A 56,692-nucleotide genomic window follows, 5' to 3' on the forward strand; every position below is an offset into this window, starting at 1 on the left:
TACGAACACCTGGTGTTCGTACGGGCCCCGCCCCGTCGCACTACGCGATGTCAGCCGTTGCGCTTCCAGCGCGGCTTGTCGTCGCGGCGGCCGAAGGAGCCGCCGGTGGAACCGGCGCCGCGGTGGTCGTCACGACGGCCGTACGGGCGGTCGCCGCCCGAGCGGTGGCCGCCGGAGGGGCGGTCGTCACGACGGTCGCGGTTGAACGGGCGGTCGCTGCCGCGGTGGCCGCCGGAGGGACGGTCGTCACGACGGTCGAAGGAACGGCCGCCGCGGTCGTCACGGTTGAAGCCACCGGACGGACGGTCATCACGACGGAAACCACCCGACGGACGGTCATCACGACGGAAACCACCACGGTCACCACCGCGGTCGTCACGGTTGAAGCCACCGGACGGACGGTCATCACGACGGTCGAAGGAACGGCCGCCGCGGTCGTCACGGTTGAAGCCACCGGACGGACGGTCATCACGACGGAACCCACCCGACGGACGGTCATCACGACGGAACCCACCGGACGGACGGTCATCGCGACGGAAACCACCACGGTCACCACCACGGAAGCCGCCGCGGTCATCGCGGTGGTTCCCACCGCGGTCACCGCGGTCGCGGCGCTCGAAGTTGCCCCGCTCGTCGCGGAAGGTCGAACGCTCCTCGCGGCGCTCCTCGGCACGGGCGGCGCGCTCGGCCTCGACCGCAGCGGCGGCGACCTCGGCCTCGGCGGCCTCGGTCACCTCGGCCACCGCGGCGTCCGGGTCCTCGCCGCGCTCACGGGCGGCGCGGGCCACCAGGCGGTCGGCCTCCTCGCGGAGCTCGACGGCGCGGCGCTGGAGGCGCTCCAGCTGCTTGGTCAGGTCGACGACCTCGCGCTCGGCCTGCTTGGCGAGGTTGTTCGCGGAGTCCGCCTGGACCTCGGTCAGCGAACGGGCACCGGTGATCTCGGCGACCTCGGGGTCGAAGGCGCCGGCCCCGCCGACGATGTGGCGCGAGGCGTCGACGCCCGCGTCCTCCATCAGACGGAAGATCTGGCGGCGCTGGTGCGGCAGCGCCAGGGAGACCACGACGCCGGAACGACCGGCGCGGGCGGTACGGCCCGAGCGGTGCAGGTAGTCCTTGTGGTCGCCGGCCGGGTCCACGTTCAGGACCAGGTCGATGCCGTCGACGTGGATGCCGCGGGCGGCGACGTCGGTCGCGACGAGCGCGTTGACGTAGCCGTCCTTGAAGTCGGCCAGGGTGCGCGTACGGGCGCCCTGGGTCATGCCGCCGTGCAGGGCGTCGGCCTTCACACCGGCCTCGCGCAGCTGCTCGGCGATGCGGTCGGCGCCCAGCTGGGTGCGGACGAAGATGATGGTGCGGCCCTTGCGCGCGGCGATGGCGGCGGTGACCGGGGCCTTGTCCTTCGGCTTCACGACGAGGACGTGGTGGGTCATCGTGGTGACGGCGCCGGCGGACGGGTCGACCTCGTGGGTGACCGGGTTCACCAGGTAGCGCTTCACCAGGGTGTCGATCTCGTTCTCCAGGGTGGCGGAGAAGAGGAGACGCTGACCGCCCTCGGGAACCTGGTCGAGCAGCTCGGTGACCTCGGGCAGGAAGCCCAGGTCGGCCATCTGGTCGGCCTCGTCGAGGACGGCGATCCGGACGTCCTCCAGGGAGCAGGCGCCGCGGTTGATGATGTCGCGCAGACGGCCCGGGGTGGCGACGAGGATGTCGACGCCGCGCTCCAGGGCGTAGATCTGGTTGCCCATGGACGTACCGCCGCAGACGACCTTCATCTTCAGGCCGAGCACGTCGCCGTAGGGCTGGAGGGCGTCCGCGACCTGCATCGCGAGCTCACGGGTCGGGGTGAGGATGACGCCGCGGGGCTTCTTCTTCTCGGTGCGGCCGTCCGCGAGGGTGGCGAGCAGCGGAAGGCCGAAGGAGAGGGTCTTGCCGGAGCCGGTGCGGCCACGGCCGAGGATGTCCTTGCCGGCCAGGGCGTCCGGGATGGTCGCGGCCTGGATGGGGAAGGGGGTGGTGACGCCGTTCTGCGCGAGCTTGCGCACGACGCCCTCGGGCAGACCCAGGTCGCTGAAGGTCACGGTGGGCTCGGCGGCCTCGTCGGAGGAGCCCTCGGCGACGGTGTCGTCGGCCTCGGTCACGACGGTTTCGGTGGCCTCGACGGCCTCGACGATCTCGTCGTTCTCGGGCATGACGGCGTGGTCAGAACTGAAAATGGACATGCGAAATGCGAAACCTTCCGGAGTCTCGGCACGCGCCCGTCAACTCCGTGTTTTCGCAAATCGACCGCCTCAATGCGGTCAGCCACGGCTAGGGAGAGTACGCGCCACGCGGCGCTCTTCTGTGTCGGCGCCGGGCAATGGGATCAAACGATCTACCACCATACGCACCCTCCCCCACCCGTGGCAAATCGGACTCCGTCACGCCGGCCCGACCTGCGGGGATGCCTCCGGCTCCGCGGACGTGTCCGACTCGCCCGCCGCCCACATCGCACCCATCTGGGCATCGGCGCCGGCCGTCGGAGCCTCGGTGGGGTTCGAGGTCGGCTCCGGGGTCGGTTCCGGGGTGGGGGCGGTCGGTTCCGGTGTCGGGGTGGGCTTCGGAGTGGTGGGGGCGGTCGTCGGCGCGGGCCCGCCGCCGCCCGACCCTCCGGTGTCCGCACCGCCGGCACCGGTGCCACCGCCGGCGCTGGCCCCGCCGTCACCGTCGCCGTCCGACCCGCCGCCCGCGGTGTCACGGTCGCCGGGCGTCGGCTGCGCCGTGGACGGGCCTCCGGACTCCCCCGGGCCTTCCACCGGCAGCACCTCGCCCGGCGAGGGTTCCGGCGTGCCCGACGGCGAGCCGCTCGGCACCGGGGACTCACTGCCCTCTCCGGCCGCGGTCGGTCCGCTCCGCTCCGACCGGCCGCCCCAGGAGCCACCGCCGCCCTGAAGCCCGCCGCCGCCCTCGACCTCCGCCGCCACGCCCTTCGTCCCGCCGGGCACACCGGGCGCCGGCTTCGCCCCCTCGTCGCTCACACTCATACAGCCACTCAGACCGGCACAGGCCGCGACGGCCAGCGCGGCGGCAGCCCATTTCACCGGGGCGGGCAAATGGCGCACGGGGGCACCTCCAGGACACAGCGGGCAGGAACGGAACGCGTCCCACTGCCCAACTCCCCCGACCCCGCAAGGGACACGGCCCCACAGGGCCGCTCCGCCCGGGCGGCGGCCACCCCGCCCCGTCCCGCCGGCGTCCCGACTCAGCCGTAGCCGAGCGCATGCAGCCGTTCGTCGTCGATGCCGAAGTGGTGGGCGATCTCGTGAACCACCGTGATCTCGGTCTCCGCGACCACGTCCTCGCGCGACTCGCACATCCGCAGCGTCGGTCCCCGGTAGATCGTGATCCGGTCCGGCAGCACTCCGGCGTACCACTCGCCGCGCTCGGTCAGCGGCGTCCCCTCGTAGAGGCCGAGCAGCTCGGGGTCGTCCGGGGAGGGCTCGTCCTCCACGAACACGGCGACGTTGTCCATCAGTCGCGTCAGCTCCGGCGGAATCCGGTCCAGGGCCTCGGCGACGAGCTCCTCGAACTCCTCGCGCGTCATCTCCAACACGCGCCCATTCTCCCCCGCCCGGAGGCCGCTCCCACGGGAGGGGAGAAACCGTTTTGGCGATACCGGCCGCCATCCCATATGCTTCTCACGTCCCCGAGGCGCTGCGAAGCGCCCAGGCGGGCCTTTAGCCCTCATCGTCTAGTGGCCCAGGACGCCGCCCTTTCAAGGCGGTAGCACGGGTTCGAATCCCGTTGGGGGCACGCATTAACGTGTGCGAGACTAGTGCTCGCACATTGCAAGGTCCTGTGGAGCAGTTGGTTAGCTCGCCACCCTGTCAAGGTGGAGGTCGCGGGTTCAAGTCCCGTCAGGATCGCTGAGGCCAGAAATGGTCTCGTCTCCTCGCTCTTCGAGCAGGGGGACAGCCTCGGCTGGGTAGCTCAGTTGGTACGAGCGATCGCCTGAAAAGCGATAGGTCGCCGGTTCGACCCCGGCCCCAGCCACAGAGGGAAGGCCCCGTTCGAAAGAACGGGGCCTTCTTCGTTCGCACATCGGGAAACCGCAGCGCCGGGAAACCGCGGCTTCGGGAAACCGCGGTGCGGGGAAGAGGCGTTCGTGCCCCTTCCCCGCAGCCCTCAGGCCTCGCCGCTCCGCCGGCCCTTCCGGCCACGCACCGCGAGCACCACCGCGACGGTGGCCACGACCGCGAGGAGCAGCGCCCAGTCGGGAACCGAGCGCCCCCACGCACCGACCCGTTCCTCCACGGCGAAGGACTCCTCCACCGACAGCAGGCCCGGCAGGGCCGTGGTCCCGTCGAACACCAGGAAGAGCGCGCCCAGGGCGACGAAGAACAGGCCCGAGAGCACCGAAGTGGAATGGGCCTCGAAACGCCCGACCCGGATAGGGCGCCCGCGGAGCCAGCGCCGCCGTCCCAGCTCGTACCGCTCCCAGAGCAGCGCCAGGACGAACAGCGGGACCGCCATGCCGAGCGCGTACGCGGCGAGCAACAGGCCGCCGTACGCCGGGCTGCCGCTCAGCGCCGCCACCGTCAGGACGCTGCCGAGGATCGGCCCCGCGCAGAAGCCGGCGAGGCCGTAGACCAAGCCGAGGGCGTAGACGGAGAGGGCGGACGTCGGCCGGATGCGACCGCTCGCCTCGGCGATCCGGCGGGAGGTGAAGCCCAGGCCGAGGACCTGGAGGACGCCGAGCCCGATGATCAGCCAACCGCCGACGGTGACGAGCAACTCCCGGTGGCCGTAGAAGAAGCGGCCCGCGAGGGAACCGGCCGCGCCGAGCGGGACGAGGGTGGTGGCCAGCCCGGCGTAGAGGATGCCCGTCCTGGCCACCAGCTTCGCCCGCGTGTCGATCGAGTAGGCGAAGAAGGCGGGCAGGAGCAGGGCGCTGCACGGACTGAGCAGGGCGAGCAGTCCGCCGAGGAAGGCGGCGAAGTAACCGATGCCGGAGGTCATCGGACGGCCCCGGAGGGGTCGGACCCCGCGGCCCCCGGGGCCTTCGCCGTCTTGGCCGCCGCTTCGATGGCCTCGGTGAAGGCCTCCAGGGGCTGGGCACCGGCGATCGGGCGGCCGTTGATCAGGAAGGACGGGGTGGAGGCGGCGCCGAGCTCGTACCCCTCCGCCTGGTCCTTGCCGACCGCCTCGCGGGCCGCCGTGCCGTCGGCGTCCTCGGCGAACCTGGCCGCGTCGGGAACGCCGGCCTCCTTCGCGAGGGCGGCGAGCCGGTCCTTGCCGTACCCCTTCTCCTTGGCGCCCTCCGCGTAGGCGGCGGCGTGGAACTGCCAGAACCGACCCTGCTGCCCGGCGGCCCAGGCGGCACGGGCGACGGCCTCCGACTCCTCGCCGAAGATCGGGAAGTTCCGCCACTCGATGCGCAGGGTGCCGTTCTCGACGTACTTCTCCACCAGGGCGGGTTCGGTCTCCCGGGCGAACTGCCCGCAGTAGCCGCACTTGAAGTCGGCGTACTCGATCAGGACGACGGGGGCGTCGGCGCGGCCGAGGGCGAGGCCGTCGGCAGGGTCGCGGCGGGCGTACGCCGCCAGTTCGGGGTAGGTGCCGGCGTCCGGGTCGGCGGAGACCTCGGCGACGGTGGAGGAGCCCTGGGCCCCGGGGGAAGAGGGCTTGGTGGCGGTGTAGGAGGCGACGCCGAGCAGCACGGCGGCGACCGCCACTCCGGTGACGACGGCGATCGGCTTGGCCTTGGACGTGGACGTGGACATGCGGAAGCGCTCCTGGGCACGGAAGGGAGGAAGGACGAGGACGACGGAAGGGGTCGTCCCGTCTACACCCTCAGGACCGAGAGCTCCACGGGGGACGGAGGGACGCGCGCGGGTGCTTCCCGCCCCGACGGCAGGGCCCGACCGACCGGTTCCGGCTGCCGCCCGCGGCACGACGCCCGGTCGCCCGCGAGCGCGGACAGCAGCTCGGCGAAGCCGTGCGCACGTGGCGGTACGACGGGGCTCACGGCCCCTTCGTCGAGCGGGTGGGCCGGGTCGCAGCCCGGCACGGCGGCTCCGAGGACGGGTACGTCCGGGGGCGTTGCGGGGGCGCCCGTGGAAGCCCCGCAGACCAGGAGGCCGAGCACCAGCCCCATCAGCACGACGAACGTCGCCGGCGCGCGGGTGGTGCGGAACATGCGAAACCTCTCCGGTCCGGGCGGCGTGTCCGAAATAGTACGCACCCACCGCTCGCGCCCCGACGAAGCCCCTCGGGCCCGGCCGGGCGAGCCGCTCGTAAATCGGTTCGCCGCTTCTCGCCCGCAGGTGCGATCCTGGATCCCGTATGTCTACTTCCTTCGCCGCCCTCCAGTCCGTCCTGGCCGGGGTCTCGCTGCGGGACTCCCACCGGCTCGGCCGTCGTCTCGAAGGCGCCCGCCGCATCCGCAAGCCCGAGGCCCGCGCGGCCGTCCTGGACGAGATCGCCGCAGAGGCGGCCAAGGCCAAGGAGCGCGTCGACGGGCGCGCCTCCCGCGTGCCCGCGGTCACGTATCCCGCGCAGCTGCCCGTCTCGCAGAAGAAGGACGAGATCCTGGAGGCGATACGCGACCACCAGGTCGTGATCGTCGCCGGTGAGACGGGCTCCGGCAAGACCACCCAGATCCCGAAGATCTGCCTGGAGCTGGGCCGGGGCGTGCGGGGCATGATCGGGCACACCCAGCCGCGCCGGATCGCGGCCCGGACGGTCGCCGAACGCGTCGCCGAAGAGCTGCGGACCCCGCTGGGCGAGGCCGTCGGCTGGAAGGTCCGGTTCACCGACCAGGTGAACCCCGAGGCGACCTTCGTGAAGCTGATGACGGACGGCATCCTGCTCGCCGAGATCCAGACCGACCGCGAGCTGCGCGCGTACGACACGATCATCATCGACGAGGCCCACGAGCGGTCCCTCAACATCGACTTCCTGCTGGGCTATCTGGCCCAGCTGCTGCCGAAGCGCCCCGACCTCAAGGTCGTCATCACCTCGGCGACGATCGACCCCGAGCGGTTCTCCCGCCATTTCGGCGACGCACCCATCGTCGAGGTCTCCGGCCGGACGTATCCGGTGGAGGTCCGCTACCGGCCGCTCCTGGAGGAGGACTCCGAGGAGGCGGACCGGGACCAGATCACCGCGATCTGCGACGCCGTCGACGAGCTCCAGCGCGAGGGGCCGGGCGACGTCCTCGTCTTCCTCTCCGGCGAGCGGGAGATCCGCGACACCGCGGACGCGCTGCTCAAGAAGAAGCTCTTCAACACCGAGGTCCTCCCGCTGTACGCGCGGCTGTCGCACGCCGAGCAGCACCGGGTCTTCCAGCCCCATGCCGGCCGGCGGATCGTCCTCGCGACGAACGTCGCCGAGACCTCCCTGACCGTCCCCGGCATCAAGTACGTGATCGATCCGGGCACCGCCCGCATCTCGCGCTACTCGCACCGGACCAAGGTGCAGCGCCTGCCGATCGAGCCGGTCAGCCAGGCCAGCGCCAACCAGCGCAAGGGGCGCTGCGGCCGTACGTCCGACGGCATCTGCATCCGGTTGTACTCGGAGGACGACTTCCTCACCCGGCCGGAGTTCACGGACGCCGAGATCCTGCGCACGAACCTGGCCTCCGTCATCCTGCAGATGACCGCGGCCGGCCTCGGCGACATCGAGAAGTTCCCCTTCATCGATCCGCCGGACCACCGGAACATCCGGGACGGCGTGCAGCTGCTGCAAGAGCTCGGCGCGCTGGACGCGGCGGAGAAGGACCCGCGGAAGAGGCTCACCCCGCAGGGCCGGAAGCTGTCCCAGCTGCCCGTGGACCCGCGGCTCGCCCGGATGGTCCTGGAGGCGGACAAGAACGGCTGCGTCCGCGAGGTCATGGTGATCGCGGCGGCGCTGTCGATCCAGGACCCGCGCGAGCGGCCCGCGGAGAAGCAGGCGCAGGCCGACCAGCAGCACGCCCGCTTCAAGGACGAGACCAGCGACTTCCTGGCCTTCCTCAACCTGTGGCGGTACGTCCGCGAGCAGCAGAAGGAGCGCGGCTCCAGTTCCTTCCGCCGGATGTGCAAGCAGGAGTACCTGAACTTCCTGCGCATCCGGGAGTGGCAGGACATCTACGCCCAGCTGCGGACGGTCGCCAAGCAGATGGGCATCCACCTGAACGAGGAGGACGCCCCCGAGCAGTCCGTCCACGTCTCGCTGCTGGCCGGTCTGCTCTCCCACATCGGGATGAAGGACGTGAAGGGCTCCGGCGCGGAAGGCGGGAAGGGGTCCGGGAGCGAGGGCGGGAAGTACGCGGCGAAGAACGACTACCTGGGCGCCCGCAACGCGAAGTTCGCGATCTTCCCCGGTTCGGCGCTCTTCAAGAAGCCGCCGCGCTTCGTGATGTCGGCCGAGCTGGTGGAAACCTCGCGGCTCTGGGCCCGGGTCAACGCCCGGATCGAGCCCGAGTGGATCGAACCGCTGGCGCAGCACCTGGTGAAGAAATCGTACAGCGAGCCGCACTGGGAGAAGGACCAGGCGGCCGTGATGGCCTTCGAGAAGGTGACGCTGTACGGCGTCCCGATCGTTGCCGACCGCAAGGTGAACTACGGGCGGATCGACCCGGAGGTCTCCCGGGACCTGTTCATCCGGAACGCGCTCGTCGAGGGCGACTGGCGCACCCACCACAAGTTCTTCGCCGACAACCGCAAGCTCCTCACCGAGGTGGAGGAGCTCGAACACCGTGCCCGGCGCCGGGACATCCTCGTCGACGACGAGACGCTCTTCGACTTCTACGACAAGCGCGTTCCCGAACACGTCGTTTCCGGGGCCCACTTCGACTCCTGGTGGAAGCACAAGCGCCGTGAGGAACCGGAGTTCCTCGACTTCGAGCGCGAGATGCTCATCAACGAGAAGGCGGGGGCGGTCACCAAGGACGACTATCCGGACTCGTGGCGCCAGGGGGCGCTGAAGTTCCGGGTGACGTACCAGTTCGAGCCCGGCGCGGATGCGGACGGCGTGACCGTCCACGTGCCGCTCCAGGTGCTCAACCAGGTGACGGACGAGGGCTTCGAGTGGCAGATCCCCGGTCTGCGCGCGGAGGTCGTCACGGAGTTGATCCGCTCGTTGCCGAAGCCGATCCGCCGCCACTACGTGCCGGCACCGAACTTCGCGACCCGCTTCCTGGACGCGGTCGTGCCCGTCCAGGAGCCCCTGGCGGGCGCGCTCGCCCGCGAACTCCAGCGGATGGTCGGGGTCCCGGTCACGGCCGAGGACTTCGACTGGGCGAAGGTGCCCGAGCACCTCAAGGTGACCTTCCGGATCGTCGACGAGCGGCGCCGGAAGCTGGCCGAGGACAAGGACCTGGAGGCGCTGCGCCTCCGCCTCCGCCCCAAGGCCCGTCAGGCGCTCTCCAAGGCCGCGGCCGCGGCCACGGGCGGTCCGGACGGCTCGGGGCCCTCCCTGGAGCGCACGGGCCTCAAGGACTGGACGATCGGGACGCTCACGAAGGTCTTCGAGACCCGGCGGGCCGGTCAGCCGGTCAAGGCGTACCCGGCGCTCGTCGACGAGGGCGACGCGGTGGCCGTGCGGCTCTTCGACACGGAGGCCGAGCAGGCGCAGGCGATGTGGCGGGGCACCCGGAAGCTGATCATGCTGAACATCCCGGTGAACCCGGCGAAGTTCGCCTCGGAGAAGCTGACCAACCAGCAGAAGCTGGCCCTGTCCTCGAACCCGCACGGTTCGATCCAGGCCCTCTTCGACGACTGCGCCACCGCTGCCGCGGACCGGCTGATCGCGGACCGCGGCGGCCCGGTCTGGGACGAGGAGTCCTTCCGGAAGCTGTACGACGGGGTCCGCGCGGAGCTCGTCGAGCTGACCGTCCGCACGGTGGGCCAGGTCCAGCAGGTCCTGGCGGCCTGGCAGGCCTGTGAGCGACGGCTGAAGTCCACGAACAGCCCGGCCCTCATCGGCAACCTGGCCGACGTGCGGGAACAGCTCGCCTGGCTGATGCCGGCCGGTTTCGTCACCCGCACGGGCCTGAAGCGGCTGCCGGACCTGATGCGCTACTTGGTGGCGGTGGACCGACGGCTCCAGCAGATGCCCACCGGGGTGCAGCGGGACACCACCCGGATGGAGAAGGTCCGGGAGATGCAGGACGAGTACGCCTGGTTGCTGGAGCAGCTCCCCCAGGGGCGTCCGGTGCCGTCGGAGGTCACCGACATCCGCTGGATGATCGAGGAGCTGCGGGTGAGCTACTTCGCCCATGCGTTGGGCACCGCGCACCCGGTCTCGGACAAGCGGATCGTGAAGGCGATCGACGCGGCCGTCCCGTAAGCGGGGGCTCGCCGTGGGTGAGTTCGACCTGACCCCCTGACCTGCTGTACAGTCTCTCTCGCAACGAGGTCCTGTGGAGCAGTTGGTTAGCTCGCCACCCTGTCAAGGTGGAGGTCGCGGGTTCAAGTCCCGTCAGGATCGCCTTCCCGAAGGCCCGCATCGCGAGATGCGGGCCTTCGTTGTGTTCCCGTGTCTTGACGGAGTGACGCAGCCGCCGGTACCCCGGACTTCAGGGAATCGGGGGCCCACACCGGAGGTGGTCGCGCATGGCCGCGGCATCCACAGCACGACACGACACGCGGGCGCTGCTGCGTGCCCATCTGGCGGCCGCATCGCGGTACGGACACCTCACCCGCCACTGCGCGGTCTGCCATCGCCTCCTGCGGCTCGCCACGGAGTTTCCGGAGCCCGAGGAGCCGGCGGAGGGCGTGGAGGACGAAGGTCCCCCCGGTCCGTGACCATCGGCGGACCGGGGACGTCACGGGAAGTGGCAAGCTGGTCCTTGGCAAGGGTCCGTCGATGTGACGGGTGTCACTGAAAACGTTTCAGGAACCGCTCCATTTACACCCTCCCTACACCACCCCGATTTAATATGTGCAATTGCACCCCCCTTGACGGCGTGGGAGCGGGCACAAAAAAGATCGCACTGGACCCGGCGGAGTCCAGCGCGATCATTGACGAAGCCCTGTTGGGGCAGGGACCCGTCGGCAGTTCCAGGGGTGGGCCACCGGATTGGGGGATCCAGACGGGCCCGGTCTTACGGGGTGTTGCAGGGTGTTGCGTGCGCGACCTCAGGCCTCGCTGCGCTGCTGCGGAATGCCCGCCAGCAGCGCGCGAACCTCGGCCTCGCGGTACCGGCGGTGCCCACCCAGGGTGCGGATGGACGTGAGCTTGCCCGCCTTTGCCCAACGGGTCACCGTCTTCGGGTCCACGCGGAACATCGTGGCAACCTCGGCAGGGGTCAGCAGCGGCTCGGCATCAGGGGTGCGAGCGGTCATGAGCGGCCTCCTCGGGAGAACCGAACCAATCTCGGTTCTTTCCTCTAAATTCTGCACCTTGACCCGCCATGCCCGAAATGGCAAAAGCGGGTCGAGTCGGTTATAGGACGAACGGCTTGTCCTCGGCACTACAACTACACCATCCGTCCAGCCGCGTCGGCCAAACCGATGGAATTGCCCTCGCAGGTGTTCATCAGCGGCGGAAGTCGACTGACCATGCCATAACGGACAGTCACGCCACTGTGACGATCAGTCACAGAGCGATCAGGAGTCCTCAGACCCCCCATAGAGTGCAATGCTGAGCGTTCCGCCCATAGTTGGGCGGAAGGAACCCTCCCCGGACTCCTTGTCCTATTTTGGCACGAGGGTGGGTGATGGGCGCAAGGGTGCGGTACGTGCTGTCCGTCACGCTTGAACCAAAGGCCCGGATCGGGACCAACGTCCCCGCCCCACCGGTACGAAGGACCCGGCCACCGGACCGTCCGAGATTCGGCCACCGGAGCATGAAGATCATTTACACCCGTCGGACACGTCTTGTCGATACCGACCTGACGAACACGTCCGACTGATGTCAATTCGCGAACCGAAGGTCCCTGACCACCCGCCAGCGCTCCGCGAGCCTCCCGTACACCTCGTTCGCCGCCTCGTCGTCCCCGTCCCGCAGGGCGGCGATCCCCTCCGCCAACTCGGCAGCCGACCGGTCCTCGGCCAGCCACCCGGCCGGCAACGCGTGCACCAGACCGCCGAAGTCCAACTCCACGAGCGCCCGCGGATGGAACTCCTCCAACCAGCGCCCCACCTCGACCAGACCCTCCGTCATGGGACCGTCGTCGATCGCTCCGCGCAGCGCCTTCAGCGCCCGTGCGAGCCTCCGCCGCGCCTGCGCCATCGTCGTCCGGTAGCGCAGCACCGGCGCCCGGCCGGCCCCGCCCTCCCCCGGCTCTCCCGCCCGGTACTCGCGGTCCTCGTCGGCGAAGAGCGTGAACCAGCGCAGCGGCACCTGCCAGACCCCCGTGCGGATCCACGGCCGCGCGTCCGGGTTGCGGCTCCGCCAGCGCTCGTAGTCGTCCGCGGCCTGCACGCGGACCACCGGCGGCAACATCGCGTCGAGCACCGACGCCGGATACCCGTCGGCCGCCAGCTCCTCCATGGCCAGCCAGCCGCGGAACCTGGTCCGCCACGGGCAGACCACCACCACCCCCTCCAGGTGCGCGACGAAGGCGTCCCCGCTCTCGTGGACCGGGACCGGCACCGGCGGCGTCGGCAGCAGGTCCGCGAGGGAGCGGCGCAGCTCCTCCTGTGCGCCCGGGGTGTGCGGCTGGCTGGCGTACCTGGCCCAGTGGCTCCGCTCCGGCTCGGGAAACGCGGCCAGCGGCTCGTACACCCGCAGATAGGAGGCGTAGGGGATGGGGACCGGAGAAGCGACCGACATGTCGCGAATCCTTCCACGGAGGTACTCCCCGAGGGGGTGATCCTGGGCACTGCGGCGTACCTACGCCCAGGTAGGACTTACCCTCTTGCCGAAATGGTCTCCCCCCACCCGCAGGGGTGGCCGAAACCGCCGCTTCTTACTTGGGAGTCACCACCGTGACCGATGTGACCGGCGTTCCTGCTGACGTACTGCACACCCTCTTCCACTCGGAGCAGGGTGGCCACGAGCAAGTCGTGCTCTGCCAGGACCGCGCCTCCGGCCTCAAGGCCGTCATCGCCCTCCACTCCACCGCCCTGGGCCCGGCCCTCGGCGGCACCCGCTTCTACCCGTACGCCAGCGAGGCCGAGGCGATCGCCGACGCGCTCAACCTGTCGCGCGGCATGTCGTACAAGAACGCCATGGCCGGCCTCGACCACGGAGGCGGCAAGGCCGTCATCATCGGCGACCCGGAGCAGATCAAGACCGAGGAGCTCCTCCTCGCCTACGGACGCTTCGTCGCCTCCCTCGGCGGCCGCTACGTCACGGCCTGCGACGTCGGCACCTACGTCGCCGACATGGACGTCGTCGCCCGCGAGAACCGCTGGACCACCGGCCGCTCCCCCGAGAACGGCGGCGCCGGCGACTCCTCCGTCCTCACGGCCTTCGGAGTCTTCCAGGGCATGCGCGCCTCCGCGCAGGCCCTGTGGGGCGACCCGACCCTGCGCGGCCGCAAGGTCGGCGTCGCGGGCGTCGGCAAGGTCGGCCACTACCTGGTCGAGCACCTCCTGGAGGACGGCGCCGAGGTCGTCATCACCGATGTCCGCGAGGAGTCGGTGCGCCGGATCACCGACAAGCACCCGCAGGTCGCCGTGGTCGCCGACACCGACGCGCTGATCCGCGTCGAGGGCCTCGACATCTACGCCCCCTGTGCGCTCGGCGGCGCCCTGAACGACGAGACCGTGCCGGTCCTCACCGCGAAGATCGTCTGCGGTGCGGCCAACAACCAGCTCGCCCACCCCGGCGTCGAGAAGGACCTCGCGGAGCGCGGGATCCTCTACGCGCCCGACTACGTGGTCAACGCCGGTGGCGTGATCCAGGTCGCCGACGAGTTGCACGGCTTCGACTTCGACCGCTGCAAGGCGAAGGCCACGAAGATCTTCGACACCACCCTGGAGATCTTCGCACGTGCGAAGGCCGACGGCATTCCGCCGGCCGCCGCTGCGGACCGCATCGCCGAACAGCGGATGGCGGACGCCCGCCGCGGCTGAGCCGCGCAGGGGTGCCGGCCCGCCCGTCGGAACCGTCCGGGCGGGGTCCGCGGAGAGACTTCGCTCACGCCCTTCGGCGGGTCGGCACTCAAGAAGAGGTTAAAATCGCGACTGACCAGCGAGGAAAGGGCGCCTCGAGGGTTCTGTACCGGGGTATGTGATGCGTGCGGCGTACCGTAGACCCACGGAAACAGGTACCGTTGAAGCCCTACGGGCCGGTCTCTCCGTCGAGAGTCCGTTCCGAATCATGAACGCGTGTCAAGACTCTGGGGCCACCGAGCCCCGTCACCGAGGGGGTCGAGCCATGGGGCGCGGCCGGGCAAAGGCCAAGCAGACCAAGGTCGCCCGCCAGCTGAAGTACAGCAGCGGCGGGACGGACCTGACGCGTCTGGCCAATGAGCTGGGCGCTTCGACTTCGAGCCAGCCGCCGAATGGCGAGCCGTTCGAGGACGACGACGAGGAAGACGACCCGTACGCCCAGTACGCGGATCTCTACAACACGGACGACGAGGACGAGGACGACCAGTCCGGTCCGAGTTCGTCCCCGCGTCGCGCTTGACCTTCTAAATCGCCGAAACCCGGACCGGGGTCACCCGTCCGGGTTTCTGTGCTGTCCGCACGGAGGACACCAGCATCCCCGGGGCGCCACCGGCTGCGGGCGAAGGCCCCGAGGGGCCGCCGGACGCGCCTTCCCCGCGCTGCGGGAAGGTCCCACCCCCGGCAGCACCGCACGGGGAGAAACGGCGGCGGGGCGCCCCGCCGGAGCGCCCCGCCGGACCGTACCGCCCTGCTACTTCGCGTAGTCGCCGACCAGCTCCGCGCCGGTGCCGTGGTCCCCGCGCTCGGTGATCTCTCCCGCGACCCAGGACTCGACGCCCCGGTCCGCCAGCGTGGCCAGGGCCACGTCCACGGACTCGGCCGGCACGACGGCCATCATGCCGACGCCCATGTTGAGGGTCTTCTCCAGCTCCAGGCGCTCCACCCGGCCGGCCTGGCCGACCAGGTCGAAGATCGCGCCCGGGGTCCAGGTCGAGCGGTCCACCGTGGCGTGCAGACCGTCCGGGATCACCCGGGCCAGGTTGGCGGCGAGGCCACCGCCGGTGATGTGGCTGAAGGCGTGGACGTCCGTCGTCCGGGTGAGCGCCAGACAGTCCAGCGAGTAGATCTTCGTCGGCTCCAGGAGCTCCTCGCCGAGCGTCCGCCCGAGCTCCTCGACCTGCTGGTCGAGGGCCATCCCGGCGCGGTCGAAGACCACGTGCCGGACGAGCGAGTACCCGTTGGAGTGAAGACCCGAGGACGCCATGGCGATGACGGCGTCCCCCGTACGGATGCGGTCGGCGCCGAGCAGCCGGTCGTACTCCACGACGCCCGTACCCGCGCCGGCGACGTCGAAGTCGTCCGGGCCGAGGAGACCCGGGTGCTCCGCCGTCTCTCCGCCGACCAGGGCGCAGCCGGCCAGGACGCAGCCCTCGGCGATGCCCTTGACGATGGCGGCGACCCGCTCCGGGTGGACCTTGCCGACACAGATGTAGTCGGTCATGAAGAGCGGTTCGGCGCCGCAGACGACGATGTCGTCCATGACCATCGCGACCAGGTCGTGGCCGATCGTGTCGTACACGCCCATCTGGCGGGCGACGTCGACCTTCGTGCCGACGCCGTCGGTCGCCGAGGCGAGCAAGGGGCGCTCGTACCGCTTGAGGGCGGAGGCGTCGAAGAGGCCGGCGAAACCGCCGAGGCCACCGAGGACCTCGGGGCGCTGCGTCTTCTTCACCCACTCCTTCATCAGCTCGACGGCGCGGTCACCCGCTTCGATGTCGACGCCCGCGGACGCGTAGCTGGCACCGGTGGTCTCAGACATGGTGTGAGAACTTTCGTGTCGTACTGCGGTTGCAGCGGGGTCTTACGGGCGACGCAGGGCGTCGGAGGCCGCGGTGGCCGCCGGACCGGCCGCCAGCTCGGTCTCCAGGAGCTGCTTGCCCAGCAGCTCGGGGTCCGGAAGCTCCATCGGGTACTCGCCGTCGAAGCAGGCGCGGCAGAGGTTGGGCTTCTGGATCGTGGTCGCCTCGATCATCCCCTCCAGGGAGATGTACGAGAGCGAGTCCGCGCCCAGCGACTTGCCGATCTCCTCGACGGACATGCCGTTGGCGATCAGCTCCGCGCGGGTGGCGAAGTCGATGCCGAAGAAGCAGGGCCACTTCACCGGCGGCGAGGAGATCCGGATGTGGACCTCGGCCGCCCCCGCTTCGCGGAGCATCCGGACCAGGGCGCGCTGGGTGTTGCCGCGGACGATCGAGTCGTCCACGACCACCAGCCGTTTCCCCTTGATGACTTCCTTCAGGGGGTTCAGCTTCAGTCGGATGCCGAGCTGGCGGATGGTCTGGGACGGCTGGATGAAGGTGCGCCCGACGTAGGCGTTCTTCACCAGGCCGGCACCGAAGGGGATGCCCGAGGCCTCTGCGTAGCCGATGGCGGCCGGGGTGCCCGACTCCGGCGTCGCTATCACCAGGTCGGCCTCGACCGGCGCCTCCTTGGCGAGGCGGCGCCCCATCTCCACGCGGGAGAGGTAGACGTTCCGGCCGGCGATGTCGGTGTCGGGGCGGGCCAGGTAGACGTACTCGAAGACGCAGCCCTTGGGCTTCGCTTCCGCGAATCGAGAAGTCCGAATGCCGTTCTCGTCGATCGCGATCATCTCGCCCGGCTCGACCTCGCGGACGAAGCTGGCACCGCAGATGTCGAGGGCGGCCGACTCGGAGGCGACCACCCAGCCGCGCTCCAGACGGCCGAGGACCAGCGGGCGGATGCCCTGCGGGTCGCGGGCCGCGTAGAGCGTGTGCTCATCCATGAAGACGAGGGAGAAGGCGCCCCGGACCTCGGGGAGGACCTTCGCGGCAGCCTGCTCGATGGTGAGCGGCGTGCCGTCCTCGTCCACCTGGCCCGCGAGGAGCGCGGTGACCAGGTCGGTGTCATTGGTGGCGGCGACCTGGGTCGCGCGCCCTTCGCGCTTGGGCAGGTCGGCGACCAGCTCGGCGAGCCGCGCCGTGTTCACCAGGTTTCCGTTGTGGCCGAGCGCGATCGAGCCGTGGGCGGTCGCCCGGAACGTCGGCTGCGCGTTCTCCCACACGGAGGCCCCGGTGGTCGAGTAGCGGGCGTGACCGACCGCGATATGACCTTGGAGGGAACCGAGAGAGGTCTCGTCGAAGACCTGGGACACGAGTCCCATGTCCTTGAAGACGAGGATCTGGGAGCCATTGCTGACCGCGATTCCCGCGGATTCCTGACCCCGATGCTGGAGGGCGTAGAGCCCGAAGTACGTGAGCTTTGCGACCTCTTCACCCGGAGCCCAGACACCGAAGACGCCACACGCGTCCTGGGGGCCTTTCTCGCCGGGGAGCAGGTCGTGATTGAGTCGACCGTCACCACGTGGCACGTTCCCGAGTGTAGACGGGGTCGACCACTGGTCCGAATTGAGGAAATGCGAGGGCAGCCCCAGTCGTGCGATCGCACCAAAAGATCGTTTCTGGCTTGGAGGGGGCTACGAAGCAGGCGGGATAAGGGTTTCCGGCCCCCGGGCCCGGGCGAGCGGACGCTCGTACCGGACCCGGAGCGGTCCCGCGATGTGACGGACGCCGCAGTCTCCGTCCGCTCAGCGGGCGGTCGCCGTCGCCGTGAGGCCCCGGCCCGAGCCGTCGGTGAGTGTCAGGGTTCGGTGGTTCAACCGATAGTCGAGCGGACCGTCGAGCAGCTCGTAGAGCTTCGTCTCCAGTTCCATCTGCGGGCCCGTGCAGATCATGCGGGTGGTGGCCGCAGGACCCTCGACGGTGAGCGTCCGGGCCGCCCCGTCGATCCGGACGGACGCGGAGAAGTCGTTGCAGCCCAGATTGCCGGTGACCCGACCGTCGGCACCGACCACCAGCTTCGCTTTCGCACCGCTGTCGGCGGGCAGGGACGACACGGTCTCCCCGTCTCCGGACAGCAGCCCGTCGATCTTCCAGGTGGTGCCGGTCAGCGGAGCCGCCGGCTCGGCGGTCAGCTCCAGCTCGTTCCGCCCGTCGGGCGAGGCGAGGCGCAGCGCACCGCCCTTCAGCGAGCCCTTCAGCGGACCGGAGAACGCCTTGAGCAGCTCCGCCTCGAAGCGCTGCCGCTCGGCGGAACAACCGATCTCGGTGGCTTCGACCGAGGAAACGGTGAGCACGTCGCCCCGCACCGCGACGGACCCCCCGAAGGCGTTGCAGCCGCTGTTCCCCCGGACCCGCCCTTCCTCGACGTCGATGCGGGCGCCGGCGGGCGCGACCGATCTGCGGCCGTCGACCGTGACGGCGTCGACCGTCCAGTGCGTGCCGACGACCGGCAGGTCCGGGGAGGCGAGGTCCCCACCGGCAGAACCCGCACCCCCCTCCGTACCGCAGGCGGAGAGCAAGAGGAGGAGCGGGAGCAGGACGGCGCGTGCACGTGGCTTCGGCATGGCAGTGGGACGGCCGCCCGCACGATCCGGTTCCCCCGGCCCCGCACCGTCCGCCCCCGGGAATCAGCCCATCAGGGGCAGCAGGTCCGCCAGGTCCGCCCGCTCGCCGCTCGCGCTGACCCGGGCCCCGTCCCGCTCCGTCGCCCACTCCGCACGACCGGTCGCGAGCCTGATCCAGGTCAGCGGGTCCGTCTCCACCACGTTGGGCGGGGTGCCACGGGTGTGCCGGGGACCCTCCACGCACTGCACCACCGCATGGGGCGGGATCCGCACCTCGACCGCACCGCCCGGTGCCCGCGCCGCGAGCGTGTCGGCGAGGAGCCGGGTGCACGCGGCGAGGGCCTGCCGGTCGTACGGGACGTCCGCGCCGGTCGCCGCGTTGAGGTCGTCGGTGTGGACGACCAGTTCGACGGTGCGGGTGACGAGGAAGTCCCCGAGGGCCATGGCCCCGATCCCCAGCGGCAGGAGCCGCTCGTCCGCCGCCCCGACCAGCGCCCGCTCGTACTCCTCCGCCACCCGTGCACACAGCCCGACCGGGTCCACGGCGTCGACCCCGCGGGCCTGCTCGTCGATCCGCCCGGCGGCCGTCGCCGTCCTCGACGCCCAGTCGAGCAGGTCCACCTCCCGTACGGCCGGCGCGGGCTCGGCGAGCAGCCGGGGAACCGAGTCGACCATCAGCGCGAGGTGCGCCACCAGGTCACGCACCGTCCACTCCCCCAAGCGGGTCGGCCCGTCGAGCTGTTCGGGCGTCAGCGCGGCCACCGCCTCCCGCACGTTCCGGAACTGCGCCAGCACGGCGGCCCGGGTCCTGGCGGGGTCATAACGGCGGGGGCGCTTCTTGGCGGGTGGCATGGCCAGAGGGTAGCCCCGAGACTGGGAGGAGGGGGGAACCCCTTCGCGAGAGGCTGTGACAGAACCATGAGCCAGCACCCCGATGCCGCCCTGGTGCGCCGGGGCTACGAAGCGTTCAGCAAGGGTGACATGGAGGCGCTGGGCGCCCTCATGACCAGCGACTGCACCCACCACGCCCCCGGCAGCACCCGGTTCGGCGGGCACTTCAAGGGCCGGGACAACGTCCTCGGCCTGTACCGGGACCTGGCCGAGTACACGAACGGCACCCTGCGCGTCGACCTCAAGGGCGTGTACGTCGACGGCCGGGGCCATGCCGTCTCGAGCCACACCCTGTTCGGCGAACACGGCGACCGCGGGATCGAGATGAGGGGCGCGCTCTTCTTCACGATCATCGGCGGAAAGATCTCCGACATCGACGAGTGCGCCGAGGACATCGACGTCCTGGACGCCTTCTTCTCCCAGGACGACTGAACGACGACCGCATGGTGTGAGCCCCCGCCCCCGTCCCGGGGCGGGGGCTCACACCGTCTGCGTACGGACGATCAGGCCAGCAGGCCCGGGATCGTCGCCTCGTGCGCCTCGCGCAGCTCGGCGAGGGAGAGCGCGAACTCGCCCTGCACGTCCACCGCGTCACCGTCGACGACACCGATCCGGGTCGCCGGCAGGCCCCGTGCACCGCACATGTCGGTGAAGCGGAGCTCCTCGCTGCGCGGGACGGCCACGACCGCGCGGCCGGCCGACTCGCTGAAGAGGAAGGTGAAGGCGTCCAGGCCCTCCGGAACGACCAGGCGCGCGCCGTTCCCGCCGCGCAGGCAGGACTCGACGACCGCCTGCACCAGACCGCCGTCGGACAGGTCGTGCGCCGCGTCGATCATGCCGTCGCGGGAGGCCGAGATCAGGATCTCGCCGAGCAGCTTCTCCCGGTCGAGGTCCACGGCCGGCGGCATGCCGCCGAGGTGCTGGTGGACCACCTCGGACCAGGCCGAACCGCCGAACTCCTGCTTGGTGTCACCCAGCAGGTAGAGGAGCTGGCCCTCTTCCGCGAAGGCGATCGGGGTGCGGCGGTTGACGTCGTCGATCACACCGAGGACGGCCACGACGGGCGTCGGGTGGATGGCCACGTCACCGGTCTGGTTGTAGAGCGAGACGTTGCCGCCGGTGACCGGGGTGCCCAGCGCCAGGCAGCCGTCCGCGAGACCGCGGGTGGCCTCGGCGAACTGCCACATCACGGCCGGGTCCTCGGGCGAACCGAAGTTCAGGCAGTCCGAGATGGCCAGCGGCTTGGCGCCGGAGGCGGCGACGTTGCGGTACGCCTCCGCCAGCGCGAGCTGCGCACCGGTGTACGGGTCGAGCTTGGCGTACCGGCCGTTGCCGTCGGTCGCCATGGCCACGCCCAGGTTCGACTCCTCGTCGATCCGGACCATGCCCGCGTCCTCGGGCTGTGCCAGGACGGTGTTGCCCTGCACGAACCGGTCGTACTGGTCCGTGATCCAGGACTTGGAGGCCTGGTTCGGGGAGGAGACGAGCTTGAGGACCTGGTCCTTCAGCTCGGCGCCGTTCTGCGGGCGGGGCAGCTTGCCCGCGTCGTCGGCCTGGAGGGCGTCCTGCCACTCCGGGCGCGCGTACGGCCGGTGGTAGGTCGGGCCCTCGTGCGCGACCGTGCCCGGGGGCACGTCCACGATGAGCTCGCCGTGCCAGAAGATCTCCAGGTGGTCGCCGTCCGTGACCTCACCGATGACGGTGGCGGTGACGTCCCACTTCTCGCAGATCTCCATGAAGCGGTCGACGTGCTGCGGCTCGACGATCGCGCACATGCGCTCCTGCGACTCGCTCATGAGGATCTCCTCGGGCGAGAGCGTCGCGTCGCGCAGCGGAACGGTGTCGAGCTCGACCCGCATGCCGCCGGAACCGGCCGAGGCCAGCTCGGAGGTGGCGCAGGAGAGACCGGCACCGCCGAGGTCCTGGATGCCCGCGACCAGCTTCTCCCGGAAGATCTCCAGGGTGCACTCGATGAGGAGCTTCTCCTGGAAGGGGTCGCCGACCTGGACGGCGGGACGCTTGGTCGGCTTGGTGTCGTCGAAGGTCTCGGACGCGAGGACCGAGACGCCGCCGATGCCGTCGCCGCCCGTGCGGGCGCCGTAGAGGATGACCTTGTTGCCGGGGCCGGAGGCCTTGGCGAGGTGGATGTCCTCGTGCTTCATGACGCCGATGCAGCCGGCGTTGACCAGCGGGTTGCCCTGGTAGCAGGAGTCGAAGACGACCTCGCCGCCGATGTTCGGCAGGCCCAGGCAGTTGCCGTAGCCACCGATGCCGGCGACGACACCGGGCAGCACGCGCTTGGTGTCGGGGTGGTCGGCCGCGCCGAAGCGCAGCGGGTCGACGACCGCGACCGGGCGGGCGCCCATGGCGAGGATGTCGCGGACGATGCCGCCCACGCCGGTGGCCGCGCCCTGGTAGGGCTCGATGTACGAGGGGTGGTTGTGCGACTCGACCTTGAAGGTGACCGCGTACCCCTGGCCGACGTCGACGACGCCCGCGTTCTCTCCGATGCCGACGAGCATGGCGTCGTTCTCGGGGGTCTTCTCGCCGAACTGCTTCAGGTGGACCTTGCTGCTCTTGTACGAGCAGTGCTCCGACCACATGACGGAGTACATGGCGAGCTCGGCGCCGGTGGGACGGCGGCCGAGGATCTCGCGGATGCGCGCGTACTCGTCCTCCTTGAGGCCGAGCTCCTTCCAGGGCTGCTCGCTGTCCGGCGTCTCGCTCGCGTGCTTGACGGTGTCGAGGCTCATCAGGCGTTGACCAGCTTCTTGAGGATCGAGGTGAAGAAACCGAGGCCGTCCGTCTTGCCGGTGCCGATCAGCGGCTCGACGGCGTGCTCCGGGTGCGGCATGAGGCCGACCACGTTGCCCGCGGCGTTGGTGATGCCCGCGATGTCGCGCAGCGAGCCGTTGGGGTTCACGTCCAGGTAGCGGAAGGCGACCCGCCCCTCGGCCTCCAGCTCGTCGAGCGTGCGCTCGTCGGCGACGTACCGGCCGTCCATGTTCTTGAGCGGGACCTCGATCTCCTGGCCCTGGACGTAGTCCGAGGTCCAGGCGGTCTCCGCGTTCTCCACCCGCAGCTTCTGGTCGCGGCAGATGAAGTGCAGGTGGTTGTTGCGCAGCATCGCGCCCGGCAGCAGATGGGCCTCGGTGAGGATCTGGAAGCCGTTGCAGATACCGAGGACGGGCATGCCCGCCTTCGCCTGCTCGATGATCGTCTCCATCACCGGCGAGAAGCGGGAGATGGCTCCGGCCCGCAGGTAGTCGCCGTAGGAGAAGCCGCCGGCCAGGACCACGGCGTCGACCTGCTTGAGGTCCTTGTCCCGGTGCCAGAGCGAGACGGGCTCGGCGCCCGCGAGGCGGGCGGCGCGCAGCGCGTCCTGGTCGTCGAGCGTTCCGGGGAACGTGACGACGCCGATGCGTGCGGTCACGACGAGGCCCCGGCGGTCTCCGTGGACTCCACCTTCACGGTGAAGTCCTCGATCACGGTGTTGGCGAGGAAGGTTTCGGCCATCTCATGGATGCGGGCGAGGGCGGCGTCATCGACCGGTCCCTCCACCTCCAGCTCGAAGCGCTTCCCCTGACGGACGTCGGCGATTCCGGCGAATCCCAGGCGGGGCAGTGCACGCTGCACCGCCTGCCCCTGAGGGTCGAGGATCTCCGGCTTGAGCATGACGTCGACTACGACGCGTGCCACTGGCACTCCCGGTGGTGTGTTGCGTGGGCGGTTCCCTCAGCGTACCTGCCTCCAAATTCTACGCGAGTAGAGATCTGAAGGATCCTACAAAAGCCCGGTTCGGGCGGCCCGCTTCACGCGGAACACCACCCCTCACCCGCACCGCATGATCCGGTGGAAAATTCGAGTGAAATATTGCGGACCGCAATGCACCGGGACACGCTGAAATAATTGGCAGGGCTTCACAATGCGACGCCCCTCACTGTAGAAAGGAATCCAGAAGAAAGCAGTATTGTCGCGACATGACGACAAGCTCGGCATCGTCGCACGTCAGGGGCGCCACAAGCGCCCTCCCGGCCGCACGGCCGCAGGAAAGGACCGATATCCGTGGCTCAGCGTGTAGTAGTCACTCTCTCCGATGACATCGAGGGCGGAGAAGCTGCTGAAACGGTCGCGTTCGGCCTCGACGGGAAGATGTACGAGATCGACCTGAATGCTGCCAATGCAAAGAAACTCCGCAAGGCCCTCGCGCCCTACCTCGCCGCCGGGCGCAAGATCCCGGCCCGGGCGACGGCCGGCCGGCGTCCCGCGGCGGCGACGTACACGCACACCGCCCTGGCGCCCGACCCGGCAGCGGTCCGCGCCTGGGCCCAGTCCAACAAGATGGACGTGCCGGCCCGCGGCCGGATCCCGAAGCGGGTCTACGAGGCCTTCCGCGCGGCGAGCTGACCGCCGCCCGGGAGACGCCCGGAGGCGGACCGGGGCAGGAGCCGGGAGCGGAGCCGGGCCGGCCGGTGCGCGCGGGCCCGGACCCCGCCCGCACCCCCGCCCCGACTCCCCGCCGGTCACCACCCCGACCACCTCGTCGGACCTCGGGTCGGAGCCGATTTGCATTGCACCCCCGATGATCCGCTAGAGTCTGGAGCACGCCGAGGGGCAAGGCCGAAAGGCCCCAACCCAAGCAGCGTGCGGGTGTAGTTCAGTAGCAGAACAGCCCCCTTCCAGGGGGAAGGCGCAGTGTGCAATTCCTGTCACCCGCTCTGCAGCATCGCGGTTACCAACCACTCCGGTGGATCAGGTACAGTGGTGCTCGCACCGCCCGGTGAAAGCCGGTCGGGAGCAATGCGGACGTGGCTCAGTTGGTAGAGCATCACCTTGCCAAGGTGAGGGTCGCGAGTTCGAATCTCGTCGTCCGCTCCACACAGAAGGCCCCGGTTCTCAGGAACCGGGGCCTTCGTCGTTCCCCCTTCCCGACTCCGGTTCCCGCCCCGGGGTCCGCGGAGGGTTCCTCGGGCGGCGTGTCATCCGCGCCCAAAACCTTGGGTATAGTTAGCAGCGCGCTACGGCGCATGCGGACGTGGCTCAGTTGGTAGAGCATCACCTTGCCAAGGTGAGGGTCGCGAGTTCGAATCTCGTCGTCCGCTCCATACAGAAGGCCCCCGGTCGAATCGACCGGGGGCCTTCTCGTTCGGGGCTAGCTCCAGGCGCTGCCGGTGAGCAGCTCGTACGCCTCGATGTACTTGGCGCGGGTCGCCTCCACGACCTCCTGCGGAAGCGCCGGCGGCGGCTGCTCGCTCTTGCGGTCCCAGCCGGAGGCCGGCGAGGTCAGCCAGTCGCGCACGAACTGCTTGTCGTAGGAGGACTGGGCGCGGCCCGGCTGCCACTGGTCGGCCGGCCAGAAGCGGGAGGAGTCCGGGGTGAGGACCTCATCGGCCAGGACCAGGCGGTCGCCCTCGGGGGTGTTCTGGAAACCGAACTCGAACTTGGTGTCGGCCAGGATGATCCCGCGCTCGCGCGCGACGTCCCGGGCCCGGCCGTAGACGGCGAGGGTCGTCTGACGCAGCAGCGCGGCCGTCTCGGCGCCGACCTGGCGGGCCACCTCCTCGTACGACACGTTCTCGTCGTGGTCGCCGACGGCGGCCTTGGTGGCCGGGGTGAAGATCGGGGCCGGCAGCTCCGAACCGTCGGTCAGGCCCTCGGGCAGGGCGAGACCGCAGACCGTGCGGGACTCCTCGTACTCCACCAGTCCGGAACCGGTGAGGTAACCGCGGGCCACGCACTCGACCGGGACCATGTTCAGCGAGGTGCAGATCAGGGTGCGGCCCTCCCAGTCGGCGGGGGCGCCGGCCGGGAGCTCGGTGGACAGGACGTGGTTGGGGACCAGGTCGGCGAGCAGGTCGAACCACCACAGGGAGAGTCGGGTGAGGACCCGGCCCTTGTCGGGGATCTCGGTGGGCAGCACCCAGTCGTACGCGGACATGCGGTCGCTCGCCACCATCACGAGGTCGCCCGCCTCGTTCTGGTACAGGTCGCGCACCTTGCCCGTGTGGAGATGGGTCAGGCCCGGGACCTGGACGGGCTCGGGCTTTTCTACGAATCCGGACACGGTTCCTCCGCGTAGGTTGATCCAGGAGCGGGTCCGATTCTCCCTCACCGGGCAGCGGATCCGAGCCCTGGGCCCTGTGACTCCACGCTCAACCTCCGCGCCGCCGGGCCCCCGCTCGCCCCGCCCGTCTCCCTCGCCCCTCCTGTGCTCAGTCCCTCTTGCAGATCCGGTCGAGGAGGTTCGCGGTGGCGCGCTGGACCCGGGCGTCGACGTGCCCCGGCCGGTCGAGGGCCGGTGACCACGCGAAGGTGCCGGACGCGAAGACCCACGCCCCCGACGGGGCCCGGTACAGCGAGGTCTCCTGGTGGCGGAGCGCCCCCTCGCCGTCCCGGTAGGGCGAGTGCGCCAGCAGGATGCGGCCCTGGTGCTCCGGCAGCGCGGTGCGCGGGAAGTAGCGGTCGGCCTCGCCCGCGACCATCCCCGGGAGCTCGTCGCCGTCGCCCGCTCCGGTGGCGTCCCAGAGCCAGTGCTCGGCGTTCCGCACGACCAGCGGGTGCGGTTCGGGAACCCGGCCCGCGTACTGGATGCCGAGGAGCTGCTGCTCGGGGCGGTCGACCTCGCGCCACAGCGCGGCACGACCGGGGCCGCGCCGCTTGCGGCAGGTGAGGAGGCGGTCCGGGGCCCCCGACGGCGAGGGACCGAGCTCCACCTGCCAGTACATGGTGTTCGCGGAGAGGAAGACGAGCGAGGTGCCCTGGTCACGGGCGAGTTCGACGGTGCGGCGCATCGGCACCGACCAGTACTCGTCGTGGCCCGGGAAGACCAGCCCCCGGTAGCGGCTCGGATCGACCCGGCCCGCGTGCAGGTCCCGGGTCTCCGCGTAGGCCAGGTCGTAGCCGTAGCGCTCGGCCCAGCGGATGAAGTCATAGGCGTGCCCGACGTGCAGGGGCAGCCCCGCACCCGCGTACGGGCGGTCGAAGGACACGGTGACGGCCGCCTCCTCCTCGCCGAGCAGGCGGCCCTCCTCGTCCCAGGCGTGGTAGAGGCTGGCACCGGTGTGCCCGTCCTCCGGGTAGAGGTTGTACGCCTGCCAGGTGACGTCCGGGAGGACGAGCAGCAGATCGGCCGGGTGACCGTCGCGGACCGTGAAGGGGATGTGCGAGCGGTACCCGTCGGCAGTGGTCAGGACGGCGACGTACGCACCGATCGACCAGTACGTGGGGACCTGGAGCCGCCAGGACTGCCACCAGTGGTGGCAGGAGACCGTGCGGTCGGCGGTGAGCGGCGCCGGCTGGACGATGCCCGAGAGACGGGGGCTCGTGGTGATCTTCGCGGCACCGTCGCCGCCGTAGTGCCCGATCCGATAGACGTCGACCGAGAACTGCTGCGGCGGGTCCACGGTGACGTGGAAGTCGATCGACTCGCCGGGCGCCACGGCACCACCGGAGGCGAAGCCCTTGATCTGCCGCCGGACGTCGTCGGCCGTGCGCGGGCCTCCGCTACCGCCCCGGGCCAGGACCTCGTCCGCGTACCACGGGACCATCTGGCCGGTGTCGTCGAAGTAGTTCTCCGAACCGCGCAGCCAGGGCAGCGGCCCCTGGCCGAAGGGATCGGAGACGGCGTGCGCGAGCGCACCCGACTCCCATCGCCTGATCTGCTCCGCCCCCATCGTTCGCCCCTCCTTCGACTGCCCCCGGTCGGCCGGTCAGTTCGTGTGGTTCGTTCTTCTGTCAGTCGCGGTCTCCAGCACATCACATTACGCACGCACTCCGTCACCCTTCGTCGTGAATTGACGAGAGTGGAAGTCAAAGCTTCCGACCGGAACCGTCGGAGGCGTGGGCGCTCAGACCAGGCGCACGGGCTTCTCCGGGCGGACCCCGGTGCGGGCGAGCCACAGCTTCAAGGGCTCGGGGTCGCCGTCCTCGACGAGCGCGAGGACACGGGGCCCAAGGTCCGCCACCCGCTCGCCACCGACGAGCAGCGCCGGCCCGTCGAGCCAGTCGAGACCGGGGGCGGCCTCGGCGGTGTCCACGGCCGCGCAGCAGACCATGGCGGTGACGTGGTCGGCGAGCAGGTCACGGCCGCTGCGGGGCGGCTGGAGCGGGAACAGCGGCAGGGGCCCGTCGGGACCGCTGACGGCCGGAGGAGGGGTGCTGCCGGCGGACCGACCGCCGTCCGCCGTCCGATGGGCGTCGGCGGGCCGGTCGTCGCGGCCGAGGTCGGCACCGGCGGGCCGACCGGCCCCCTCGGAGGTGCGGGCGGCCTCGACGGGCGCGGCGGCCACCCGGGCCTCCCGCGCCGCCTCCTCCCGCGCGAGGTGCGCACTGAGCGCCCCGGCCAGCGCCTCGGCCGCCGGATTGACCGGCTCCTCGCCGTACTCCGGGTCGACCGCATGATCGACACCCCGGTCGTCCCCCTGGCCGTCTCCCGGGTCGACCTCAGGAGCGATCTCCGGGTCGGCCTCGGGAACGCCTTCGAAGTCAGCCGCCGGAACGCCTTCGAAGCGGGCCGCCCGGTCGGTCCCACCAGCAGGTGCGGATGCCGCCCCGACCGGTGGCAGCGCCAGATGGGCCATCACCCGGGTGAGGGTCGGTCCACCGGCGTCGGAGGCCGGGGCGCCCTCGGCTTCGGACACGCCGAGGCGGTCCAGGACCCGGTGCAGACGGGCCGCGTCGGTGCGCCACTTCCGGTCGACGACCTCTTCCGGGTACTGGCTCCACTCCACGGGCGACCAGTCTGGGCCGGGCTCGGCCGGACCGCCGTGGAAGAGGCGGGCGGCGAGCAGCGAGGTCGCCTCGTCGACGACGCCTGGCTCCTCCAGCAGGTCGCAGGCCGGACGCTCGCCCAAACGGGAGGAGAAGCCTTCCGCGAGCCGGTCGCGACGGGACAGTTCGGTCAGGGCGGAAACCACGCCGGCATCGAGCTTGGCGGGCCAGCGCCCCATCCTCCAGGCGGGCAGGGCGACCCTGGTCAACAAGCGGTCCCAGCCGGCGTACGCCAGGCCGACCTGCTCCTGGGCGACGATCCGCACGCCGTAGTCCACGGCCTGGGCACGCTCCGAGCCCGCGGCGGCCACTCCCCGCTCCATCTCGGCGGCGTGCACGCGGCAGGCACTCAGCAGGACGCGGGCGACCTGCCCGACGGCCCGGGCACCGGCCCTGCGGAAGGGATCGAGGCCGGGCGTCCGGGGCACTGCCACGGCGGCGTCCAGACCCCGGATGAAGCGGCGGGCGGCGGCTATGTCGGGCTGGGCGGCCGGTCCGGTGCCCGCGACGACCGGGGCGAGAACGGCCCGCAGCTCGCCGACGCGCATCCACCACAGGAACGGCGAGCCTATGACCAGGACCGGAGCGCCGTCGCCGCCGGAAGCCCGGTGGTGGCGGCGGTGGGCCCGATGGCTGCGGTCCTCCAGCCAGCTGTCGCAGTCCGGGGTGAGGGCTACCCCCACGGGCGCCGGAACCCCGAGCCGGTCGGCCAGGTCCCGGACCATCCGGTACAGATCGGGGGCGGCGGTCTCGGCGAGGTCCACCGTCGGGGTGACGGCAGGACGGGCCCTGGCGACGACCAGGCCGACGGCAGCGGCCGCCAACAGGACCAGCACGGCGAGGACCGTCACCACCCAGCGGGCCGCGTCCCACGCCGCACCGGTGAAGTGGCCGGTGGCACCGCCCGCGTACAGGACGACCGCCACCGCGGCGGGGAGCACCGCGAGGCCCAACGCCCTGCCGCGGACGCGGAGGACGGCGAGGGCCCGGGAGTGCGCGGCGCGCGCACCCCACTCCTCGCCGACAACGGAACCGGTACCGGACACGCCGTTCATCACCCCCTTCTGCCCTCGACGGGACTGCCTGTGGCGGTGTTGCTCACTCCCCCACTGTGGCACCCGACACCGACATCGCAATGTCGGTGGGCCAAGTGCCGGAACACCTGCGCCGCACCCTAGTTGGGGCCGTGGCAGGCGTCATCCGTATGGCGGGGCCGTCACTCGATGGAATGGCTTTGGGTAAAGGTGATGGCGCTCAGATGGCCGTGTGGTGCACGACTTCCGCACCACACGGCCATCGGAGGAACCGGACGAAATCCGGGCGGAATCAGGCCTCGGCGGCCTTCTGGGCGATGTCCGTACGGTGCTGCGAACCGTCAAGGCGAATGCGGCCGACCGCCGCGTACGCACGCTCGCGGGCCTGTGCCAGGTCCGATCCGGTGGCGGTGACCGAGAGGACGCGGCCACCCGCGCTCACCAGCGCGGCGCCGTCCCGCTTCGTACCGGCGTGCAGCACGTACGCGTGGGGGGCGTCCTGCTCCGCGACCTCGGCCAAGCCCTCGATCGGGTCCCCGGTGCGCGGGGTGTCCGGGTAGTTGTGGGAGGCGATCACCACGGTGACGGCGGCGTCGTCGCTCCAGCTCAGCGGGGCCTGGTCGTCCAGGGTGCCGTTGGCGGAGTTCAGCAGGACGCCCGCGAGCGGGGTCTTCAGGCGGGCCAGCACGACCTGGGTCTCGGGGTCGCCGAAGCGCGCGTTGAACTCGATCACCCGCACACCACGGCTGGTGATCGCCAGGCCCGCGTACAGCAAACCGGAGAACGGGGTGCCCCGGCGGCGCAACTCGTCGACCGTCGGCTGGAGCACCGTCGCCATGACCTCGTCGACCAGCTTCGGATCCGCCCAGGGCAGCGGCGAGTACGCGCCCATGCCACCGGTGTTCGGGCCCTCGTCCCCGTCGAGCGCACGCTTGAAGTCCTGCGCGGGCTTCAGCGGGAGGACGGTGGTCCCGTCGGTGATCGCGAAGAGGGAGACCTCGGGACCGTCCAGGTACTCCTCGATGACCACCCGGCCCCCGGGCCCGGCGGACCCGGCGCCCACACAGGCGAGCGCGTGCGCCCTGGCCTTCTCCGCGTCCTCGGTGACCACGACGCCCTTGCCGGCCGCGAGACCGTCGTCCTTCACCACGTACGGGGCGCCGAAGGCGTCCAGCGCCTCCTCGATCTCCTCCGGAGTGGTGCAGACGTAGCTGCGGGCGGTGGGGACCCCGGCACCGGCCATCACGTCCTTCGCGAAGGCCTTGGAGCCCTCCAGCCGAGCCGCCTCCTGCGAGGGGCCGAAGACGGGGATGCCGGCCGCGCGGACGGCGTCGGCGACACCCGCGACGAGCGGTGCCTCCGGGCCGACGACGACCAGGCCGACGCCCAGCTCACCGGCGAGCGCCGCGACGGCCGCGCCGTCGAGCTGGTCGACCGGGTGCAGCTCGGCGACCTCGGCGATTCCGGCGTTGCCGGGCGCGCAGTGCAGAGCGGTGACGTCGGGATCGAGGGAAAGAGAGCGGCACAGGGCATGTTCGCGGGCGCCGCCGCCGATGACGAGGACCTTCACGCCTGTCAGGGTAGCCCGCAGGGCGGGCTGCTCCTTGTGCGGGCCACCGAGCGAGACGGGGCTACTCGTTCGTGTATTCCTCCACAACCGTGGCTCCCAGCTCGCGCACGATCAGGTCGTGCCCGGAGAGCGCGGAGTCGACGAGGTCCGGATCGTCCTCCTCCGGCATGTCGTCCTCGGGCGCCACCGACCGGGGCGCGGGCGGTGCGGGGGCCGGGGGCGGCGGAGGGGTCGGGGCCTGCGGGAAGGCAGCGGCCGGAGCGGGTGCCGCGGGCGCGGACGCGGACGGCGGGGCAGGGGGGACCGCAGGAGCGGCGGACCGGCCGCCCCCGAAGCCTCCCCCGCCTCCGGGGCCGTTGCCGAACCCTCCGGAGCCGTTCCCCGTGCCTCCCGAGCCGCCGAAGCCGGTGGCGGCGGGCGGAGGGGCGGAACCTCCCGAGGGGTCGATGATCGCCTCGATCTTCCAGTGCACGTTGAACTGCTCGGCGAGGGCCTGCTTGAGCACGTCCTCGCTGCCGCTGCTCGCGAAGTTGTCGCGGGCACCGGCGTTGAGGAAGCCGAGCTGGAGGGTCGTGCCGTCGAAACCGGCGACCTGCGCGTTCTGGCTGAGCAGGATCCAGGTGAAGCGCCGCCGGTTCTTGACGGCGTCCAGGATCTGCGGCCACAGGTTCCGCACCTGGGCCGTGTCCCCACCGCTCGCCACCGGGGCCTGCGGAGCGGACTGGGCCTGCACGGGCGCGGCGGGCGGCGCGGCGGGCGGGGTCGCGGGCGCGGTCGCACCGGGCCAGGCCCCGGGAGTCCCGCCACCGGGGGCGGCGGCACCCGGCCAGGCCCCGGGCCGGGGTCCGGCGGGCGCGGGCTGCGGCACGGGAGCAGCCTGCGGTGCGGGGGGCTGCGCTACGGGGACCGCCTGCGGCGCGACGGCGGGGGCCGGCGGCGGGGGCGGGGGCGCCATCGGGGTGTGGGCCTCGGGCCCGGGCACGTACCCCATGGCAGGCGCCGGAGGCCCGGAGGCGAAGACGGGCGCGGGCCCCGCAGCCGCACCGCGCTCCAGGCGGTCGAGCCGCGCCTGGAGCGAGCGCTCGTCGTCGAAGGCGGCGGGCAACAGCACCCGCGCGCAGATCAGCTCCAGCTGGAGCCGGGGCGACGTGGCACCCCGCATCTCGGTGAGACCGGCGTTGACCAGGTCGGCCGCCCGGCTGAGCTCGGCGGCGCCGAAGACGGACGCCTGGGCCTGCATGCGCTCGATGACATCCGCCGGGGCATCGATGAGCCCCTTCTCCGCCGCGTCCGGCACGGCAGCCAGGATCACCAGGTCGCGCAACCGCTCCAGGAGGTCGGCGACGAACCGGCGCGGGTCGTTGCCGCCCTCGACGACCCGGTCGACGACCTCGAAGGCGGCTGCACCGTCTCCGGCCGCGAACGCGTCCACGACCGAGTCGAGCAGGGAGCCGTCGGTGTAGCCCAGCAGGGACGTCGCCATCGAGTACGTCACGCCGTCGGCGGCGGCACCGGCGAGCAGCTGGTCCATCACCGACATCGAGTCGCGCACGGAGCCGGCTCCGGCACGGACCACCAGCGGCAGCACCCCGTCCTCGACGGGGATGCCCTCGCGCCCGCAGACCTCGCCCAGGTAGTCCCGCAGAGTGCCGGGGGGCACGAGCCGGAAGGGGTAGTGGTGGGTCCGCGAACGGATGGTCCCGATGACCTTCTCGGGCTCGGTCGTGGCGAAGATGAACTTGAGGTGCTCCGGCGGCTCCTCGACCACCTTGAGGAGGGCGTTGAAGCCCGCCGAGGTGACCATGTGGGCCTCGTCGATGATGTAGATCTTGTACCGGCTGGATGCGGGCCCGAAGAAGGCCTTCTCCCGCAGGTCACGGGCGTCGTCCACACCACCGTGCGAGGCGGCGTCGATCTCGATGACGTCGATCGACCCCGGCCCGTTCCGCGCGAGGTCGCGGCAGGACTGGCACTCCCCGCAGGGATCCGGTGTCGGCCCCTGCTCGCAGTTCAGACAGCGGGCGAGGATCCGCGCACTGGTCGTCTTGCCGCACCCGCGGGGACCGCTGAACAGGTACGCGTGATTGACCCGGTTGTTCCGCAGGGCCTGCTGCAACGGGTCAGTGACATGCTCCTGCCCGATGACCTCGGCGAAGGACTCGGGGCGATAGCGGCGGTACAGCGCGAGAGACGACACGTGTACGAGGTTATAGGCGCTCACCGACAACCCGAGAAAAACCGAACCGCCGAACCGAACCGGACCCGACCGACTCCAGGGCGACCGGGCCCGGTGCGGAGTCAGCCGGTCCCTGCGTAGAGGCGGCCGGGCCCGTGCGGAAGCGGCCGGGCCCGGTGTGGAGCCGGACGGGAACCGCACGGAAACGCAAGCGCCCCCCACGCACCTGCCAGAGCCGACCTACCCTTGCTGCCTTCCGGCCCTGGGGGAGTTCAGTCAGATAGCACCGCGTGAGGGGCTTGGCCCAGCGTACCCGATCCCGGCAGCCCCAAGGGCCCGCACCCCCTCCCGGACTCCCTGCCGATCCCACCCGCCGACCCCGCCCGACATCGAGTTCGCGAGCACCCCCCTCGGTCATGTAATGTTCCCGGCGGAGGATTCGCCTAGAGGCCTAGGGCGCACGCTTGGAAAGCGTGTTGGGGGCAACCCCTCACGAGTTCGAATCTCGTATCCTCCGCAGCCGCCTGAACAGGCGAAACGAAGAGCCGGACCGCTGATCGCGGTCCGGCTCTTCGGCATGGCCTGGTCTCAGTTTTGGTCTCATTTACTTCAGACATTCAGGCACGAACCATCCACAACCGTGTCGCCAAGGGTTCACGCACATGTGCGCGCACGTCCGGGTCGGCGGTCACTACGATCGCCGGTCATGGACTGGTTGGAGCGGGCCGCGACGTTGCGGCAGTGGACCAAGGGCGGGGCGCGCGCTCCCCACAAACCGCTGCTCTTCCTGTACGCCCTCGGCCGGTTCCAGCAGGATGCAGACGGCGGGCTGTTCTACAGCGCGGTGGAGGAGGACCTGAAGCGGCTGCTGGCCGAGTACGGTCCGCCCAACAGGACAACGCCCTCCTACCCGTTCCATCATCTGGCCAGCGATGGGGTGTGGGAGGTGCGCACCGACCACGGCCCCGGCAGTCCCGGCAGCGCGGTGCGGGAGCTGCGGGCAGCCAGGGCTGTCGGACAGCTGGCGCCGGAGCTGCGGGCGGCACTGCGGCGCGAGCCGTCACTGCTGGGACGGCTCGCGCGCGTACTGCTCGACCAGCATTTCCCGCCCTCCCTGCACAGCGAACTGTGCGAAGCGATCGGACTGGAGCTGGAGCCGACGGAGACCGGGCGGCTTCCGTCAGCGCGACGGCAGAGGGACCGGCGGATGCGGGAGCTGGTGCTGACGGCTTACGAGTACCAGTGCGCCTTCTGCGGCTACGACGGGCGGATCGGAGCAGTGCCGGTCGGGCTGGAGGCCGCGCACGTGCGCTGGTGGGCGTTCGGCGGCCCGGATGACGTCGACAACGGACTCTGCCTCTGCTCACTGCACCACAAGCTCTTCGACAAGGGGGTCCTCGGTGTCGGCGACGGCCACCGCGTCCTCGTCTCGCAGCACTTCGTCGGCCGCAGCCCCGCAGCCCGCGAGCACGTCATAGCCCTCGCGGGCCGCCCCCTCATCGGCCCACAACCAGGCATACGACCCGTGGCGGCGCACCACCGCACCTGGCACACCAGCCAGGTCTTCCACGGCACCCCACGTCCCGGCGCAGATCGTCCGCGAAGTCGATCTCGCGAGGACTCGCGCACCCGCCCGTAGGTCAGCCCTCGTACTCCCACGGGTTGAGCAAGAGCGAGCCAGTCCGGGCCAGGTGCTTGACGTTCCGGCTCACCAGGGTCCATCCGTTCGCCAGAGCGGTGGCGGCGATCAGCGCATCCGGCGGATCGATGCTGGTTCCGGCGCTCTTCAACTTCCGATGAAGGGCAAGGTACGCGAGGGCTTCCTGTTCTCCGATGGCCGCGATCCGGTCGCTGTAGTCAACGCGGATGCTGTCGAGCACCCGCTCAAAAGCGGCACGCCGTACCAGGTCCGGTGTTTCCGCGATGCCCGCCTCGATCTCCGCGATCGTGATGACGCTCAGGTAGAGGGCGGTAGACGGGACCGAACGGGCCCAGGCCACAACAGCCGGAGCCGGCTTCGGCCGGGTGGTGATCTCGGAGACCACGTTGGTGTCGAGCAGGTAGATCACTCGCCACTCGCCGCATCGTCGTAGGAACGCTTCCCGAACTCCAGGCCCTCGAACGGGGCCGACTCAAGCCGATCGAGAAATCCGTCACTGCCGAGAGTGGCCCACCGATGAAGCATCTCCGGTAGCGCGTCGATGTCGGTGTCGGCGAGCTCGGCGTCGAAGTGCACGAGCTGCCGCTCGGGCAAGGACTCCCGGATCTCTCGAATCGTCCGGAGCGGATGCGGATCTTCAGGCCGACGGGGCGGCAGCGGGAGGTTCGGGGCAGTACTCATGATCGGCTCCTCCACGAAGCGGTCCGCGGGCCCATACCTGGGGACAAGCCTAGGCGGGCCGGCCGTCCCGCAAGCTGGATCCCGTCGAACCCATGCTGCCTGGTCTCAGTTCTGGTCTCATTCACCCCTGTCCGGGCCCGCCCAGACAGGGCCGCCCTGGACGCTCCGCCGCAGGTCAGGACGCCCACGACCCCCTCCGGACCCCCGTACGAACATTGGGAAAGCGTGTTGGGGGCAACCCCCTCACGAGTTCGAATCTCGTATCCTCCGCCACCGCCTGAACAGGCGAAACGAAGACCCCGGACCGCTCCAGCGGCCGGGGTCTTCGGCATGCCCGGGTCTCAGTTTCGGTCTCGTTCACTTGCGACATTCACGCTATTTCTCGCGATGCGCCGGGTCGCCCTGGGGAGCGGCGAGTGTCGGGGCCGACGGGTGCGCACCGCGAGGGCCGCCAGAACTAGGAGTATGTTTTATGTAGGCGTACTTCTATATCTGGAGCAGTCGTGGACAAGCCTGCCGAGATGTTCGACCGGGATTACGAGTGGTCGGCGCTGCGCCGGTTCATCACCGATCCTCAGCCAGGAGCGACTCTGGGTGTGGTCTCCGGGCGCCGCCGCCAGGGCAAGACGTTCCTGCTGGATGCCGCCTGCCGTGCCGCCGGAGGGTTCTACTTCGGTGCGACCGAGGCCGCAGATGCCGAGTCGCTCCGGCGGATCAGCGCAGCGCTGACCGCCCACGTCCGCCCCGCCAGCCCGTTCCACTTCGCCGACTGGGCGGAGGCCGTCGACGCCCTCCTCGCGCTCGGCGCCGAGCGGCCGGTCCCCGTGGTGATCGACGAGTTTCCCTACCTCGCCAAGGCCAACCCGGAGCTGCCCTCGATCATCCAGGAGGCGTTGCGGCCCCTGCGTGACCAGCGCACCGGCTCCCGTACCCGGCTGCTGCTGTGCGGCTCGGCGCTGTCCTTCATGGGCCGACTGCTCTCGGGTAGCGCCCCACTGCGCGGGCGGGCAGGGCTGGAGTTGGTCGTCCGTCCTCTGGACCACCGCCTCGCCGCCGAGTTCTGGGGCATCACCGACCCCCACCTGGCGATGAAGGTGAACGCGATCGTGGGCGGCACCCCGGCCTACCGGCGCGAATTCGCACGCGGCGACACGCCAAAGGGGCCGGATGACTTCGACGACTGGGTCGTCCGCACCGTCCTCAACCCCGAGACACCGCTCTTCCGCGAGGCCCGCTACCTGCTGGCCGAAGAACCCGACCTCCGCGACACCGCCCTGTATCTGTCCGTCCTGGCCGCCGTCGCCGACGGCAACGCCACACGCGGGGGCATGGCCGGCTACCTGGAACGCAAGGCCACCGACATCGCCCACCCCATCAACGTCCTCGAAGACGCGGGCCTGCTGCACCGGGACGCCGATGCCTTCCGCGACAACCGGCCCACTTACCGCATCGCCGAACCGCTGATCGGCTTCTACCACGCGATCATGCGACCGGTCTGGGACCAGCTCGAACGCCCCGGCAGCGCGGCACGGGTCTGGCAGGCCAGCCGCCGCCGCTTCGTCAGCAACGTCCTCGGGCCCCACTTCGAGCAGGTCTGCCGGGACTGGGCCCTACATCACGCCGACCCCGAGCTCCTGGGCGGCCTGCCGGCCCGCGTCGGACACGGCGTCGTGCACGACCCCAAGGCCCGCACCGGCCACGAGGTCGACGTGGCTGTCGTCGGAATCGCGGATGGTGGCAAGCCGCCACTGCTGGCCGTCGGAGAGGCCAAGTGGAACGACACCATGGGCGCTGCCCACATCGAACGTCTCCGGCACATCCGCGACCTCATCACCCTGGCAGGCCGCTACGACACGACGAACACACAGCTCATGTGCTTCAGCGGAGCAGGTTTCAACGACAGGGCGCACGCCACAGCAGCGGCCGACCCGGACATCCGACTGATCGACCTGGCGACCCTCTACGGCCAGGTCTGACGTCTCGGCGTCGCCCGAAGGTCAGCCTTCGGCACCTCGCAGCACCGCCAGCAGTTCCCCTACCGTTCCTTCAGTACGGGAAGCAGGTAGACCAGCACCATGGTGAGTGACGTCGGCAGGCAGAAGCCCACGGTTGCTCTCCAAAGTTGGTAGCGGCGACCGGTCCACCACTTGTCCAGGAAGGGGAGAAGAAGGCTGCTGATAGCCAGCAGCAGCGTGCCTTGCAACACCAGCGCTACATCACCGCGCGCCAAGCCGAATGCCTGACAGGCCCAGCCGTACAGGAGGGCCCCGATCAGGACCAGGCTGGGCAAGAAGATGATTGCAAGCCGACGCCCTGCTCTCCGCTCCGCGGCCTCCATCTCGGGAGTGACGATCTTGACGCGAACGTAGCGGGGCATGTCTCTCCAAGGACCGCGTATGCCAGGTAAGTAGAGCTGCAGCAGCGTATCGATCTCATCGAACGCACGTGCCGATATGCGCGAGACCAGACAGCCACCCCTGACACTGTGGTCTCATTCCTGGCCTCATTCACCTCCGTCCGGGCCTGTCCGGACAGGCCCGCACCGAACGCTCCGCCGCAGGTCAGGGCACCTACGACCCTCGCCGGACCCCCCGTACGAACATGTGGAAAGCGTGTTGGGGGCAACCCCTCACGAGTTCGAATCCCGTATCCTCCGCCACCGCCTGAACAGGCGAAACGAAGACCCCGGACCGCGCGAGCGGCCGGGGTCTTCGGCATGTCCTGGTTGCAGTTCCGGTTGCGTTCACATCCGACATGAGGTGCGTGCTGGCATGCCTCTCGCCGAATCGAGAGCGCTCCACAGACGCGATGCCGACACAAGCCCGGAACAGGCGCTCGCGGCACGAGGGGCGTCGCACCCCACGGAGCCCCGGACCACGAGCGAGCTGGCAGGCCGCGACTCACGCCCGACCGACGCGCGCCCGGACGCTCCACCCTTGCGCACCGAGCGGATTCCGACGCCGCCCCCACCCGGACAGGGGGCGACCCGTTCACGCTCCCCGAACCTCCACCCGAGCTCGCTGCGGACACCCGACAGCCACGAGGAAGAGAACGCAGCACAGCGATGAACTATCGCAGGTATATTTGTCTCCATACTTGATATCAAGGAGGTGTACCATGAGTCGTACGGTGATCGACCTCGATGACGAGCTGGTCGCGGACGTGGCCAAGGCTCTGGGGACCAGCACCAAGAAGGAGACGGTCAACACCGCCCTGCGCGAGGTGCTGGAGAGCAGGCGGCGCGCGCTGGCCCTGACCCGCCTGCGCGCTGCGGCCGACGACGGCGCATTCGATCTGACGCTCTTCGAGGACAAGCGGAACTACCGACGGTGAACGCAGCGCTCTACCTGATCGACACCAGCGCCCTCGCCCGCTTCATGCGGGGTGACGCGGAGCAGTACGGCTGGGACCAGGCGGCAGCCGCCGGCCTGATCGCCACGTGCCCCATCACGGAGCTGGAGTTCTTCTACAGCGCCCGGTCGGCGGCCGACCGGGCGCGCGGCATCGAGGACATGCGACTGCTCTTCGGCTGGGTTCCCGTCGACGACCGCGCCTACGACCGCGCCTGGCAGGTCCAGGAGGCCCTCACCAAGCAGGGCAAGCACCGCAGCGCAGGTGCGGTCGACCTCGTCGTCGCGGCAACTGCCGAGCTGCAGGGACTCACCCTCCTGCACTGCGACCACGACTTCGACTGCATCGCCGCAGTGACCGGCCAGCCCGTCCAGTGGTACGGACCGGAGGGCCGTAAGTAGCCGAGCAGCAGTTGCAGTCCTGGTTGCGTTCCCCTCCGTCCGGAGCCGTCCGGACAAGGCCGCCCAGGACGAGCCGCCGCAGGTCAGGACCGATGCGGCCCCCACGGGACGGGCGTACGAGCGTGTGGAAAGCGTGTTGGGGGCAACCCCTCACGAGTTCGAATCTCGTATCCTCCGCCAGCCCAAAGGGCCGGACTGTGAAAGCAGTCCGGCCCTTTGGCATTGCTCCGTGTCCGTTTTCGTCTCGGCTGGCCTTCGGGGGCCCTTTCGCGGGCTCCCGAAGGGCGTCTCCGACCTGCTGAGCGACCTTGCGCAGTGTGGTGCCCGTCACATGCGTGCAGCGGGCCCGCATCCGCGCCGCCCCCGCCCCCGGGCGTGCCTCCCGTCTGCGCCCCGCTCCAGACCGGCCGCCGGCCGCACGCCCACGGCTGGGGTTGATGGACAGCAGAAGCAGGCCTTCGAGCACGGCATAGGTTGGGCCCGTGAACCACAGCCGTTCCAACACCGGAGCACCCCACGAGGATGGCTTGCCGCCTCACCAGGTAGTCCTGGCGGAAACCGATTGGGGTTCGCTCCAGACGGCCTTCGGGAACGGCGAGGGCCTTCCCGAGCTCCTGGCGCGGCTGTTGGAGCCCGATCCCAAGGTGCAGGTCACCGCTTTGTCGGAGCTGGGCGAGCTGGTCGGCCACCAGAACAGCACCTACGAAGCCACTGCCCCCGTCGCCGTGTACGTAGCCGGCATCCTCACCCACCCGGCGGCCATGACCCTACGGCCCCATCGCAACGTCCCCGTCCGGGCGACACTGCTGAACTGGTTGGCTTCCACGGCCCACGACGCCTCCGACGAGGTCGTGGGGCGCATCGAGCAGCATTTCCCCGGCTTCCTCGCGTGCGGCACCGTCGTGGCGGCCTTCCGAGACCTGCGCACGGTGCTTTACCGGGCCGTCGCGCCCTTCCTGCAGGACGGCCACGAGGACGTGCGCGAAGCCGCCGCCCTCGCCTCGATCATCCTCGCCGAGCACCCCGGGCTCGCCGGGCACCGCGATCACCTCGCCGTGCACGCGCGCCACGTCCTGGACACCAGCAGTGACGCCCACAACCGGCGCACTGCCTGGAAGGCACTCAAAGCGTGGGGACACGACGTACCCGACCCCGAACCCTTCCGAGAGGAGCCCTGGGACCGGGGGCCGCACAGCGATGGTCGCGGCGACCTCGAACCTCCCTTCTGACCGACACGCGCACGGTCCGCCGGCGGACCACTGACCTCGCAAGGGGCAGTGCGCGGTCGGCGCTGACAGGTCATCTCCTGGCCATCGACGAAGCCCGACCGTCGGTTGGGTCCCGGACGGGTCTCCGGGCCGCCCCCAGACAGGCCGGGGATGCAACCGTTCCCTTCGGAGCTGGAACCCCCGGAAGCCGACCGCGCGCCTGAGACCCCAGGGGCCGCCACTGACAACGGCCCGTCCGTGAAAGGCCGTTGAGCGGTGAGTGTCCAGCTGCGTGGCAACGCCGACGAACAGCGGCGGACGGGCCCGAACGTCTGCGGGCCATCAGCGCAAGTGAGAGGCGCAACAGCCCGAGGGAGCGCCCCCACCCGGCCAGAGGACGGCCCGTTCGCATCTGCCTGCAGCCTCCGCCGGCCGCCTGAACAGACGAAACGAAGACCCCGGACCGCTTGGGCGGCCGGGGTCTTCGGCCTGTTCGAGATCCCACCGGTACGAGGGGTCGGTCCGCTCAGCGCGGAGCGTCATTGCCCGGGGGCCGGTGGCGGAGGGAGTCCTGGGAGTCGACGTACTTGAGCATGAGGCGGGCGAACTCCAGGCGCTCCTGCTCGGTCCAGTCGGCGGTGACGCACTCGAAGGCCGATCGCTGGTGGCGGCCGAAGCGGACCATCAGCTCACGGCCCTCGGGGCTGAGGTGGAGGACGGTGCGGCGACCGTCCCGCTGGGAGGCGGCGCGGACCAGGTAGCCGGCCGAGATGCAGTCGGAGACCATGCGGCTGGCCACCGACGGGTCCACGCCCAGGTGCTGGGCGACCGCGCCGACGGTGACCTCGCCGGCATCCTCCCGTTCGGCGTCCAGGACGATCCGCAGCACCAGCGTGCGGCTCAGGTCCTTCTGGGAGATCGGGTCCTCGACCTCCAGGAGCGAGGAGCGCCGCAGTTTCCCGAAGGCCGGGCCCACGGCGTCCAGCAGCTCGTCCGCCGTCTTCGGTTCGTGCTTCGTCATGCCTCCATCGTACAGACATGCATGTTCCAACGAAGGCATGTGTTGACCCACATATGCGTGCATGCAAGCATGCATATGTTGTCACGCAGCGAATGGAACACTCCATGACCATCCTCGTCACCGGCGCCCGCGGCAAGGTCGGCCAGGCCGTCGTCAACCGCCTGCACCCCACCGGTCTCACCGTGCGCGCCGCCAGCACCGACCCCGCCGAACTGACCGTTCCGAAGGGCGTCGAGACCATCGAGCTCGCCCTCGACCGGCCCGAGAGCCTCGATGCCGCGTTCCGCGGCGTCCGCCAGGTCTTCCTCCACCCCCAGCCCTCCGGCATCCACGAGCTGGTCGAGGCCGCCGAGGACGCGGGCGTCAAGCACGTCGTCCTGCTCTCCTCGTCCTCCGTCCTCGGCCCCGACGCCGAGAACGACCCGCTCGCCAGCCACAGCCTCCGGGTCGAACACGTCCTCGCCGCCTCCGACCTCACCTGCACGTTCCTGCGCCCGGACGCCTTCGCCAGCAACTCCCTCGCCTGGACCCACTTCACCGGTCGGTCGCTTCCGGTCCAACTCGCCTACCCGGACGCACACATCGCGCCCATCCACCCCGAGGACATCGCCGACATCGCCGTCGAGGCCCTGACCGGCACCTCCCTCACCGGCCGCTCGCTCACCCTGACCGGCCCCGAGTCGCTCACCTTCCGCGAGCAACTCGCGCTCCTCTCCGAGGCCCTCGGCCGTGACGTCCCGGTCGAGCAGATCACCCGCGCCGAGGCCGAACAGCAGATGGGCGCCCACACGCCCGCGCCGGTGGTCTCCTCGCTGCTCGACCGGTGGGAGGCCGCCGACCGCGGCCCGGCGGCCGTCGCCGACACCGTCGAAACCCTCCTCGGTCGCCCCGCCCGCACGTACCGGCAGTGGGCCCGCGAGAACGCCCCCGCCTTCACCCCGCACTGATCCGTGCGGGGCCCGCACCGCGAAGGCCCGCACGCCCGTCTCGGAGGAGAGCGGCCGGCGCTCCGTGTTGCCGATCAACATCGAGCTCGGCGGCCCCGCGAGCGCACCGGCCATGCGGCTGCTGCAGCGCAACGCCCGAACCCTGCACCGCCGACCCGTCCAGGAGCACCACATGAAGCCCATCGGTTACTGGCTCAACCGCACCGACAAGGCCCTCACCAGCCACATGAACTCCGTGCTGGCCGAGTTCGGCCTCACCCGACTCGCCTGGCAGGTCCTCAACGTCGTCAAGGACGCTCCCCGGGCCACCGACATCGGCGTCCTGGCCGTCCTGGCCGCCAACGCCGACGTCACCGCCCTGACCGACGCCATCGGGACGGTCGTCGCCGACGGCTGGGCCGCCCGCCCGGAGCCTGGCCGCCTCGCCCTGACCGACGACGGCCGCGCCCGCCTGCCCGAGGTCGCCGAACGCGTCGACGCCTTCCGCGAGCTGTCGACGGCCGGCATCAGTCGCGAGGAGTACCGGATCGCCGTCACCGTCCTGGAACGGATGGCCCACAACCTGGAGCCCGGGGAAGGACCATGACCCGGTCCAAGCCGCAGCTTCGGCATCGGTGGCCGAATGGGCGGGACGACCGCTCGGGTCCTGGTTGCGGTTCTGGTCGCCTTCCCCCATCCGGCCGCGTACGTGCCTCATCAGACGCGCCGGTCTTCCGGGGCGCCCCCAGGAGGTGGTGCGCCCGCGGAGGTGGTGCGCCCGTGGAGGTGGTGCGCCCGCGCCCTGGTGGTGCCGCCGGGCTCCCCGGCCCTCGGGGCCCGGCTCCGCATTGCCGCAGCTCGCCCCCCGGACTCGGAGGCGGCCACGGCCGGGGTCGTGACGCGCGATGCCTCTCGTCGGCCTGCTCCTCCCCGCGGGAACGGCCATCCGCATCGGGCCACGCGACGTACGACACCGGGAGGAACTCCTGCCCGAGCAAGTGCACCTCGTCCCCGCACCGTCACCGCCCCGGGAAACCGCCGACAGCTCCCGGCGCCTTCCGCACCCGACCGGACCGGAGATAACGGACGGGTAACGGAGCGCGAGGATGCGACCCGTTCTCGCTCCCCCTCCATGCATCACTCTTCGAGGAACGGGAGCACAGAACACCATGCACACCAGAATCGGCAGGTTCCTGGCCGCTGCGGCGTCCCTCACCACGCTGGCGGTCGGGGCCTCGTCCGCACCGGCCGCTGCGGACGACGCCAAGGAAGGGCGCGTCCTCGTCGTCATGGCCGACTTCTCCGACCGGGCGCATCCGGATCCGGCCGTGATGCGGGCGAACGCCATCGACAAGTACTTCGGTCCGGGCGAGTCGTTGACCACGTACTTCCGCGAGGTCTCGGGCGGTCGGTTCACCTTCGTGCCCGCCGTCAAGGAGAAGGTCATCGGACCGCTGACCCTCCGCCAGAAGGCCGGCTGCAGTGAACTCCGCGAGATCCGGGAGGACATCGAGGCCCAGGTGACCGCCAAGGGCCTGGTGCGCAAGGAGGACTGGGACAACCTGTCCATCGTCCTCCCCCACCTCAACTGCTACTGGGCCGGCATGGGCTCCGTCGGCGGCCGTTACACCTGGCTGAACACCGGCGGCAACGACGTCTCCGAGACGACGATCCGCCACGAGTTCGGCCACAACGTCGGCCTCGGCCACCAGGTCCGGTACACGTGCGAGGACGGCAACCTCGTCGACTGCGGAGAACGTGCCGCCGTCACGGGCCGGTCCCCGATGGGCGGCAACGGGGCGGCCGGGCTCTCCGCCACGCAGTTGATCCGCATGGGCTGGCTGGAGACCGCCGAACACCAGCGGGCCACCGGCTCCGGCACCTTCACCCTGCGCCCCCTGTACGGCGCCCAGCAGGGCATCCGGGCCCTGGAGGTCCCGATGGGCAAGGAGAGCCTGGTCCTGGAGTACCGCCGCCCGTCCGGTTCCCTCGACAAGAACCTCGACGGCGTCTACGCCTACCGCGTGACCGAGGGCCGCTACCACACCGCGGTCCCGATCGTCCTGTCCACCACCGAGCGCAACGAGGGCGTCACCGAACTCCGCGACGACGCGGGGAAGGTGACGGTGAAGGTCACCGGCCGGACCGCCGACGCCGCGACCGTCACCGTCGGCCTCGACGGGAAGGCCCCGGCCGCGGAAGCCGCACCGAGCACCGTCGTCGCGCCGGGGGAAACGGCCGACACCACCGTCCCCCAGGAGGTCACCGACCCGGCGGTTCCCACCAGTTCCACCGACGTCGACGAGAGCGGCACCGACTCCGCGCGGGAGGACGGTGCGCAGGAGGGCGGCGCCCCGAGCGCCGTGCAGTCCGCGGAAGCCGCTCCGTCCGGGAAGGTGGGCTTCACCAAGGGCCTCCCTGGCCAGAACCTCGCCGCGACGGGCAGCGACGGCACGACGCTCACGCTGACCGCCGTCGGCGGCGGTGCGCTCCTCATCGGCGGCGCGTTCGTCGCGACCCGCCACACCCGCCGGCGCAGGGCCGCCCAGGGGCACTGACCCACCCCGTGCGGCGTCCGGCCCCGGCCGGGCGCCGCTTCCCGTGCACCCGGGCCCCACCGTCGTACCCCGGCTCCCCGGCCGTCGTCCACCATCCCGCCGGGCCCCGGCCGTCGTCCACCATCCCGCCGGGCCCCGCCCGCCGAGCCTCCGGAGGCACCCTTCCCATGGCCACGACACCACCGGAGGACGCCGCGCACCAGGAAGCCGCCGCGGCCTGGCAGCCGTACCCGCCGGTCCAGTGGCAGGAATCCTGGTACCCCCATGCGCCACAGGCGTACGACCCGGCTTCCCACCTCCACGAGCGGTCCGCCCACCCGCATCCGTACGCCCCGCCGACCAGCCCTCCGCTCCGGTCGTCGGGCCCCTGGCACACGAGCCCACCGCAGGTGTACGCCCCGATCGCAGCGCCCTGTGACCTCCCCTCCCCACCTCGTGCCCATCCGCACCCCTCCCCGCAGTCGTACCCGTACGGGCAGCCACCGTCGGTCCCCCCACCGCTGCAGACACCGGACGCCCGGTACCCCCATCCGGCGCAGGCGTACGACCCGACCCCTCGGTCCCCCGGCCTGTCCGCCCGTCCACGGGAAGACGTCCCCGGGGCGCTGCTCCAACCGGAGTCGGCTCCCGGAGCGGCGGCTCCCGCGGCACCGGAGTCGGGGACGGGCCCGTCACGACGGACCGGTGGCCGGCGGGCGGCCCGTCGCGGAGCCGGGTCCGGACGGCGCCGGGCGCCCCGCCGCCGGACCGGTGCGCGCCGCCGTCACGAGGAGCCGCCCTCCACGGCCCTCGCCCGGAGCGCGAGCACCTTGTTGATCACCTCGGGACTGGCCATGGTCCTCTTCGTCGTCCACCAGGTGTGGTGGACGAACGTGCGGGCCCGCGCGGAGGCCGAGGAGGCACGGACGAAGCTGGAGCGGGCGTGGCGCGACGGGGTCCCGGAGCACCCGGCCGAGGACGGGGCCGGTGCGTTCGCGCCGGGCGAGGGCTTCGCGATCATCCGCATCCCCGCATTGGGGCTGGCGTTCCCGGTCGCGGAGGGCACCGGGACGGAGCAGGTGCTCGACAAGGGGCTGGTGGGGCACTACACGGGCACGGGGATGCCGTCCGACCCCGTGGGGAACGTCGTGCTGGCCGCGCACCGGAACACCCACGGCGAGCCCTTCCGGGAGATCGACAGGCTGGTGCCCGGGGACCGGATCGTCATGGAGACCGCAGCGGCCTCGTACTCCTACGAGGTCGCCGGCCGCATACCGGAGACGCCGCCGAGCGACGTCAGCGTGCTCCGACCGGTCCCCGGGGGATCGCCCTTCACCGTGCCCGGCCGGTACGTCACCCTGACGACGTGCACCCCCGAGTTCAGCAGTCGGGGGCGGCTGATCGTCTTCGGCCGGCTCGTCGAGGAGCGGCCGAGGAACCGGGGGTGACCTCCTCGACGACGGGGCCCCGGCCCCCGCTGCCGCCAGCGCGGCAGGACGACGCCCTGCCGCGCCCGGAGCACCGGCTCAGCCGACGTTGACGGCGGTCCGGTCCTCCTTCACCGTCCGGTACTCCTCGCCGCCCTTTCCGTAGGGGTCGCGTGCGGCGCCCGGGGTCGCGGTACGGGCCTCGTGGTCGTCGGTGGTCGAGGTCATGTAGACCGTCGGGGCCCGGCACCAGATCTTCGCGACCTTCTCGTTGCCGATCCCGGTCCCCCCCTCGATCCGTCACGGGTGGGGCCGTTGTACGCCGTCGTACGCCCTTCCGTTGAGGACCTTGCGGCCACTGCCCTCACTCGCCAGGTAGAACCGGTGGTTTGCCCGCTCCGGAGGACTGGTGCGGGTCTGTCCTGCGCACCTCGGGGCTCCAGCAGTCGGGCGAACAACCGTCCCGGGAGGGCTCCGGAACCGTCTCCGGGGTCGTCGCCGGCATCGACTGGGTGACCCGCAACGCCGTCAAACCGGCCGTCGCCAACATGAGCCTCGGCGGCGGCGCCAACACCGCGCTGGACGACGCCGTCCGCAACTCCATCGCCGCCGGCATCACCTATGCCGTCGCGGCCGGAAACGAGGACGAGGACGCCTCCGGATCCTCGCCCGCCCGCGTCTCCCAGGCGCTGACCGTCGGAGCGACCACGAGCGGCGACGACAGGGCGTACTTCTCCGACTACGGAAGTATCCTGGACCTGTTCGCCCCCGGCTACGGCATCACCTCGGCCTGGAACGGCAGCGACACGGACCGCCAGACCATCTCGGGCACCTCGATGGCGGCCCCGCACGTCGCGGGCGCCTCCGCCGTCTACCTCGCGGGCAACCCGTCGGCGACCCCGGCCCAAGTCTCCGCCGCCCTGACCTCGGCGGCCACCGAGGGAGTCGTCGGCGCCCCCGGAAGCGGCAGCCCGAACCGTCTGCTGCACGTCGCCGCCGGAGGGAGCGAACCCCCGCAGCCGCCCGACGGCGACCGCTACGAGAACACCGCCGACTACGCGATCAACGACCACGCCACCTCGGAATCGCCGATCGGGGTCAAGGGCCGCTCGGGCAACGCCCCGGTCGCGCCGAAGGTCGGAGTGGACATCAAGCACACCTACGTCGGAGACCTCCGGGTCGAGCTCCTGGCACCGGACGGCAGGGTCCACCTGCTCAAGGAGTACGGAGTCGGCGGAAGCAACGACGACCTGCTCGCGACCTACACCGTCGACGCCTCGGCGTCCCCCGCCAACGGCATCTGGAACCTCCGGGTCCATGACAACGCCTGGTGGGACACCGGAAAGATCGACTCCTGGTCCCTGACCTTCTGCCCCCCGCCCGGCCGGGCGCACCGGAGCGGACCTCACCACGAGGTCCGCCCCTCCGCCCCCGAGACCGGGCAGCACCGCCCCACCGGCTCCCCGAGCAGGCCCGGCAGGCGCATCATGGACAGAGAGAAGACGTGCCGGACGTACCGCGGGAGGCAGGCCACCGACGGCCGCACGGAAGACCCGCACCCACCGGCCCCGCGCCCTCGGCACGCCGGCGAGCGGAGGGTCAGCGCCATGTCACCTGCCGACCGGAAGCCCCTCGTCGAGCGCCCGCGCCCCTCCCCCGACCCCCTGGACACGGCCCCGCACGGAAGGCTGATGAGCACGGCGATCCGGGAGGCCCTCAGCGCACTGGACGCCGTCACCGGGATCGTCTACCTGCTGGACCGGGACCACCGGTGGCTACGGGCCACCCTGATCGGCGGTTCTCCCCCGGTGGTCTTCACCATGCCGGAGCAGATCGCCCTCGACGCCCCGTACGCTTCGTCGACGGCCTGGCGGACCGGCACGGTCACCGTCATCGGGGAGCCCGAGATCCGCGCCGACGACCCGGGGCTCGCGCGGCTCGTCCCCTTCCCGTACTCGGTGGCGTCCACCCCCCTGGAGTCGGGCGACCACCGGTTCGGCGCGCTGACCCTCATCCGGCTCCCCACCCACCACGGCGCCCTGGACACCGCGAAGCGCCACCGGCTCCGCACCATCGGCGACCGACTGGCCGACGGCCTGGCGGCGTACGCGGGACACGGGCCCCTGCCGGACCCGCCGCTCCACCCCGTGGTCTTCCCGGTCGAGCCCGCACGGAAGCCGGCGCACCCCGAACCCATCGGGGGTTGGGGCCTGCCCGAGATCCCCGGCTCGTACGGCACCACCCTGATGTACCACCTGCACAAGCTCTCCGAAGCCCTCAACCAGGCCGGGGACCCGCATGCCGTGGCCGACGCGGCCCGGGCCAGGATCATGGAGCCCTACCGTGCGCGGTCCCTCGTCATCACCGGGTTCGGCGACGGTCGACTCTGGGTAACGGCCCACCACGGCACCAGCGTCGGCGCGCTCCGCTCGATCCACGGCGCCTCCGCCGACGGCCCCTCCCCCTACGCGGACGCCCTGCGCAGCAGGGACCTCCTGCTGTTCCCCGACCGTGCCGAGCTGCTCTCCGCCCATCCCGACGCGCCCGACGACGGCTGCCGCGCCTGGGCCTACCTGCCCCTCCGCGCGGGCGACGTCCCGGTGGGCGTCTGCGTCCTGGGCTTCGCGGAGGAACGCCGGTTCACCCCGGAGGAGCAGGCGACGGCCATGATGATGGCGAGCCTGCTCGCCCAGGCCCTGGAACGCGTCAAGCTCGACGAGAGGAAGCACGCGCTCGCCGAAAGCGTGCAGAAGTGGCTGCTCCCACGGATCCTCGGGGACCTGCCCGACATGGTCACGACCGCGCGCTACCTACCCGCCGCCTCGACCTCCGGAATCGGAGGCGACTGGTACGACGTGATCACCCTGCCGGACAGGAAGATCTGCCTGATCGTGGGCGACGTCGAGGGCCACAACGTGGAGAGCGCGGTCCTGATGGGACAGTTGCGCAGCGCGATGCTCGCCTACGCCCGCGAGGGACACGGCCCGGCCGCGGTGCTCAGCCGGACCGCGGACCTGCTCGCCGAGCTGGAGACCGAGCTGCTGGCGACGTGCTGTTGCGTCCGGGTCGACGCCGCGCAGGGCACGGTGGAAGTGGCATCGGCCGGTCACCCCCCACCGCTCGTACGGCGCCCCGACGGCAGCATCGACACCCCCGACGCACCCGTCGACGTCCCCCTGGGGGTCCATCCCGGCGTCGCGTACCGGAGCGTCGAATCCCTCCTCGAACCCGGCACCCTGCTCCTCCTCTACACCGACGGGCTGACCGCCGTCCGGAACGCCGACGCGATGCCCCGGGTCCGGGAACTGCTGGCGGCCGACCGCTCCGGCCCGGGGCACCACCTGGAAGAACTCGCGGACCAACTCGTCGCCACCCTGCCCGCGCCCCCGGAACGCACCGATGACGTCGTCCTGCTCCTCGCACGCTACGAGGGCCCGGTGCCGGGACTCAGGCGCCGCTTCGAGCGGATGGAGATCCAGCGGCACGACCTGCTGGGCGTCCGGGCCGCGCGGAGGTTCGTCCGGGAGAGCCTCCTCGCCTGGGACCGCGAGGAACTCGTGGACAGCCTGGAGCTCCTGGCCTCGGAGGTGGTGACCAATGCGCTGATCCATGCGGACAGCCGTGTCGACCTACGGCTGCGCGAAGGCCCGGACCACATCCGGCTGGAGGTCCGCGACTCCGACGTCACTCCCCCCATTCCCTCGCCGATCTCCGTGTCCGGAGGGGAGAACGCCCAGGCGGAACACGGCCGTGGCCTCCTCATCGTGGAAAGCCTGGCGAGCTCCTGGGGCACCTCCCCCAGCGGTCGCGGCAAGACCGTCTGGCTGGAACTGCCCCTGTGAAGGACCGTCATGCGCCGCTGACCACGAGTGCAGGGACGGCCGCCGCTCCGTGACCGCACGTCCTAGATACGTCCCCTGGGGGTCCACCCGCTGCAGCACACCGAGGGCACCTGGCCGAAAGTCATCTACCGAAGGGCGCTGGCCACCGAACGCGGCTCCTCCCCCGGGGCATCGCCTGCGGCACGATCCCGATCATGAATCGTCGTCGAGCCTGGCTGATCCCCCTGCTGTGGACCCTCGCCCTCGGACTGTGGGGGCTGTCCCGACAGAACAGCGTGTGGCGGGACGAAGCCGCCACCTGGCAGGTGGCGGGGCGTTCCACCGCCGACATCCTGCGGATGCTGGAGAACGTCGACGTCGTCCACGGGCTCTACTACTTGTTCATGCACGCGCTCTTCGAGTGCTTCGGCCCCAGCACGACGGTCCTGCGACTGCCGTCCGTCCTGGCCCTGTCAGTGGCTGCCGCTTGTGTGGCGGTCATCGGCCAGCGCCTGGGCGGGACGTCCACGGGAGCCGGATCGGGACTGGCAGCGGGACTGGCGTTCGGGCTGCTTCCGGCCGTCCAGTTCCACCTCCAGGAAGGACGCCCCTACGCGCTGGTCACGGCCGGAGCCGGAATCTCCACGTTGCTGCTGGTGACCTCCGTGCAGGGCAGGAACGGCACGGACGGCCGGGACGCACGGGACCGTGAGGGCGTCGGAGGCACCCGGGACCGTCACGCCGCCGTCCGCTGGACCGCCTACGGCGCCACGGTCCTCGTCTGCGGCCTGCTGAACTGGCTCTCGCTGCTGATCCTGCCGGCGCACCTGGTGACCCTGCTCCGGGCGCGGGCGGGTCGCGAGGTGTGGACGCGCTGGGCGGTGGCCTCGGCCACCGCCACGACGGGTGTCCTTCCCCTGGTCCTCTTCAGCCTGACCCAGTCCGACCAGGTCTCCTGGATCCCCCCGCTGACCTGGCACATGCTGATCGGCCCGGCGGTCCTGCTGGCCCTGGGCGGCATCGGAGCCCTGGCGGACCGGCGAGCAACGGACCGGGCAACGGACCGGGCAACGGACAGCGCAACGGACAGGGCCGCGGCCGGGGAAGGCGGCCGGCTGTCGGTAGCAGCCGTCGGGCTACCGCTACTGGCCGTACCCCACATCGGTCTGGTCGGCATCTCCCTGGTCAGGCCGCTCTTCCTGGAACGGTACGTGCTGTTCAGCATGTTGGGTCTGGCGCTGCTGCTCGGATCGATCATCTCCGCAGCGGAACGGGCAGCCGCGCCCCTCCTCCCACGGGCCTCGCGGTGGACGGTCCCGGCGACCGTCACCGCGGCGGCGGTCGCACTGCTGCCGCAGTCGCTGGCCAAGAGGTCCCCGGACAGCCGGGTCGACGACGTCCTCGCCACGGCCGGAGAGGTGCAGCGGCTGAGTCGCCCCGGGGACGCCGTCCTCTACGTACCGGCCGCACGCCGGGACACCCGGCTCGTCTCTCCCGGCGCCTTCACCGGCCTGCGGGACATCGCACTCGCGGAGGGCCCGGAGGAGTCGGGAACACTGAAGGGCGTGGAGGCCTCCCCCGCCCGCATACGGGAAGCAATGCTCGCCCAGCGGCGCATAGTGCTGGTCACGGACGCAGGAGGGGGACCGGCACCGGTCGCGGGGACGGAGCGGGACGGGACGAAGGTCGCCGTACTGGGGGAACGCTTCGCCCTGGTGGCCGACGGCCAGGTCCACGGGCGCAGGGTGATGGTGTACGAGCGGCGCACCACGGAGCGCTGACCGACGACAGGGACGCGGCCGGGCGCGGAACTGCACCGATGCATCGATGCACCGCCACCGAGCCCCGCACCTGACGTACAACCGGCCCACCGCGCACCCGAGCGGGATCCCCGCACTTGGCCGTATTTCGCCCCTCCGGGATCCGGGCGTCGACCGAGAGCCGAAGCCGAGGCACAGAACCCGCACGACACAGGCGAGACCCACAGGGCTGACCGGGAGCGCGAAGGGGGCCGTTCACCGGATCGGGGGGTGATCCGAGGGAGGGACGTTCCTCCTCCATCACTCAGGTAGCGATGCCGCTACTTTCTGTGACTACCAGTCGGCACACTCAACTTGGGGATATCCATGAGGAAGTTGGCAACGGCGACGGTGGCCGCGGGGCTGTTCTTCGGAGGGGTGGGGGTGGCAGCGGCCGACTCCGGGCGTGAGTTGGTGATGCGAGCGCCTGGCGTTGCGTTCGTCGGGACGTACCAGTGGCAGCCCACAACCAAGGTCCCGAGCGGGCTGCACGTAAAGGGCGAACTGCGAGACGAAAGCGTCAACGATGGCCACAACGTCTACCTTCGCGTAAGGGTGGAAGGTTACCCATGGGGCCACCTCAGCGGGACCCAGAAGAAGCACGTCAAGGTTGACAAGGTTTTTTACGACGGCGCCGTCTTGAAGACTAAGCAAGTACGGATTCACGCTTGCGTCGACCGCGGATCCTTCCGACCCGACTACTGCTCACCGGAACGTCTTTTCTCGCGAGACTAGTAGCCAGCCCGGGGAGTTCCGAGCCACAGCTCCCCGTCCACAGGGAGCGCACCGTGACGGACGTCATCCTCCGCGCCGAAGGCGTGGGCCTCTCGTACGGCAATGAACAAGCCGTGAGGAATGTCGATTTCACACTCAAGCACGGCGAAGTAGCCGCCATCATGGGGAGTAGCGGGTCAGGAAAGTCGTCACTGCTGTACTGCCTGGCTGGAGTCCTCACCCCGACCAGCGGCGCTGTGACATTCGATGGGGTCGACCTCTCATGTCTCCCCGATGGAGAGCTAAGCTCCTTACGCCGCACTCGCCTTGGGTTCGTCTTTCAATACGGGGAGTTACTTCCGGAGCTAACGGCAGAAGAGAACGCAGCACTACCTCTCCGTCTTGCAGGAGTCAGCAAAGAACACGCCCATGCGATGGCCGGTCAGGTTCTCACGCGACTCGGGATGGGCGATCTGCTACGGCGCCGAACTTCAAAGTTGTCAGGTGGCCAGAGCCAACGCGTGGCCGTCGCACGGGCCCTGGTGCACCGACCCGATGTGGTTTTCGCAGATGAGCCGACCGGCGCGCTCGACAGCATGAACGCAGATACCGTGCTAAGCGAGTTCCTACAGTTGGCACGGAGACAAAAGACAGCCCTAGTAATCGTCACGCACGACGCAGATGTCGCCGCAAAGGCCGACACTCAGTACACGATGTCAGATGGCCTCCTATCCCAACGGGTGGCCGTGTGAGCACTTTTACCCTTGGGCTGCGGCTCATGTGGAGAAGCGGGCATCGAGGAAAAGTCCGCTTCCTGCTCATGACACTCGGTTCGACTCTCGGAGTCTTCTGCCTGTCCACGGTGCTCACCATCCCGTCAATCCTCACCTCCCATGACGCCCGTACGGCAGCACGAGAGCCGACTCCAGGGAAAAGTAATGTCCTATACCAGGAATTCCGTGACCCGTATGGGGCACAGCCGCTACATCGCTTGTTCGTCGCACGGATAGCGCCCGGACCAGCTCCACTCCCCCCTGGAGTGAAGAGATTGCCGAATGAGGGCGAGGTGATCATTTCACCAAGGCTTGCCGACCTCTTGCGCGCCAACCCGAGATCATCCGGCCTGATCCCAGGTCGGGTAATCGGAACCATCGCCCCAGAAGGATTGGGCGACACTGAAGATTTGTACGCCTATATCGGCACCACTCCGGCAGAACTCACCGATCCGAAGGAACTCGGCAGTTTCGGAACCGGCCGATCGTGGCGGCAAATCGTCGACCCCTCGGCACTCACTGTCCTGAGGTTCACCCTCGGGTGCATCGTGCTGCTTCCCCTGGTCATCTACCTATCCGTCTGCGCCCGGCTTTCAGGGGAGTCACGCGCTCGTCGGCTCGCAGCTCTCCGACTCGTCGGGCTAAGCGTGAAGGACACCTTGCGGGTCAATGCGGGGGAGAGCGTCCTGGCTGCCTCAGTGGGTGCCGTGCTCGGACTCACTGGATACCTGCTAGCCAACGAACTCATGTCCAGGATCGGACTACCCGGGCTGCATTGGTATCCGGCCGACGGGCGGCCGGAGTGGGTGACGGTTGCGGTGTGCTTGTTGGGGTGTCCGGCACTCGCTTGGTTCGTGGGGCAGTTCAGTGCACGGCAGGCCGTCCTGTCGCCGATCGATGTGCGGCGCACCGGGGAGCGGAAGCCTCCGAAGAAGTTCGGAGTGCTCCTCCTCGTACCCGGGCTCGGGATCATCGTCGGTTACTGCGTGCTCGGCGCCCTGGGAAGGGATTCGGCTGGAGGAGCAGCCAGTTCACTGCTGGTGCCCGGGGCCGTGTTGTTGACGGGCGTCGGGCTCGTCTTCGGGTTGGCTCCGATCACGGCCTGGCTCGCTCGACGGCTGGGGGGCGTGGTCGAGTCGCTGCCCATGGCCTTGGCGATGCGGCGGACGGAGGTGGATCCGGGCTCTTCGCTCCGGGTGGTGACCGGTCTGGTGTTGCTGGTGTTCGGGGCCTCGCTCACGCAAGGCGTCCTCATCGAGTTGGATCAGGTCAGCAGGCGGACGGCTCCGGTTCAGGAGTACAACCTTCGGTTGAGCGATGTCTCCCAGGCGCAGCGAAAGGCGCTGGCCGGGGTTCCCGGTGTGCGGATGGCGACCGTCTCGTACAGCTCCTGGGATCCTCTGGACGGGAGCGATGTCGCACGTGCCGACCTGGTGGTCGGCACGTGCGGACAACTCGCCGCGTACACCCGGCAGGCCACTGGCTGCGTGGACGGACGCGTCATGCAGTTGCACGACGGCCACACGCCTTCTGAGTACGACCCCAAGGCGGGCGAGCGATACCCCTTTGCGTTGGAGGACGGTCGCAGGGTCTTGCTCACGGTTCCTGCCGAACGGGTCGATCTGCACCCCTGGGGCGCGTCCGTCTTCCAGTCGGGCGCCCTTCTCGTCCCTCCTCCGCTTCTTCCCTCCGGGCTTGCGGACGCGAACGGAGTGCTCACCCTCGTCAGCGATGCCGATCCCGACACCGTTCGGGCCGTGCTCGACGGGATCGGGAGGATCGCGCCCACCGCGGCCGTGGAGCCCGTGGGGATCGTGATCGATTCGCTTGCCCAACTGACCGTCATCAGGAGCCTGTTGGTCGTGGGGATGGCGCTCGGGCTGGTGATCGGGGTGGCTGCTTTCGTGGTGTCGGCGGCCGATCGGGCCGTGGAGCGGCGAGGTCAGGTGACGGCGCTGGCGCTGTTGGGCGCTCGGGCGGGGACCTTGCGGATGGTGCAAGTGGTTCAGGTCCTGGTGCCGTTGGTGGTGGGACTGGGGGCGGCGATCGTCACCGGGTGGCTCGCCGAGTCCAGCTACCTGATCACCGGCGGGGGGTCGGTGCACTGGGACTGGGAGGGGCTGCCCTTGCTGTTCGCCTGTGCGCTGGGGGTGTTGTTCGCCGCGGGCTTGGCCTCCCTCCCCATGGTGCGGCGACACGTCGATCCCGAGCACATCCGGCGGGACTGAGGGCAGGGCGTGGAGGCAGGGCATGAAGGGGGACGGGGCACGCATGCGGGTCCCGCCCCCTCTTCACGCCACCAGTTCGTGGGCGGTGCGGCGGGCGATGCGGGCCTTCAGGGCCAGCGTTGCCGCCGCCGTGGCGGTCCCGGCGATGAGCGCCGTCCACCAGAGGGCCGCCGGGCCCAGTGCCGTGTAGGTGGTGACTCCCAGGGTGAGGGCGCCGAAGCGGGCCGTGCCCCAGGTCCAGGTGAAGGCTCCCTGGTACCGGCCTCGGGCGTGTGCCGGGGCCAGGTTGGCGAAGACACCGGCCGCGATGCCCGCGACGACGACTTCGCCGAGCGACCAGATGACGACCGACACGGCGTAGCCGGCGGGACCGTCGGCGAGGCCGGTGAGTGCGACGCCCACCGCGATCAGCGCACTGCCCGCGCTCTGCACCGCAAGCTGCGGAAAGCGGGCCAGCCGTGCGGTCGCCCAGGGTTGGAGGACGACCACGAGGAGGGCGTTGACGGCTGCCATCGCCCCGTACACCGCGGGCGAGAGGCCGCTGTCGTGGATGGCGAGCGGAAGTGCGACCTCGGTCAGCGAGTACACGAAGAGCTGGACGCCGAAGAGCGGCAGCAGGAGCAGGGCGAGGCGGTCCCTGAGGACCACGCCGTAGCCGATGCCGTCCTTCGCCCGTTCTTCGGCGGGCGGGCGCTTGGGGTCCGGCAGGCGGAGGACGATGACCAGTGCGTACAGCAGCATCGAGCCCGCGTCGACGGCGAAGAGCAGCCAGTAGCCGTGGGCGGCGAGGTAGCCGCCGAGGACGCCGGCCGCTGCGGTGCCGATGTTCACTCCCCAGCCGAAGAGGGCGTACGCCCGCTGCCGTCGTTCGCCGTCGACGGCGTCGGCGAGCAGCGCATAGGCGGCCGGGGAGACCGCGCTGCCGGTGGTGCTGATCAGCAGTGCCGCCGCGGCCATCGTCCCCGTGCCCGGGGCCAGGAAGAGCGCGCCCTGGGCGGCTGCCGCACCGATCAGGCCGATGAGCATCGTGGGGCGGCGGCCGATGCGGTCGGCGAGGATGCCGCCCACGGCCGGGCCGACGAGGTTTCCGGCGCCGAGGGCGCCGAGCACGTACGAGGTGTCCGTGCCGGTCACTCCGCGCGAGGCGAGGAAGAAGACCAGGAACGGGGTGACGAGGTAGCCGAGGCGGTTGACGATCGTTCCCGCGAAGATCGTCCACACGACGGACGGAAGGCCGCGGAAGGCCGAGGGGGAGGTG

At 70.7% G+C, this 56,692-nt stretch carries 46 protein-coding genes, 8 tRNA genes, 1 other RNA gene and 1 pseudogene (1 of these 56 cut by a window edge); 29 read left to right on the forward strand and 27 right to left on the reverse strand.

Annotated elements, in window-relative coordinates:
- Positions 1–50: 50 nt before the first annotated feature.
- The 3 genes from ACFW2Y_RS05460 to ACFW2Y_RS05470 all read right to left on the reverse strand — a co-directional run bounded on the left by ACFW2Y_RS05460 (position 51) and on the right by ACFW2Y_RS05470 (position 3,589).
- A complete protein-coding gene (locus ACFW2Y_RS05460) occupies positions 51–2,219 on the reverse strand; it encodes a DEAD/DEAH box helicase (protein ID WP_384873921.1) in 2,169 nt (722 codons plus the stop codon).
- Positions 2,220–2,417: 198 nt separating this feature from the next.
- Positions 2,418–3,020, reverse strand: coding sequence for a hypothetical protein (locus tag ACFW2Y_RS05465; RefSeq protein WP_384873924.1), 603 nt, complete (start codon positions 3,018–3,020; stop codon positions 2,418–2,420).
- 218 nt (positions 3,021–3,238) lie between these two features.
- Complete coding sequence (locus tag ACFW2Y_RS05470) at positions 3,239–3,589, reverse strand: metallopeptidase family protein (protein ID WP_030496497.1); 351 nt, start codon at positions 3,587–3,589, stop codon at positions 3,239–3,241.
- A gap of 127 nt (positions 3,590–3,716) precedes the next feature.
- Here ACFW2Y_RS05470 and ACFW2Y_RS05475 point away from each other — a divergent pair.
- From ACFW2Y_RS05475 to ACFW2Y_RS05485, 3 genes are all read left to right on the forward strand, one after another.
- Positions 3,717–3,789, forward strand: a tRNA-Glu gene (locus tag ACFW2Y_RS05475).
- A 39-nt stretch (positions 3,790–3,828) separates the two neighbouring features.
- Positions 3,829–3,902 (forward strand) — tRNA-Asp (locus ACFW2Y_RS05480).
- Positions 3,903–3,955: 53 nt separating this feature from the next.
- Positions 3,956–4,029: transfer RNA gene (locus ACFW2Y_RS05485), tRNA-Phe, on the forward strand.
- Positions 4,030–4,161: 132 nt separating this feature from the next.
- Here ACFW2Y_RS05485 and ACFW2Y_RS05490 read toward each other — a convergent pair.
- From ACFW2Y_RS05490 to ACFW2Y_RS05500, 3 genes are all read right to left on the reverse strand, one after another.
- Positions 4,162–4,995, reverse strand: a complete 834-nt coding sequence (locus tag ACFW2Y_RS05490) for a cytochrome c biogenesis CcdA family protein (protein WP_384873926.1) — start codon at positions 4,993–4,995, stop codon at positions 4,162–4,164.
- On the reverse strand, positions 4,992–5,759 hold the full coding sequence (locus ACFW2Y_RS05495; protein WP_384873929.1) for a DsbA family protein: 768 nt from the start codon (positions 5,757–5,759) through the stop codon (positions 4,992–4,994). The genes ACFW2Y_RS05490 and ACFW2Y_RS05495 overlap by 4 nt, the downstream gene beginning before the upstream one ends.
- Positions 5,760–5,821: 62 nt before the next feature.
- Positions 5,822–6,175, reverse strand: coding sequence for a hypothetical protein (locus ACFW2Y_RS05500; RefSeq protein WP_384873931.1), 354 nt, complete (start codon positions 6,173–6,175; stop codon positions 5,822–5,824).
- Between the two features lie 146 nt (positions 6,176–6,321).
- Between ACFW2Y_RS05500 and hrpA the strand changes: the two genes are divergently transcribed.
- From hrpA to ACFW2Y_RS05515, 3 genes are all read left to right on the forward strand, one after another.
- Positions 6,322–10,308 (forward strand): ATP-dependent RNA helicase HrpA, encoded by a 3,987-nt coding sequence (gene hrpA / locus ACFW2Y_RS05505; protein WP_384873934.1) that lies wholly within the window; start codon positions 6,322–6,324, stop codon positions 10,306–10,308.
- Between the two features lie 67 nt (positions 10,309–10,375).
- Positions 10,376–10,449: transfer RNA gene (locus ACFW2Y_RS05510), tRNA-Asp, on the forward strand.
- Positions 10,450–10,574: 125 nt separating this feature from the next.
- Complete coding sequence (locus tag ACFW2Y_RS05515) at positions 10,575–10,766, forward strand: DUF6274 family protein (RefSeq protein ID WP_384873938.1); 192 nt, start codon at positions 10,575–10,577, stop codon at positions 10,764–10,766.
- A 333-nt stretch (positions 10,767–11,099) separates the two neighbouring features.
- Here the strand turns inward: ACFW2Y_RS05515 and bldC are convergent, their stop codons facing one another.
- Both bldC and ACFW2Y_RS05525 read right to left on the reverse strand, forming a co-directional pair.
- Entirely contained in the window at positions 11,100–11,306 is a 207-nt protein-coding gene (bldC, locus tag ACFW2Y_RS05520) for a developmental transcriptional regulator BldC (protein ID WP_003949541.1), read from the reverse strand.
- Positions 11,307–11,877: 571 nt separating this feature from the next.
- Positions 11,878–12,738 (reverse strand): hypothetical protein, encoded by an 861-nt coding sequence (locus ACFW2Y_RS05525; protein WP_384873940.1) that lies wholly within the window; start codon positions 12,736–12,738, stop codon positions 11,878–11,880.
- Between the two features lie 155 nt (positions 12,739–12,893).
- Between ACFW2Y_RS05525 and ACFW2Y_RS05530 the strand changes: the two genes are divergently transcribed.
- Together ACFW2Y_RS05530 and ACFW2Y_RS05535 are read left to right on the forward strand one after the other, a co-directional pair.
- Complete coding sequence (locus ACFW2Y_RS05530) at positions 12,894–13,985, forward strand: Leu/Phe/Val dehydrogenase (RefSeq protein WP_384873943.1); 1,092 nt, start codon at positions 12,894–12,896, stop codon at positions 13,983–13,985.
- Positions 13,986–14,289: 304 nt separating this feature from the next.
- Positions 14,290–14,544, forward strand: coding sequence for a DUF3073 domain-containing protein (locus ACFW2Y_RS05535; RefSeq protein WP_053648317.1), 255 nt, complete (start codon positions 14,290–14,292; stop codon positions 14,542–14,544).
- A gap of 231 nt (positions 14,545–14,775) precedes the next feature.
- Here the strand turns inward: ACFW2Y_RS05535 and purM are convergent, their stop codons facing one another.
- The 4 genes from purM to ACFW2Y_RS05555 all read right to left on the reverse strand — a co-directional run bounded on the left by purM (position 14,776) and on the right by ACFW2Y_RS05555 (position 19,299).
- Complete coding sequence (gene purM / locus ACFW2Y_RS05540) at positions 14,776–15,843, reverse strand: phosphoribosylformylglycinamidine cyclo-ligase (RefSeq protein ID WP_384873945.1); 1,068 nt, start codon at positions 15,841–15,843, stop codon at positions 14,776–14,778.
- Between the two features lie 42 nt (positions 15,844–15,885).
- Positions 15,886–17,412, reverse strand: a complete 1,527-nt coding sequence (gene purF / locus ACFW2Y_RS05545; RefSeq protein ID WP_384873948.1) for an amidophosphoribosyltransferase — start codon at positions 17,410–17,412, stop codon at positions 15,886–15,888.
- A gap of 216 nt (positions 17,413–17,628) precedes the next feature.
- Positions 17,629–18,447 (reverse strand): META domain-containing protein, encoded by an 819-nt coding sequence (locus ACFW2Y_RS05550; RefSeq protein WP_384873950.1) that lies wholly within the window; start codon positions 18,445–18,447, stop codon positions 17,629–17,631.
- A 63-nt stretch (positions 18,448–18,510) separates the two neighbouring features.
- A complete protein-coding gene (locus ACFW2Y_RS05555; protein WP_384873954.1) occupies positions 18,511–19,299 on the reverse strand; it encodes a sterol carrier family protein in 789 nt (262 codons plus the stop codon).
- A 66-nt stretch (positions 19,300–19,365) separates the two neighbouring features.
- Here ACFW2Y_RS05555 and ACFW2Y_RS05560 point away from each other — a divergent pair, with 66 nt between their 5' ends.
- The gene (locus tag ACFW2Y_RS05560; RefSeq protein WP_384873956.1) at positions 19,366–19,770 is read left to right on the forward strand and encodes a nuclear transport factor 2 family protein; all 405 of its coding nucleotides are present in this window, start codon (positions 19,366–19,368) and stop codon (positions 19,768–19,770) included.
- Between the two features lie 71 nt (positions 19,771–19,841).
- Here ACFW2Y_RS05560 and purL read toward each other — a convergent pair whose 3' ends face one another.
- From purL to purS, 3 genes are read right to left on the reverse strand one after another with little or no spacing between them, the layout of a single operon-like run.
- On the reverse strand, positions 19,842–22,091 hold the full coding sequence (gene purL, locus ACFW2Y_RS05565) for a phosphoribosylformylglycinamidine synthase subunit PurL (protein ID WP_384873958.1): 2,250 nt from the start codon (positions 22,089–22,091) through the stop codon (positions 19,842–19,844).
- Complete coding sequence (gene purQ, locus ACFW2Y_RS05570) at positions 22,091–22,771, reverse strand: phosphoribosylformylglycinamidine synthase subunit PurQ (protein WP_360797885.1); 681 nt, start codon at positions 22,769–22,771, stop codon at positions 22,091–22,093. The genes purL and purQ overlap by 1 nt, the downstream gene beginning before the upstream one ends.
- Positions 22,768–23,043 (reverse strand): phosphoribosylformylglycinamidine synthase subunit PurS, encoded by a 276-nt coding sequence (gene purS / locus ACFW2Y_RS05575; protein WP_078489458.1) that lies wholly within the window; start codon positions 23,041–23,043, stop codon positions 22,768–22,770. Before purS ends, purQ begins: the two co-directional genes overlap by 4 nt.
- 360 nt (positions 23,044–23,403) lie before the next feature.
- On the opposite strand from purS, the gene ACFW2Y_RS05580 reads away from it, so the two are divergent.
- The 4 genes from ACFW2Y_RS05580 to ACFW2Y_RS05595 all read left to right on the forward strand — a co-directional run bounded on the left by ACFW2Y_RS05580 (position 23,404) and on the right by ACFW2Y_RS05595 (position 24,443).
- Positions 23,404–23,745, forward strand: a complete 342-nt coding sequence (locus ACFW2Y_RS05580) for an Lsr2 family protein (protein ID WP_384873962.1) — start codon at positions 23,404–23,406, stop codon at positions 23,743–23,745.
- 239 nt (positions 23,746–23,984) lie between these two features.
- Positions 23,985–24,056, forward strand: a tRNA-Gly gene (locus ACFW2Y_RS05585).
- Positions 24,057–24,140: 84 nt separating this feature from the next.
- Positions 24,141–24,216: transfer RNA gene (locus ACFW2Y_RS05590), tRNA-Gly, on the forward strand.
- A gap of 151 nt (positions 24,217–24,367) precedes the next feature.
- Positions 24,368–24,443, forward strand: a tRNA-Gly gene (locus tag ACFW2Y_RS05595).
- 47 nt (positions 24,444–24,490) lie between these two features.
- Here the strand turns inward: ACFW2Y_RS05595 and ACFW2Y_RS05600 are convergent.
- The 6 genes from ACFW2Y_RS05600 to ffs all read right to left on the reverse strand — a co-directional run bounded on the left by ACFW2Y_RS05600 (position 24,491) and on the right by ffs (position 33,190).
- Positions 24,491–25,402: a phosphoribosylaminoimidazolesuccinocarboxamide synthase gene (locus tag ACFW2Y_RS05600; protein WP_384873964.1), complete on the reverse strand. Its 912-nt coding sequence runs from the start codon at positions 25,400–25,402 to the stop codon at positions 24,491–24,493.
- 148 nt (positions 25,403–25,550) lie between these two features.
- Positions 25,551–27,011, reverse strand: a complete 1,461-nt coding sequence (locus tag ACFW2Y_RS05605; RefSeq protein ID WP_384873967.1) for a N,N-dimethylformamidase beta subunit family domain-containing protein — start codon at positions 27,009–27,011, stop codon at positions 25,551–25,553.
- Positions 27,012–27,185: 174 nt separating this feature from the next.
- A complete protein-coding gene (locus ACFW2Y_RS05610) occupies positions 27,186–29,162 on the reverse strand; it encodes a hypothetical protein (RefSeq protein ID WP_384873970.1) in 1,977 nt (658 codons plus the stop codon).
- Positions 29,163–29,433: 271 nt separating this feature from the next.
- A complete protein-coding gene (purD, locus tag ACFW2Y_RS05615) occupies positions 29,434–30,711 on the reverse strand; it encodes a phosphoribosylamine--glycine ligase (protein ID WP_384873973.1) in 1,278 nt (425 codons plus the stop codon).
- Between the two features lie 61 nt (positions 30,712–30,772).
- Positions 30,773–32,908 carry a DNA polymerase III subunit gamma and tau gene (locus ACFW2Y_RS05620; protein WP_384873976.1) on the reverse strand — a complete coding sequence of 712 codons (2,136 nt, stop codon included), beginning with the start codon at positions 32,906–32,908 and terminating at the stop codon, positions 30,773–30,775.
- Positions 32,909–33,091: 183 nt separating this feature from the next.
- Positions 33,092–33,190: signal recognition particle sRNA small type (gene ffs, locus ACFW2Y_RS05625), an RNA gene on the reverse strand.
- 129 nt (positions 33,191–33,319) lie between these two features.
- Here ffs and ACFW2Y_RS05630 point away from each other — a divergent pair.
- Together ACFW2Y_RS05630 and ACFW2Y_RS05635 are read left to right on the forward strand one after the other, a co-directional pair.
- A tRNA-Ser gene (locus tag ACFW2Y_RS05630) sits at positions 33,320–33,404 on the forward strand.
- A 189-nt stretch (positions 33,405–33,593) separates the two neighbouring features.
- Entirely contained in the window at positions 33,594–34,526 is a 933-nt protein-coding gene (locus ACFW2Y_RS05635; RefSeq protein WP_384873978.1) for a phosphorothioated DNA-binding restriction endonuclease, read from the forward strand.
- 1 nt (position 34,527) lies between these two features.
- On the opposite strand, the gene ACFW2Y_RS05640 is transcribed toward ACFW2Y_RS05635, so the two are convergent.
- The gene (locus ACFW2Y_RS05640; RefSeq protein WP_384873981.1) at positions 34,528–34,956 is read right to left on the reverse strand and encodes a type II toxin-antitoxin system VapC family toxin; all 429 of its coding nucleotides are present in this window, start codon (positions 34,954–34,956) and stop codon (positions 34,528–34,530) included.
- Positions 34,953–35,228: a hypothetical protein gene (locus ACFW2Y_RS05645; RefSeq protein WP_384873983.1), complete on the reverse strand. Its 276-nt coding sequence runs from the start codon at positions 35,226–35,228 to the stop codon at positions 34,953–34,955. The genes ACFW2Y_RS05640 and ACFW2Y_RS05645 overlap by 4 nt, the downstream gene beginning before the upstream one ends.
- A 503-nt stretch (positions 35,229–35,731) precedes the next feature.
- Between ACFW2Y_RS05645 and ACFW2Y_RS05650 the strand changes: the two genes are divergently transcribed.
- Positions 35,732–37,204 (forward strand): ATP-binding protein, encoded by a 1,473-nt coding sequence (locus tag ACFW2Y_RS05650; RefSeq protein ID WP_384873986.1) that lies wholly within the window; start codon positions 35,732–35,734, stop codon positions 37,202–37,204.
- A gap of 59 nt (positions 37,205–37,263) precedes the next feature.
- Here the strand turns inward: ACFW2Y_RS05650 and ACFW2Y_RS05655 are convergent, their stop codons facing one another.
- Complete coding sequence (locus ACFW2Y_RS05655; protein ID WP_384873989.1) at positions 37,264–37,605, reverse strand: hypothetical protein; 342 nt, start codon at positions 37,603–37,605, stop codon at positions 37,264–37,266.
- A 740-nt stretch (positions 37,606–38,345) separates the two neighbouring features.
- Here ACFW2Y_RS05655 and ACFW2Y_RS05660 point away from each other — a divergent pair.
- The 3 genes from ACFW2Y_RS05660 to ACFW2Y_RS05670 all read left to right on the forward strand — a co-directional run bounded on the left by ACFW2Y_RS05660 (position 38,346) and on the right by ACFW2Y_RS05670 (position 40,209).
- Positions 38,346–38,561, forward strand: coding sequence for a type II toxin-antitoxin system VapB family antitoxin (locus ACFW2Y_RS05660; RefSeq protein ID WP_309548726.1), 216 nt, complete (start codon positions 38,346–38,348; stop codon positions 38,559–38,561).
- Positions 38,558–38,980, forward strand: coding sequence for a PIN domain nuclease (locus tag ACFW2Y_RS05665; protein WP_384873992.1), 423 nt, complete (start codon positions 38,558–38,560; stop codon positions 38,978–38,980). The genes ACFW2Y_RS05660 and ACFW2Y_RS05665 overlap by 4 nt, the downstream gene beginning before the upstream one ends.
- 482 nt (positions 38,981–39,462) lie before the next feature.
- Positions 39,463–40,209, forward strand: coding sequence for a hypothetical protein (locus ACFW2Y_RS05670; RefSeq protein ID WP_384873995.1), 747 nt, complete (start codon positions 39,463–39,465; stop codon positions 40,207–40,209).
- A gap of 505 nt (positions 40,210–40,714) precedes the next feature.
- On the opposite strand, the gene ACFW2Y_RS05675 is transcribed toward ACFW2Y_RS05670, so the two are convergent.
- Positions 40,715–41,209, reverse strand: coding sequence for a MarR family winged helix-turn-helix transcriptional regulator (locus tag ACFW2Y_RS05675; protein ID WP_384873998.1), 495 nt, complete (start codon positions 41,207–41,209; stop codon positions 40,715–40,717).
- 104 nt (positions 41,210–41,313) lie between these two features.
- On the opposite strand from ACFW2Y_RS05675, the gene ACFW2Y_RS05680 reads away from it, so the two are divergent.
- From ACFW2Y_RS05680 to ACFW2Y_RS05695, 4 genes are all read left to right on the forward strand, one after another.
- Positions 41,314–42,156, forward strand: a complete 843-nt coding sequence (locus ACFW2Y_RS05680) for an NAD(P)H-binding protein (protein WP_384874000.1) — start codon at positions 41,314–41,316, stop codon at positions 42,154–42,156.
- Between the two features lie 64 nt (positions 42,157–42,220).
- Positions 42,221–42,742, forward strand: coding sequence for a MarR family winged helix-turn-helix transcriptional regulator (locus ACFW2Y_RS05685; RefSeq protein WP_384874003.1), 522 nt, complete (start codon positions 42,221–42,223; stop codon positions 42,740–42,742).
- A gap of 562 nt (positions 42,743–43,304) precedes the next feature.
- Entirely contained in the window at positions 43,305–44,693 is a 1,389-nt protein-coding gene (locus tag ACFW2Y_RS05690) for a hypothetical protein (RefSeq protein ID WP_384874006.1), read from the forward strand.
- Between the two features lie 167 nt (positions 44,694–44,860).
- On the forward strand, positions 44,861–46,120 hold the full coding sequence (locus tag ACFW2Y_RS05695; protein WP_384874009.1) for a class E sortase: 1,260 nt from the start codon (positions 44,861–44,863) through the stop codon (positions 46,118–46,120).
- A 78-nt stretch (positions 46,121–46,198) separates the two neighbouring features.
- On the opposite strand, the gene ACFW2Y_RS05700 is transcribed toward ACFW2Y_RS05695, so the two are convergent.
- A complete protein-coding gene (locus tag ACFW2Y_RS05700) occupies positions 46,199–46,396 on the reverse strand; it encodes a M4 family metallopeptidase (protein ID WP_384874052.1) in 198 nt (65 codons plus the stop codon).
- A gap of 164 nt (positions 46,397–46,560) precedes the next feature.
- Here ACFW2Y_RS05700 and ACFW2Y_RS05705 point away from each other — a divergent pair.
- From ACFW2Y_RS05705 to ACFW2Y_RS05730, 6 genes and pseudogenes are all read left to right on the forward strand, one after another.
- Positions 46,561–47,469: pseudogene (locus ACFW2Y_RS05705) on the forward strand (S8 family serine peptidase); the annotation flags it as partial.
- Complete coding sequence (locus ACFW2Y_RS05710) at positions 47,461–49,941, forward strand: SpoIIE family protein phosphatase (RefSeq protein ID WP_384874055.1); 2,481 nt, start codon at positions 47,461–47,463, stop codon at positions 49,939–49,941. The pseudogene ACFW2Y_RS05705 and the gene ACFW2Y_RS05710, both read left to right, overlap by 9 nt.
- A 194-nt stretch (positions 49,942–50,135) precedes the next feature.
- A complete protein-coding gene (locus ACFW2Y_RS05715; RefSeq protein WP_384874011.1) occupies positions 50,136–51,701 on the forward strand; it encodes a hypothetical protein in 1,566 nt (521 codons plus the stop codon).
- Between the two features lie 345 nt (positions 51,702–52,046).
- A complete protein-coding gene (locus ACFW2Y_RS05720; protein WP_384874014.1) occupies positions 52,047–52,454 on the forward strand; it encodes a hypothetical protein in 408 nt (135 codons plus the stop codon).
- 53 nt (positions 52,455–52,507) lie between these two features.
- Entirely contained in the window at positions 52,508–53,185 is a 678-nt protein-coding gene (locus ACFW2Y_RS05725) for an ABC transporter ATP-binding protein (protein WP_384874017.1), read from the forward strand.
- Between the two features lie 26 nt (positions 53,186–53,211).
- Positions 53,212–55,434, forward strand: a complete 2,223-nt coding sequence (locus ACFW2Y_RS05730) for an FtsX-like permease family protein (RefSeq protein WP_384874058.1) — start codon at positions 53,212–53,214, stop codon at positions 55,432–55,434.
- 63 nt (positions 55,435–55,497) lie between these two features.
- Here the strand turns inward: ACFW2Y_RS05730 and ACFW2Y_RS05735 are convergent, their stop codons facing one another.
- Positions 55,498–56,692, reverse strand: the 3' portion of a protein-coding gene (locus tag ACFW2Y_RS05735; RefSeq protein WP_384874020.1) for an MFS transporter. The gene runs 11 nt beyond the window's last position; the window shows 1,195 of its 1,206 coding nt (coding positions 12–1,206); the start codon falls outside the window, past its right edge — the gene reads right to left on this strand; its stop codon occupies positions 55,498–55,500.

Origin of the sequence: Streptomyces sp. NPDC058877, assembly GCF_042742855.1 — a bacterium.
In the GTDB taxonomy this organism is placed as follows: Bacteria; Actinomycetota; Actinomycetes; order Streptomycetales; family Streptomycetaceae; genus Streptomyces.

Coding starts and splice junctions, on each gene's coding strand:
- ACFW2Y_RS05660 (WP_309548726.1), top strand. CDS start 38,346: ATGAGTCGTACGGTGATCGACCTCGATGACGAGCTGGTCGCGGACGTG.
- ACFW2Y_RS05515 (WP_384873938.1), top strand. CDS start 10,575: ATGGCCGCGGCATCCACAGCACGACACGACACGCGGGCGCTGCTGCGT.
- ACFW2Y_RS05690 (WP_384874006.1), top strand. CDS start 43,305: ATGCACACCAGAATCGGCAGGTTCCTGGCCGCTGCGGCGTCCCTCACC.
- ACFW2Y_RS05680 (WP_384874000.1), top strand. CDS start 41,314: ATGACCATCCTCGTCACCGGCGCCCGCGGCAAGGTCGGCCAGGCCGTC.
- hrpA (WP_384873934.1), top strand. CDS start 6,322: ATGTCTACTTCCTTCGCCGCCCTCCAGTCCGTCCTGGCCGGGGTCTCG.
- bldC (WP_003949541.1), bottom strand. CDS start 11,306: ATGACCGCTCGCACCCCTGATGCCGAGCCGCTGCTGACCCCTGCCGAG.
- ACFW2Y_RS05525 (WP_384873940.1), bottom strand. CDS start 12,738: ATGTCGGTCGCTTCTCCGGTCCCCATCCCCTACGCCTCCTATCTGCGG.
- ACFW2Y_RS05555 (WP_384873954.1), bottom strand. CDS start 19,299: ATGCCACCCGCCAAGAAGCGCCCCCGCCGTTATGACCCCGCCAGGACC.
- ACFW2Y_RS05535 (WP_053648317.1), top strand. CDS start 14,290: ATGGGGCGCGGCCGGGCAAAGGCCAAGCAGACCAAGGTCGCCCGCCAG.
- ACFW2Y_RS05695 (WP_384874009.1), top strand. CDS start 44,861: ATGGCCACGACACCACCGGAGGACGCCGCGCACCAGGAAGCCGCCGCG.
- ACFW2Y_RS05500 (WP_384873931.1), bottom strand. CDS start 6,175: ATGTTCCGCACCACCCGCGCGCCGGCGACGTTCGTCGTGCTGATGGGG.
- ACFW2Y_RS05635 (WP_384873978.1), top strand. CDS start 33,594: ATGGACTGGTTGGAGCGGGCCGCGACGTTGCGGCAGTGGACCAAGGGC.
- purM (WP_384873945.1), bottom strand. CDS start 15,843: ATGTCTGAGACCACCGGTGCCAGCTACGCGTCCGCGGGCGTCGACATC.
- ACFW2Y_RS05655 (WP_384873989.1), bottom strand. CDS start 37,605: ATGCCCCGCTACGTTCGCGTCAAGATCGTCACTCCCGAGATGGAGGCC.
- ACFW2Y_RS05610 (WP_384873970.1), bottom strand. CDS start 29,162: ATGAACGGCGTGTCCGGTACCGGTTCCGTTGTCGGCGAGGAGTGGGGT.
- ACFW2Y_RS05645 (WP_384873983.1), bottom strand. CDS start 35,228: ATGAGTACTGCCCCGAACCTCCCGCTGCCGCCCCGTCGGCCTGAAGAT.
- ACFW2Y_RS05550 (WP_384873950.1), bottom strand. CDS start 18,447: ATGCCGAAGCCACGTGCACGCGCCGTCCTGCTCCCGCTCCTCCTCTTG.
- purL (WP_384873958.1), bottom strand. CDS start 22,091: ATGAGCCTCGACACCGTCAAGCACGCGAGCGAGACGCCGGACAGCGAG.
- ACFW2Y_RS05560 (WP_384873956.1), top strand. CDS start 19,366: ATGAGCCAGCACCCCGATGCCGCCCTGGTGCGCCGGGGCTACGAAGCG.
- ACFW2Y_RS05720 (WP_384874014.1), top strand. CDS start 52,047: ATGAGGAAGTTGGCAACGGCGACGGTGGCCGCGGGGCTGTTCTTCGGA.
- ACFW2Y_RS05495 (WP_384873929.1), bottom strand. CDS start 5,759: ATGTCCACGTCCACGTCCAAGGCCAAGCCGATCGCCGTCGTCACCGGA.
- ACFW2Y_RS05730 (WP_384874058.1), top strand. CDS start 53,212: ATGTGGAGAAGCGGGCATCGAGGAAAAGTCCGCTTCCTGCTCATGACA.
- ACFW2Y_RS05465 (WP_384873924.1), bottom strand. CDS start 3,020: ATGAGTGTGAGCGACGAGGGGGCGAAGCCGGCGCCCGGTGTGCCCGGC.
- ACFW2Y_RS05490 (WP_384873926.1), bottom strand. CDS start 4,995: ATGACCTCCGGCATCGGTTACTTCGCCGCCTTCCTCGGCGGACTGCTC.
- ACFW2Y_RS05675 (WP_384873998.1), bottom strand. CDS start 41,209: ATGACGAAGCACGAACCGAAGACGGCGGACGAGCTGCTGGACGCCGTG.
- ACFW2Y_RS05605 (WP_384873967.1), bottom strand. CDS start 27,011: ATGGGGGCGGAGCAGATCAGGCGATGGGAGTCGGGTGCGCTCGCGCAC.
- ACFW2Y_RS05715 (WP_384874011.1), top strand. CDS start 50,136: ATGAATCGTCGTCGAGCCTGGCTGATCCCCCTGCTGTGGACCCTCGCC.
- ACFW2Y_RS05460 (WP_384873921.1), bottom strand. CDS start 2,219: ATGTCCATTTTCAGTTCTGACCACGCCGTCATGCCCGAGAACGACGAG.